General features: G+C 41.1%; 50 protein-coding genes (2 of these 50 cut by a window edge). 13 read left to right on the plus strand and 37 right to left on the minus strand.

Annotated features, from left to right (window positions below):
* The 17 genes from O6P32_RS06650 to O6P32_RS06730 all read right to left on the minus strand — a co-directional run.
* A protein-coding gene (locus O6P32_RS06650) for a hypothetical protein (RefSeq protein ID WP_178265481.1) crosses the window boundary here: on the minus strand, positions 1 to 82 show its 5' end (the start). It extends 449 nt beyond the left edge of the window; only the first 82 of its 531 coding nucleotides appear in the window; its start codon is at positions 80 to 82; its stop codon lies off the left edge, out of view.
* Positions 83 to 95: 13 nt separating this feature from the next.
* Positions 96 to 1298, minus strand: coding sequence for a hypothetical protein (locus O6P32_RS06655; protein WP_269877586.1), 1203 nt, complete (start codon positions 1296 to 1298; stop codon positions 96 to 98).
* A gap of 21 nt (positions 1299 to 1319) precedes the next feature.
* A complete protein-coding gene (locus O6P32_RS06660) occupies positions 1320 to 3173 on the minus strand; it encodes a WG repeat-containing protein (RefSeq protein ID WP_269877587.1) in 1854 nt (617 codons plus the stop codon).
* Positions 3174 to 3184: 11 nt separating this feature from the next.
* On the minus strand, positions 3185 to 4114 hold the full coding sequence (locus O6P32_RS06665) for a hypothetical protein (protein ID WP_269877588.1): 930 nt from the start codon (positions 4112 to 4114) through the stop codon (positions 3185 to 3187).
* A 20-nt stretch (positions 4115 to 4134) separates the two neighbouring features.
* A complete protein-coding gene (locus O6P32_RS06670) occupies positions 4135 to 5088 on the minus strand; it encodes a DUF6175 family protein (protein WP_178265485.1) in 954 nt (317 codons plus the stop codon).
* A 2-nt stretch (positions 5089 to 5090) separates the two neighbouring features.
* Positions 5091 to 5564 carry a hypothetical protein gene (locus O6P32_RS06675; protein ID WP_269877591.1) on the minus strand — a complete coding sequence of 158 codons (474 nt, stop codon included), beginning with the start codon at positions 5562 to 5564 and terminating at the stop codon, positions 5091 to 5093.
* 23 nt (positions 5565 to 5587) lie between these two features.
* Positions 5588 to 6064: a hypothetical protein gene (locus O6P32_RS06680; RefSeq protein ID WP_178265487.1), complete on the minus strand. Its 477-nt coding sequence runs from the start codon at positions 6062 to 6064 to the stop codon at positions 5588 to 5590.
* Positions 6065 to 6290: 226 nt separating this feature from the next.
* Positions 6291 to 7979, minus strand: coding sequence for a CotH kinase family protein (locus O6P32_RS06685; protein WP_269877593.1), 1689 nt, complete (start codon positions 7977 to 7979; stop codon positions 6291 to 6293).
* Positions 7980 to 8371: 392 nt separating this feature from the next.
* Positions 8372 to 9100, minus strand: coding sequence for a DUF1573 domain-containing protein (locus O6P32_RS06690; protein WP_269877595.1), 729 nt, complete (start codon positions 9098 to 9100; stop codon positions 8372 to 8374).
* Positions 9101 to 9248: 148 nt separating this feature from the next.
* Positions 9249 to 10976 carry a DUF1735 and LamG domain-containing protein gene (locus O6P32_RS06695; RefSeq protein WP_269877597.1) on the minus strand — a complete coding sequence of 576 codons (1728 nt, stop codon included), beginning with the start codon at positions 10974 to 10976 and terminating at the stop codon, positions 9249 to 9251.
* Between the two features lie 84 nt (positions 10977 to 11060).
* Positions 11061 to 12272: a DUF1735 and LamG domain-containing protein gene (locus O6P32_RS06700; RefSeq protein ID WP_269877599.1), complete on the minus strand. Its 1212-nt coding sequence runs from the start codon at positions 12270 to 12272 to the stop codon at positions 11061 to 11063.
* Positions 12273 to 12289: 17 nt separating this feature from the next.
* On the minus strand, positions 12290 to 13237 hold the full coding sequence (locus O6P32_RS06705) for an endo-beta-N-acetylglucosaminidase family protein (protein WP_178265491.1): 948 nt from the start codon (positions 13235 to 13237) through the stop codon (positions 12290 to 12292).
* Positions 13238 to 13270: 33 nt separating this feature from the next.
* Positions 13271 to 14863 (minus strand): SusD/RagB family nutrient-binding outer membrane lipoprotein, encoded by a 1593-nt coding sequence (locus O6P32_RS06710; protein WP_269877600.1) that lies wholly within the window; start codon positions 14861 to 14863, stop codon positions 13271 to 13273.
* A gap of 23 nt (positions 14864 to 14886) precedes the next feature.
* Positions 14887 to 18189: a SusC/RagA family TonB-linked outer membrane protein gene (locus O6P32_RS06715; protein WP_269877601.1), complete on the minus strand. Its 3303-nt coding sequence runs from the start codon at positions 18187 to 18189 to the stop codon at positions 14887 to 14889.
* 200 nt (positions 18190 to 18389) lie between these two features.
* Entirely contained in the window at positions 18390 to 19385 is a 996-nt protein-coding gene (locus O6P32_RS06720; protein ID WP_269877603.1) for a FecR family protein, read from the minus strand.
* 53 nt (positions 19386 to 19438) lie between these two features.
* Positions 19439 to 19966, minus strand: a complete 528-nt coding sequence (locus O6P32_RS06725; protein ID WP_269877604.1) for an RNA polymerase sigma-70 factor — start codon at positions 19964 to 19966, stop codon at positions 19439 to 19441.
* A gap of 95 nt (positions 19967 to 20061) precedes the next feature.
* The gene (locus O6P32_RS06730; RefSeq protein WP_269877606.1) at positions 20062 to 20961 is read right to left on the minus strand and encodes a GNAT family N-acetyltransferase; all 900 of its coding nucleotides are present in this window, start codon (positions 20959 to 20961) and stop codon (positions 20062 to 20064) included.
* A gap of 224 nt (positions 20962 to 21185) precedes the next feature.
* Between O6P32_RS06730 and bla the strand changes: the two genes are divergently transcribed.
* On the plus strand, positions 21186 to 22070 hold the full coding sequence (bla, locus tag O6P32_RS06735) for a class A beta-lactamase, subclass A2 (RefSeq protein ID WP_269877607.1): 885 nt from the start codon (positions 21186 to 21188) through the stop codon (positions 22068 to 22070).
* A gap of 265 nt (positions 22071 to 22335) precedes the next feature.
* Here bla and O6P32_RS06740 read toward each other — a convergent pair whose 3' ends face one another.
* Positions 22336 to 24081, minus strand: coding sequence for a phospho-sugar mutase (locus O6P32_RS06740; protein ID WP_178265496.1), 1746 nt, complete (start codon positions 24079 to 24081; stop codon positions 22336 to 22338).
* Positions 24082 to 24324: 243 nt separating this feature from the next.
* Between O6P32_RS06740 and O6P32_RS06745 the strand changes: the two genes are divergently transcribed.
* Together O6P32_RS06745 and O6P32_RS06750 are read left to right on the plus strand one after the other, a co-directional pair.
* Entirely contained in the window at positions 24325 to 24969 is a 645-nt protein-coding gene (locus O6P32_RS06745) for a response regulator transcription factor (protein WP_178265497.1), read from the plus strand.
* On the plus strand, positions 24966 to 27038 hold the full coding sequence (locus O6P32_RS06750; RefSeq protein ID WP_269877608.1) for a tetratricopeptide repeat-containing sensor histidine kinase: 2073 nt from the start codon (positions 24966 to 24968) through the stop codon (positions 27036 to 27038). The genes O6P32_RS06745 and O6P32_RS06750 overlap by 4 nt, the downstream gene beginning before the upstream one ends.
* Positions 27039 to 27154: 116 nt before the next feature.
* Here O6P32_RS06750 and O6P32_RS06755 read toward each other — a convergent pair whose 3' ends face one another.
* The 14 genes from O6P32_RS06755 to O6P32_RS06820 form a co-directional block, all read right to left on the minus strand.
* The gene (locus O6P32_RS06755; RefSeq protein WP_178265499.1) at positions 27155 to 27973 is read right to left on the minus strand and encodes a glycine zipper family protein; all 819 of its coding nucleotides are present in this window, start codon (positions 27971 to 27973) and stop codon (positions 27155 to 27157) included.
* A 61-nt stretch (positions 27974 to 28034) separates the two neighbouring features.
* On the minus strand, positions 28035 to 29606 hold the full coding sequence (locus O6P32_RS06760) for a hypothetical protein (protein WP_269877609.1): 1572 nt from the start codon (positions 29604 to 29606) through the stop codon (positions 28035 to 28037).
* 33 nt (positions 29607 to 29639) lie between these two features.
* Complete coding sequence (locus tag O6P32_RS06765; RefSeq protein WP_269877610.1) at positions 29640 to 30656, minus strand: hypothetical protein; 1017 nt, start codon at positions 30654 to 30656, stop codon at positions 29640 to 29642.
* A gap of 19 nt (positions 30657 to 30675) precedes the next feature.
* The gene (locus tag O6P32_RS06770; RefSeq protein ID WP_269877611.1) at positions 30676 to 31368 is read right to left on the minus strand and encodes a hypothetical protein; all 693 of its coding nucleotides are present in this window, start codon (positions 31366 to 31368) and stop codon (positions 30676 to 30678) included.
* Positions 31365 to 32390, minus strand: a complete 1026-nt coding sequence (locus O6P32_RS06775) for a hypothetical protein (protein ID WP_269877612.1) — start codon at positions 32388 to 32390, stop codon at positions 31365 to 31367. The genes O6P32_RS06770 and O6P32_RS06775 overlap by 4 nt, the downstream gene beginning before the upstream one ends.
* Positions 32391 to 32494: 104 nt before the next feature.
* On the minus strand, positions 32495 to 33100 hold the full coding sequence (locus O6P32_RS06780; protein WP_269877614.1) for a hypothetical protein: 606 nt from the start codon (positions 33098 to 33100) through the stop codon (positions 32495 to 32497).
* Between the two features lie 96 nt (positions 33101 to 33196).
* On the minus strand, positions 33197 to 36304 hold the full coding sequence (locus tag O6P32_RS06785) for a tubulin-like doman-containing protein (protein WP_269877616.1): 3108 nt from the start codon (positions 36302 to 36304) through the stop codon (positions 33197 to 33199).
* A gap of 19 nt (positions 36305 to 36323) precedes the next feature.
* Entirely contained in the window at positions 36324 to 36923 is a 600-nt protein-coding gene (locus O6P32_RS06790) for a hypothetical protein (protein ID WP_269877617.1), read from the minus strand.
* Positions 36924 to 37067: 144 nt separating this feature from the next.
* Positions 37068 to 37736, minus strand: a complete 669-nt coding sequence (locus O6P32_RS06795; protein WP_269877618.1) for a hypothetical protein — start codon at positions 37734 to 37736, stop codon at positions 37068 to 37070.
* Positions 37737 to 38097: 361 nt separating this feature from the next.
* On the minus strand, positions 38098 to 38718 hold the full coding sequence (locus O6P32_RS06800) for a lysine exporter LysO family protein (RefSeq protein WP_178265506.1): 621 nt from the start codon (positions 38716 to 38718) through the stop codon (positions 38098 to 38100).
* On the minus strand, positions 38708 to 38992 hold the full coding sequence (locus O6P32_RS06805; RefSeq protein WP_178265507.1) for a LysO family transporter: 285 nt from the start codon (positions 38990 to 38992) through the stop codon (positions 38708 to 38710). Before O6P32_RS06805 ends, O6P32_RS06800 begins: the two co-directional genes overlap by 11 nt.
* Positions 38993 to 39605: 613 nt before the next feature.
* The gene (locus O6P32_RS06810) at positions 39606 to 40034 is read right to left on the minus strand and encodes a DUF4878 domain-containing protein (protein WP_269877619.1); all 429 of its coding nucleotides are present in this window, start codon (positions 40032 to 40034) and stop codon (positions 39606 to 39608) included.
* 40 nt (positions 40035 to 40074) lie between these two features.
* Positions 40075 to 41445 (minus strand): WG repeat-containing protein, encoded by a 1371-nt coding sequence (locus O6P32_RS06815; protein ID WP_269877620.1) that lies wholly within the window; start codon positions 41443 to 41445, stop codon positions 40075 to 40077.
* 252 nt (positions 41446 to 41697) lie between these two features.
* Positions 41698 to 43077, minus strand: a complete 1380-nt coding sequence (locus tag O6P32_RS06820; RefSeq protein ID WP_269877621.1) for a glycoside hydrolase family 47 protein — start codon at positions 43075 to 43077, stop codon at positions 41698 to 41700.
* A gap of 146 nt (positions 43078 to 43223) precedes the next feature.
* Here O6P32_RS06820 and O6P32_RS06825 point away from each other — a divergent pair, with 146 nt between their 5' ends.
* On the plus strand, positions 43224 to 44072 hold the full coding sequence (locus tag O6P32_RS06825; protein WP_269877622.1) for an AraC family transcriptional regulator: 849 nt from the start codon (positions 43224 to 43226) through the stop codon (positions 44070 to 44072).
* A gap of 158 nt (positions 44073 to 44230) precedes the next feature.
* On the opposite strand, the gene O6P32_RS06830 is transcribed toward O6P32_RS06825, so the two are convergent.
* Both O6P32_RS06830 and O6P32_RS06835 read right to left on the minus strand, forming a co-directional pair.
* Positions 44231 to 45880 carry a C69 family dipeptidase gene (locus O6P32_RS06830; RefSeq protein ID WP_269877623.1) on the minus strand — a complete coding sequence of 550 codons (1650 nt, stop codon included), beginning with the start codon at positions 45878 to 45880 and terminating at the stop codon, positions 44231 to 44233.
* Between the two features lie 124 nt (positions 45881 to 46004).
* Positions 46005 to 47666 carry a M23 family metallopeptidase gene (locus O6P32_RS06835; RefSeq protein ID WP_269877625.1) on the minus strand — a complete coding sequence of 554 codons (1662 nt, stop codon included), beginning with the start codon at positions 47664 to 47666 and terminating at the stop codon, positions 46005 to 46007.
* A gap of 418 nt (positions 47667 to 48084) precedes the next feature.
* Here O6P32_RS06835 and O6P32_RS06840 point away from each other — a divergent pair, with 418 nt between their 5' ends.
* From O6P32_RS06840 to O6P32_RS06850, 3 genes are all read left to right on the plus strand, one after another.
* A complete protein-coding gene (locus tag O6P32_RS06840; protein WP_269877626.1) occupies positions 48085 to 48363 on the plus strand; it encodes a LysO family transporter in 279 nt (92 codons plus the stop codon).
* Positions 48360 to 48986 carry a lysine exporter LysO family protein gene (locus tag O6P32_RS06845; protein ID WP_269877627.1) on the plus strand — a complete coding sequence of 209 codons (627 nt, stop codon included), beginning with the start codon at positions 48360 to 48362 and terminating at the stop codon, positions 48984 to 48986. Before O6P32_RS06840 ends, O6P32_RS06845 begins: the two co-directional genes overlap by 4 nt.
* Before the next feature lie 119 nt (positions 48987 to 49105).
* The gene (locus tag O6P32_RS06850; protein WP_269877628.1) at positions 49106 to 50182 is read left to right on the plus strand and encodes a YeiH family protein; all 1077 of its coding nucleotides are present in this window, start codon (positions 49106 to 49108) and stop codon (positions 50180 to 50182) included.
* Positions 50183 to 50234: 52 nt separating this feature from the next.
* Here O6P32_RS06850 and O6P32_RS06855 read toward each other — a convergent pair whose 3' ends face one another.
* The 3 genes from O6P32_RS06855 to O6P32_RS06865 all read right to left on the minus strand — a co-directional run bounded on the left by O6P32_RS06855 (position 50235) and on the right by O6P32_RS06865 (position 52500).
* Positions 50235 to 51176: a LysR substrate-binding domain-containing protein gene (locus O6P32_RS06855; protein ID WP_178265515.1), complete on the minus strand. Its 942-nt coding sequence runs from the start codon at positions 51174 to 51176 to the stop codon at positions 50235 to 50237.
* A 130-nt stretch (positions 51177 to 51306) separates the two neighbouring features.
* Positions 51307 to 51717, minus strand: a complete 411-nt coding sequence (gene uraH / locus O6P32_RS06860) for a hydroxyisourate hydrolase (RefSeq protein ID WP_269877630.1) — start codon at positions 51715 to 51717, stop codon at positions 51307 to 51309.
* 192 nt (positions 51718 to 51909) lie between these two features.
* Positions 51910 to 52500, minus strand: coding sequence for a DUF6621 family protein (locus tag O6P32_RS06865; protein WP_269877631.1), 591 nt, complete (start codon positions 52498 to 52500; stop codon positions 51910 to 51912).
* A gap of 504 nt (positions 52501 to 53004) precedes the next feature.
* On the opposite strand from O6P32_RS06865, the gene O6P32_RS06870 reads away from it, so the two are divergent.
* The 6 genes from O6P32_RS06870 to O6P32_RS06895 all read left to right on the plus strand — a co-directional run.
* A complete protein-coding gene (locus O6P32_RS06870; protein WP_269877633.1) occupies positions 53005 to 53625 on the plus strand; it encodes a hypothetical protein in 621 nt (206 codons plus the stop codon).
* Between the two features lie 167 nt (positions 53626 to 53792).
* Complete coding sequence (locus O6P32_RS06875; RefSeq protein WP_269877635.1) at positions 53793 to 54236, plus strand: BT0820 family HAD-type phosphatase; 444 nt, start codon at positions 53793 to 53795, stop codon at positions 54234 to 54236.
* Positions 54237 to 54483: 247 nt separating this feature from the next.
* Positions 54484 to 54930: a type IX secretion system motor protein PorL/GldL gene (gene porL / locus O6P32_RS06880; RefSeq protein ID WP_408636051.1), complete on the plus strand. Its 447-nt coding sequence runs from the start codon at positions 54484 to 54486 to the stop codon at positions 54928 to 54930.
* 3 nt (positions 54931 to 54933) lie between these two features.
* The gene (gene porM, locus O6P32_RS06885) at positions 54934 to 56181 is read left to right on the plus strand and encodes a type IX secretion system motor protein PorM/GldM (protein ID WP_269877637.1); all 1248 of its coding nucleotides are present in this window, start codon (positions 54934 to 54936) and stop codon (positions 56179 to 56181) included.
* Positions 56182 to 56184: 3 nt separating this feature from the next.
* Positions 56185 to 57294, plus strand: a complete 1110-nt coding sequence (locus O6P32_RS06890) for an OmpA family protein (protein WP_269877638.1) — start codon at positions 56185 to 56187, stop codon at positions 57292 to 57294.
* Between the two features lie 21 nt (positions 57295 to 57315).
* Positions 57316 to 57671, plus strand: partial view of a polysaccharide biosynthesis/export family protein gene (locus O6P32_RS06895; protein ID WP_269877639.1) — the start only. 442 nt of this gene lie beyond the right edge of the window; only the first 356 of its 798 coding nucleotides appear in the window; it begins with the start codon at positions 57316 to 57318; its stop codon lies beyond the right edge, outside the window.

A 57671-nucleotide genomic window follows, 5' to 3' on the forward strand; every position in this document is an offset into this window, starting at 1 on the left:
CTCCGTCATCATAGAACCATTTCTGTGCATTTACAGACAACACAGAACAGCACATCAATAACAAAACAATAATTTGCTTCATATCAATCTCCTTTCTATTTTAATTCACGAATCAACATACCAGGATAAAAATCATGACCGCTTATTTTCTTAAATGTAGTATATTTCAACTCCGAACCAGCCGCACCTTCCTCCGATGCCATATAACGATTATCACGAATCATCCCAGGTACCGGTTTAATCTCTCCTACTTTCTTGTACTCAATCTTATTATCCTTCATCACCACTTCCAAAACTTCAAAACGGGAATCTTCATTAATCCCCTCTTTCATACCGATATCAGCACAAAGAGGCTCTACACTAACCAAAGGAGTCTTTACCTTGAATGCTTCAAAATTCTTCTGCAACGAAGCTATATTCTCATCAATAGCACGCTGACATGCTTTACGGATCATCTGTTCAGGCTCATCCAAATTAACACCGATAAACGAAACGTTCTTTCCACTACTTTTCTGACTGCCAATATACTTCAGGCGGAATTTACCTCTATTTTCATCGAATGCTATTTTTTTAGCTTTATCGGGAGTAGAAGTATAATACTTAGTATAAAATGCCATAGAAGTCTCCTCATCCCAAACCAATTGGAATAGGTGTGTATTGACATTTACCTTAAAGCCTTTTAAAGTTTCCATCATATCCCCCATCGAATTTCCTATATCGGTAAAATTATCAGTACCCATATATGCATCAGCAAGCATTCCTAATGCTCTGAGACCCATTCCTATAGCTTTACCCGTTTCTTCTCTGTCTATATAACGGATATCATTTACGACCAAAAAAGTATTACCAATTAATTCTTCACCGGCATCTTCAAGCATAGCTACCCCTCTTTTCGAGCGTGCAGCTAACTCTCTATCAAATTCATTTGCATCATACAATCCGCGTTTTTTTACCAGCTCAACATCGCAAACACCTGTAAAGGGATCTCTGTTGAACCAACGAGATACCAAACGGGAAGCAATCTGATTTTTCTCAATAAAATCATTTACAACCTCAGTATCTTTCAGTTTTGTACTCATAGATACCACTCGAACGGACAAATTATGATTATTGTATTTATCCGGAGTGGGAATCTGAAGAAAGACATCCGAAATTTCTTTGGCAAATTTTTGATCATCATGATTAATCAGCAAACTATATAAAGAGCTACGGCGATATTCCATTGTAAGAGAATCTGTTTGTGCATAAGACACCATAGATCCCCATGCCAGCATCGCTAATAAAACTATTTTTTTCATAAAATAAAGATTAAAATCAAATTAATAGTCCCATTTTTCATCTGGTATTTTATCTGTTATCTTATATGAATTAACAAGTGGATCTTCATATATATTCAAACGGAAAGCATCTGTCTCATTCAACTTATTCTTACCCAGATAATTCATATAATCCAAAGCATGATTCAAACGAGATGAGGTAGCCATCACACAAGGCACAATCACATCACCCTTTCGCCCAACAGCACCATATTTACCGCCCAGATTTACGATAGCCATATCATTCTTAAAATTATAGGCATCATTATATCCTGTTGTGAAAGCCAGTGTTTTCTTTACTCGGTCAAAACAATACCACAATTCACCTTTCTTTCCCCATATCAGTATAGGTTCAGCTTCGGTTATCAGCTTCATGTCATCCCATTCTATATCCACCACTACTTTGCCTGTCTTGTCTATCATTCCCCATTTTCCAGAAACAGATACACCAGCCCATCCATATCTGAAATCAGTAATTCCACTATATTTCTGCGAAATCACCAATTTTCCGCTCCGGTCTATCACTCCCCACTTTCCAGACTGACATACGCCCAACAAGTCCTCAGTAAAATGAGGTTTTACTGCATCATATTTCATCGGGACAACCTCTGTTCCTTTATTATCAATAATACCCCATTTTTTACTAGAAGCATCTTGAACGATGCATAACCCTTTATCGAAATTCATAGCCCAACCAAAAACTTCGGTAATTTTGTTTCCAGATTTATCCACAAAATATACTGAGTTTGAATCGGTATTCAACACTTTTCCCACACCATCTGTATAGGAATATAAGAATTCATTTTCTGCAAATTCTTTTAAGAAACCGGTTTGAATATTATAATACCCATAATGTAGTTTCTTCCGACGTATTTTCCCCACTTTTGCAATGCCGTCAGATGGACAGCTGACAGTATTATAACGCCCTTCAGGAACCACTACATCCCCATGAATATCCATAACACCCATTTTTAAGGTATTTTTGCCGAAAAGGAAGAAAGTCGAATCTGTCAAAATCTCCATATTATTGAATCCCAGACGTATAGAGTCTTCTTTTTCCTGACTTTCAACATTATAAAGTGCAGCACGCAAGTAATTCTGAGTATCAAATAAACGAGTTAAAGGTTTTTCCAACGAATATTTATTATAAAAAGAAGAAGTAGAAGCATCATAATCCGTTACATCTGGATTCCCAACAACTTTATACTTATAAAAATAACCTATATAAGCATATTTTGCAGGGATAATGACTTTCCCCTCTTTATTAAGCAGACCATATTTAGCCCCCTCAATCTTTCCACTCTTCTTATTAATTTTTCCAGAAGAAGCAAACCAAATATTACCAAATCGGTCCGGCATTCCAACAGCCACATATTTAGGCTCCAACAAAATATCCATCTGTTCGTTTATCAGACCATATTGCTTACCTTTAAGAATATAAGTAATTCCCTGATCAAACTCTCCGATTTCATCATATTCAGGCTTCAGCACTTCTTCTCCTTTTTTATTCAAAATGCCCCATTTTTCTCCTTGTAAAATGCCATTTTTATAGGAACCACCCACAGCAACTCTACAATAAGAACCTGTAAACGGAAGAATAAGGCTATATTTAATTTTACCTACAGAATTTCCTTTTACATCTATAAAGCCATATTTATCTCCTTTTTTTACCTTGGCAAGCCCTTCTTCAAAAGGATATGCCTCCGCATATTTATAAGAGATAACTTTATTTCCCGCCTCATCTACATAACCGAATCGTCCCTTCTTGTCAGCTTGAGGACGCAAATTCTGAGCCTGCAAATTCAAGCACATACACACAGAACTCAGAATAAACAAGAAACTAAAATTTACCTTCATATTACACTATCTTATTTCAACCACATAATATTTGTTGTTTGAGGTTGTTGTCCATTTCCATAGGCAACTCCCACTGCACGAGCCGCTTCTATAATCTGCTTGCGAAGAGCGATCTTGTCTTCATATTTTTTACGGAATTCATAATTCCAGTCATCTTTCATTTTTGCCTTTACCTCCTTATAGAGCTCCATTGCTTCATCATAACATGCCGCATCAGGCTCTAACTGGTTCAATATCTCCGCAACCAATTCCGCCCCATGAAGGTCTGGATAAGTAGCCCAAGCAGTACGAGCTTCCATCAACAAACGGTCGCAATTATAATTAATATATTCATGATAAATCTGTATCAGATCTTCGGATACTGCTTCATATCCCTTACAACACATTGGTACAGAGGTCAACAAGAATAAAGCCTTAGGATAATCACGAAGTTGTGCAGCTCTTTTCGCTTCTTTCTGGATATTACGATATTCTGTATCATAATAATTTAAAATATGCTTCTTTCCTTCTTCCAAAAAACTTACCAAACGAGCATTATTTTTATTTAGGGAGCGATAAGCATTCAGATAAGCACGTTCACGGCTCTCTCCTACCCCACGTATTTCAAAAGAAGTACGTGCAAAGACCTTTTCTCCCCAATAGTCTCCAATATACAAATTCAAAGATAATGTAAGTGCTGTTTGAGCCGGAGCTCCCGGAACCACCTGCTCATACAAAACAAGCCCTTTAGCTGCAACGAAAAACTGAGCATACTGTCCAGAAGCACTGATACCATCATGACTTACCGCTGTACATAACCGATTGTACAAATATTCATTCGCAGACTCAGGAGTATTATCCTTCTGATCTACAGAAATAGCCATCAAATGTATATCACAATCCTGTGCATAAGAGTAAAGTCCGATACACAACAATATCATTGATAAAATAGCTCTTTTCATAAGCATTCTTTTTTCTATAATTATTTTTCTCCAAGTACCAAAACAGCCTTACCTAACCCTTTTGTAAGCAACTTACACTCTATATTATATGGAGCCTTACGTAAGTCACGTCTCAGATTATTCACAAAATTTCGCGTATCCATCGGCATTCCATTTTCCCGGAAAAGAGGAATACGCACCTGTTCCAATAACATTCTGTTTTCCGTAGCATCCGATACGCTGTAACGATGCTCTACAGTATGATTATACATCCATGTATCAATAATATCTGTAAGCATTTCGCCATCGAATTCCGATTCAAGATTCACCCCACTGCCATTATCAAAAGTAAGGATTTCCACAGAAACTTCACGGCCGTTAGTCTGTAAGTCATCAAAATACATCTGAAGTTGAGATGCAAAGTTATCCATATTACTTAACACGGCCTCTTCCAAAAGGACAGGTGTTTCTGCTGATATCGAAGGTGCTCCTGTTCCGGTAGCAGCAGCAATCTGCTTATTGGTATAGGCATCTAAACCTCGTAAAGTATACGTAACCGAACGTTTCGGGCCTACTGTATTAATTTTCCATACCAATTCTATCAAAATATCAGCCTTGGCACGACTCATCAGTTTTTCATAAGGTGTTTCTGCCAAAGATGCTCCTGAAGTAGCACTCATCAACATTTCATTCTCAGCAGAAGACTGCTCCAAACTACGGATCGTAGAGGATAAGTCCTTCAAAGGAAATCCTCTTTCTGCCATTAACTCTCCTATTTTTGTAATGACATTCAATAAATCTATATCATTTTGCAAGGCTAATTTATAGTCAGGCACATTCATTGTTATTCCCTGTGCACTATAAGTCGTCATATAATCATTATTCATACACCAGGCATCTGCCGGTATCACCATTAACGTAGGCTTTTTTACTTGAGCAAATGCTGTTTGAGCTATCACTGCAAGAAAAAACAATAATAAAACAATCTTCTTCATATTTATTTCTTTAATATATTATCAGCAATCAATTTTTTCTCTAAATCTGCTCTCAATATACGTACAACCACCGCATACGAATCCCGAGTCTGGCTTTTAGCTTTTACTCCAGAACCCATTTTGGTTACATCCATTTTCAGGAATTGCGTATATTCTCCACTACCAAAAAAGTGATTAAAATAGTTTTCATATTTTTCCTGTGCATTTACCTCAAACAACAAAGGCTTAAAATTACATTGTCCTTTTTTAAGACCTTTAAAAATAACATCACGTAATGCATTCTTTTTGGCCTGTTCCATTGCTTCAGAACGAGAAGACCCCTGCCCCCAAGCACGTACCACAACACTACCATCCAGTGCATTATCCATACATTCTGTTTCAAATGTATAAAAAGCTTTTGTTGAATACGACTTACATGAGTTCATTCCCATAGCAAATAGAAAAGAACAGAGAATCAAACAAAATTTCGTTTTCATATTCATCACATTTATATTGTTAATTAAAAACCAGCACCAAGGCTTTTTATAACCCCTGCCTGTTCCAAATCTTTCCGCAATTGTTCTTTAGAAACAGATAATACAGCACCTATTTTATATTGCTTTTTTGCAAGCTTAACAACCTCATACTGAGAGGTTACCAAATCTGCATAATTTAAGTATGCTTTATTGTCTTCAAAAAAAGGTTCAAAGAAATCTGAATGTTGTTGTTCTGTCAATATACTTCCCGCCAACGGTTTTTGCTTTACTCTTGAATCTGTATCAGAGAATCCTTTAAATAAAACTCCATGAACCGCGCACTTTTTCAGCAAATCCAAATCAGGTTTATTTTTTTTAGATACTACATACACCTTCACCAAATATGTACCTTGCATACCTGTACCAGCTCCTTTGATTTCATATTCCAAAGGTTCACCAGCAAAAGAGAAAACCGATACAAAAAACAAGATTAACACAGATAAATAGAATTTCACTTTCATAACATTATCATTTAAATTTACTCATTTACTTTTCACAAATCTATACATAATTCCATTGAAAACCTCGATAAATTTTGTAAAAAAAATTTTTTAACAAAAACATCTATAAAATCAGATGACAATTCATAGTATACTTAAAGAAAAAACTGAATAGATTACAATATCTCGTACACTATTCAGTTTTTTCTTTTAATAAATTAGTTTCAATTTTTACATCCAACTCATATTACTTCAACAGTTTATCCAAAAGAGCAGCTCTCTTTTCCGAAAGTTCCTTAATTCTTTCAAGCTCTTTGGTATACGTTTCTGCCGGCATTTTAGCCTCGTCACTAAACTGATAGTAGAAAGGCCATACCTCAAAATTAGCTTCTATTGCCTTACCCATTTTCACCGGAGTTTCTTCAAGTACCTTTTCGGTTACAGCCTGAAGTTCAGCCTTCTTGGAAGCCCATCTGTCTGCGACAAACTGTCGGAGCGTTTCATCTTCCCATAATCTTTGGAACCAATCATAATTTACATATTCAGGCATCCAGAAGCCGGCATAAATCATCAGACTCTCCAAAGGAGCATGTTCCGGATGAGGTACACGCTTGTCATTATCCCATCCTTTGTCACAATCCCATATCGGACCGAAAAACAATTTATCCACCCCTCTGCGCTTATACATATATGTACTGGTATATCCGTCAAGATCGCCTACAAACTCTTTTATGATTATAAAATCGGCAAGTGTCTTTTCATCGAAATATTTTCTCCAGCCATTTACAGGATCTTTAAAATTTTCACTATACAATACCCTTTCTGCTTCGTTGATGAATTTGGTGATATACTCATACTGCGCCGGATCACAATCATCATCCTTCGGATACTTATAGCTCATCTTTATTCTTTTCAGAGCAGAATAATGAGTTCCCTCATGCAAATCTGTTTCTATCACATACCCACCGGTTATTTTAGTAGGATCAGCACCGTCCGAAGCTTCCAGATCCTCTACCTCAATACGGCCCGGAGCCTGTTCCACCTGATCGCTCATCTGATACACACCAAGATATTCCCCGTCTTTATAAGATCTAACACCGGTAGATGCATCGGTATAATATCCGGTGATATACACATTCACGTATTTTGATGCCGGAGTAAACAGTACCGCCTTTTCATGGTGATAAGATTCAGACGGATTATAAAGAATCTTGGAATATTCGAAGGCAATATGTGTTCTGATCAAAGACTTATCCATGTCCTGTGCCAACAATGTCCAGCTTTTCTCTTTAGCATGATTCAATCCGATTGGGCTGAACTTTTTAGGAAACTTGATACGGAACGGCTTTTTGGGCAATATCCAGGTAGAATTTCCTCTACCTCTCATTTCAACGGTTCCCTGCTCATCGCTATTCCACCATCCTTCTCCTGTAGATCCCGGTGTCTTGTCGTAAAGTTGGATTTCTGTATCTACATAATCATCCTTACTGGTAATCTCTACCTCCGGTTTAAAGTGAAGCACAGCAAGTTCTCTATTTATTTGCGGACAGTTTAAAGAAATTTTATACTCATTTTTTATTCCACTCTCCGCAACCACAGTCATTATAAAATCATCGGCAAAAGACAATTTTGTTTTTCCGGATACCACTTCATTTCCATTCACCAAAACCTTTGCGCCATTGGTTTCAAAGTTCGGTATCATCATTTCAGGTTCGTCTCTATCAATCCATTTCAGATACATAGACGAGAAAGTCTTGGTTTCTCCATCATAAGTAAAATTCAAATTCTTTTCCAGTCCATTAAGATTACCGGCAACGGAGAACGACAAAAGTTCACAATCATTAGAGGCAGGTACATCTTCATTTTCCTTACATGAAGAAAAACAAATCTGTACGATAAGCACCAAAAGAAGATAAAATCTGTTTACGTGTTTCATAATATTTATATGTATTTAATAAAAAGGTTAACAGTTCTTGTCTAAATATGATACCGGTTGGATTTTTTCATCTTATCTCTACAACTTTTCTTATAAACCTACTTTCTTCAAGTACGGAAGAACCCCCAAAAATCATCGATTATCAACTTAGATTTTCAAAGATAAAGATTTATACGGAATACTATACATTTTTTCACAGAAAACTATACTCACAGACCTTCTCTTCTTATTCCCCCAATAGATTTACTAAATCCAATAAAAAAACTCCCGAGGAAACAGATTTTCATCTATTCCCGGGAGCATCAACCTGAACTCAAAAAACAACAATCTTCTTATCTATGCGATATATACCTATAAACCCAAAAATACAACCTATTTTATATCGTAAATTCTTACGGTTTACTGCACATCACCTTGAGCGGTTTATCCAATGTCTTTCCGTTCACTACCGGATAGACATTGGTCACACGAGGGAACTTTCCCGAATAACTATAGGTAACCTGCATTGTCTTTTCTTCCTTGGGTTTCATGGTATATGGACTTGTAAACGTCACATCAGTATTGCCATCAATGATTATAAAGAAAAGCTTCATCTCTTTATCTGTATCGTTGGCAAACTTCAAATCCATTTTCTTTTTATCCCCTTCATTCATATAACCAAAAGCCATTATTTCAAAGTTCATCCAAAGTCCTTCTCCATACTCATAAGGATAACGCTCCGAAACAGGATGTTCATAGGGCTCTACGGTTCCCTTTACCCAGATACGGGTATAGTTTTTATTATCGTTTGTCATCACCACTACTTCTTTGCTGAAGAAACCAGGACGATAGGCCGGATTAAAATAAACCTTCACCTTATCGCTTGCTCCCGGTTTAATAGGATATTTAGGGTATTCAAACTTTACACAACCGCATCCGCTGGACATACCACTGATTGCAACTGGCTTTTTATCTACATTCTGAAATGTAAATTCATGAGAAACAAGACCATCTTTCTCTTTTATCTTTCCAAAATCGAAAGAACGTTCCTGGAATTTCAGACTTTCAGAAAAAGTAGGTTCTTGAGCAGATAAAGCTGTCATAAAACAAGCGAATAAAAAAGTCAGATATAATGTTCTCATAAATTACACTCCAAACTATATAACTATTATTTTATAAGGAATTCATCCGTTTTTATTATCTGATAAACACTTCTTATCTACCTTTGATATTGTTTTTTGTAAAGACATGAGGACAGTCAAAAGTATGTCCTCATGTCTCTAAGCAACTTTATTTTGCGATTACATTATCTTCGCTCTTATCCCACTGAACATAAGTATGTGTATCAGTCAACTGAGTACCCGGATTTGGTTCAGATTCTGTAATACAACGCCAAGTATTCGACCAGTCAATGTTATAACCATTACCTGTTGCATCATAGAAAATGTAACCATCACCTTCATTCATCTTCCAATAAGCCATCAATCCCGGTGATTCCGGATCCACTGTACCTATACCCTCTTTTACTTCAGCTTCAGCTAAAGCACGGTTCCATACACGAGTTTCTGCTATGCTACCGTCAAACTTCTGGTCTTCACGATATCCAGCCCACGACATACCAATTTCAACACCTTGGAAATTTGTAGAATAACCTGTACAAGATGATTCAAAATCTTTTTCACCATCTACATAGAAGGTAAACTTGCTTCCATCGTATACCAATGTCAACATATACCATGTATTGGTCGAGAACATCTTATTAGCAAAATGATTACCAGCGTTACCACCTAATACACATTGTAATTTATTTCCGGTACCGCCTTCGCCAAAACGCATCATAATTGTATTATCAGTTCCGTTAAAGGCAAAGAAACGAGAAATATGTCCATTAGGTAAAGAGTTAGCCTTTATCTTTATTTCATAAGTAAAGCTACTCAAACGTTTCTGTAGATAGCTGTCAAAATAGAAGTTTGCATACATATTAGAGTTTGTGATATCCAATGCTGCAAATTTACCAGAAGGATCGTCTGGAACATATTCTCCTTCACTTCCAGCCTTTTTATAATCTACAATCACAAATACAGTATTATATCCATCTTTTTCATTTAATCCAACAGACAGTTCTTTCATGGTAATAGGCATCATGTAAGTAGTACCTTCTACCAAATTATCCAAAGAATTCAAAGTAACCGTAACTGGAGTTGAGACCTTCTTAGCCACTTCAATTGTTGCTTCAAGCCCTTCTACCGAAATATCTGCGTTATCAGGCAGCGGAGTATACGATGTACCAAAGCGTTCATTATAAGTTGCTACAAGATCCATATCTTTTTCCAGTACAACTGTTTCATCCTGCTGCACAGCACTTTCTGTATTAATTGTAAATGAATAAACAGACGGGAATTCCTGAGTATTCATCTTATAAGTACCCCAGAAAGCCAAATCACTGATGGAAGCATCTGTCTTCTTATCTCCAGGTAAACTCAAACTGATAGAAGCCCAAAGGGTACCGGCCTGTACAGAAGGTGAACCATTTCCTTCAACAGAAGAAATAACCACTGGCAATAAATAAAGACGTTCTGTCAATGGAATATAGTTTTCTGCCGGAATAGTAAATTCTATAGAATCTGCCGACTCCATTGCACCTGCAGGAACAGTTACAGATTGTTTAACAAACTGAACTGTATTGGCTGGTAATGCCGAGTAAGCAGTACCATTCTGCTGATTGTATGTATCTACCAAAGCATTATTCACTCCCGCATATACGACCAATCCTCCATCAGCCGGACGAGTTGTTTTTACTGGAACTTTTAAAGTCACTTCGTCCCCTACAGCTCCTACAGAAGTCCAATCAACATTAAAAGAATAAAAGTTAGATTTTCCATCCGAACTTTTCTGGTTAAAATAAACCAAATTATTAGGATTACCTGTCACATCATAAGTCTCATCGTCGCATGAGTGAAAGCCAAACATGCCGGCAAGAAGCAATGACACAGACAATAAATATTTTGAAACTTTCATAATTGTATTCTTTAATTGATGAAAGCGAAGACAATAATCAACACTTGTTTAACATTCTCTTCGCTTTCAAACTTGAAAACTTAATTACTGAACACACTCATTTTTCTCATCAGCATCCCATGCTACATGTGCACTATAGTCGAGCCCAAATGTATTACCTGCACCTTCATTAATTTCACGGCAAGTATTCGACCAGTCCATATCATAGCCATTGTCTGTTGAGTCATGGAAAATGTAGCTTTCTCCCTCATTCATTTTCCAGTAAGCCATTAAACCTTCAGAGTGTGGATCAACTGCACAGAGTCCCATTTGTAACTCGGCAGGTGTCAACGCACGGTTCCATACACGCACTTCAGCAATACGTCCTTTGAAATATTGTGAATATCTATAGCTTGTCCAAGACATACCTATTTCAAACATCTGGAAGTCTACAGGCTGACCATCGCCATCGAGCTGTGCGTCTTTTACGCCATCTACATACATAGTAAACTTACTACCATCGTATGTCAAAGATAAAGTATACCAGCGATTAGTACTGAAACGAGTAACAGAAGGTACACTACCTGTAGGACAAACCCACTGCAAACAGTTTACATCCATACCAGCTTCACCAAAACGCAACATATTAGAACGGCTACCGTCTGCAGAAGAGAAGCAGCACATACGCGCAATTGAATGCCATTCTTCTGAATAGAACTTAATTTCATAAGTAAAGTTCGAAAGTGACAACTTCTTATCTTCACTAAACATGAAATTACTATACAATTCCGGATTACTGATATTCAGAGAAGTAAAATGAAGTACTCGAGAAATCTGCAAGTAAATAGTCTTTGAAGGAACCAATACATCCAAACCTTCTGACTGCTGAATAGTAACAGGAATTACGTATACACGTCCCTCATCCAAACCTTCTGTAGAAATCACCTTTACAGTAGCCGGCGTAGAAAAAGTCTTGCCTTTTTCTATCACCACATCCTGATTTTCTATTTCTACAGTACCATCTGGTACAGGATAATAGTTAGTACTATGCGCTTCATTATAAGCTTCTACCAAAGAATTATCGATACCAAATTTGATTCTTACATCTTCATCTACTTTATTCGTAGATGTAGCTGTTACCGCATAAGAAGAGGGAGTATCTTCTACCACAAACTTTACAACCGGATTAGTTTCAGTACCCGAAACCAACACCACATTCTTATTATAATCGAAGCTATCCCCTTCTGCACAGCTAAACATAGAAAAGGTAAGCAAGCTTCCCCATAAAAGAGTCTTTAATGTATGTATATTCATCATAGTCTTTTTATTGTTTATTATTCTTTAATAGAAGGATTCATAATCTGAATAGACTGACGGAATTCGTTGTAAGGAATACCAGAAGAAGAATAATAGTTACGTCCTAAGAAGAACACACCACATCCTCCTTTACGGCCTACTTCCGGCTCCCAGCGAGCATAATCCAGCAAACGTCCACCGTCCAGATAGAATACACCAAAAGTTTCACAATAAATCATTTTCTCAGGTGGGAATCCTGCAGGTTGAGTAAGGAAGCCTACCTGATTACTATAAGCTTGTTGTACAAAATAATCACAATAAGGAATACAATCTTTTGGAGGAACACTATTAAAATAGTCAATAATCAACAGTTTGTTTGGAATAGAACCTTGAGGACCAAAATATTTAGCCAGTTCTACAGTCAAACGATACATATCATTACCATTCCATCCTTCATAGTCTACGTCTACACCGTCCAATCCCGGTTCCAATACCTGATTGACAATCCATTTGGCATAAGCGGCCATCACTTCATCCGAAGGATTTGGAGATCCACCCATATCATATTCCACACCGTCAACAGTAAAGACATGACGATAGTGAGAAGCATCGGCATGCATCACAAAGCGAGTACCCAACTTTTCCTGTACATACTTCATGTCGCTATATGCTACCGGATGTGTTTCTGGAGTAGGAATACCCATCCACAAATTCACAATGTCGATACTATCTGGAAGTCCCATTATACGTTCTCCCCATGAAGCCGGATCTTTACTACCTTCCACACCTTCAATCGGAGACCATGCTTCATAGTAAGCGAAACTCATTTCATGATTGCTCTGCTTGTAAGCACGGATATTCGCATAATATTGTTCATCGTATGTTTTCAACTTTTGTATTTCAAGCTTTTCCACTTCTGTATCGCAGCTGGAGAAAGCCGCAAGCCCGATACCCAAAGCCAATATACTTGTAAGTTTAAGTTTCATAGTCGTTTGTTTTATTTAGAGTTATATTTTCGGTTAACGATCACGTTTGTCCCACCAAAGCTTAGTACCGCCATTGTCAGCACCACCTAAAGCAGCAATACCACTGGCAACACCTTCTGCATTGTTGATTTTCTCATCACGAGTATACGGCAAGCGACGTACCTGCAATTCAGTATCAATGGTTCCGTTACTTCCGTTTACTACTACAGGAATCAGTTCCGGATATCCGGTACGACGGTATTCGCTCCAGCCTTCCGGACCGTCTGGATACAACGCAATCCATTTCTGAGTGATGATACGTTCCAGTTTACCTTCGAAATCGTCAGCCTCATCCCATGCCGGAGTGACCTCTGTACTGAATGTATAGTTGTCGCTACCTACCTGATCTTCGTATGCCTCCGGAGTAGAAGTATCATCTGCCAAATAACTGTCTGCAGAACCAGCTTCATTTTCTTCGAAAGAAACACGTACACCCTGTTCGTAGAAAGTTTTAGCATCACCACCCATGTTCCATCCTCTCAAGGCACCTTCTGCACGCAAGAAGAATGATTCAGCAGCAGTCATCCATACTACCGGAGTAGTGCTGGCATCCATATTCAGATTAGAAACTTTTGTACCCTGATAATTAGCCATGTTTGAAGTAGAGATACCGATACGTACTCCGTTATATCCACCATCTCCTGTCAGTGTAAAATATTTACTGATACGAGGGTCGTTCAATCCATCCATATAGGCTACAATAGAAGCACAAGGACGGCAGTCACCTGCATTAAAGTTGTAGGCAATTTCCTGCAACGGATGGTGGTAAGATAACAGACCATGATTTAACTCTGCACGATCGGCCTTTGTTTCAATCAATCCGTAAGGGCTGTTTACAGACAATTCTGCCTGTTCCTGAGCCAGTTGAGGATTGGCGTAAGCTACACGCATAGCCAGACGCAAACGTAATGTATTGGCAAATTTTACCCATTGAGCCACACTGCCACCATAGATATAGTCGTAGTCACTCATCAATTTTGCACTACTGTTACCACTCACATAGTTTCCTAAGATTTCGATTGCAGAGCCCAATTCTTCGAAGAATTTTTCATAAATCTTATCAAGCGGATCGTACTGATTGGATGCTCCATAATTTACATAAGGAATAGGGCCGAAAGTATCTGCAATACGGTGCATACCAGCAACTTTTACCACTGTTGCCAATGCATCGACTTCCTCTAATCCCTGTTCTGTAGCAATCTTATGAATATTCTGCCACGGAGCCATAATTCCGGTAAAAGCATAGTCGAAAGTAGCATTTACCCAACTTTCCTGAAAAATATACTGTCCATTGTGTGCAGTACTACCCAAAGTTGCTGCTATATATCCTGCATATTGGTCGTGAGACAATTGTTGCGCAATCTGATAGTCAGAGTCCATCATCTCACCATCTTTGATAATTACTACACGACGCAACATCTGAGAGAAAAACGCACCTGTTTTCAGGTTGTCCACTCCCATCATTTCTTCTGTAACTTCATTGGGATTCACATTGTCCATATAATCAATACATGATGTATTCATCAAAGCCAAAGACAATCCCAATAAAGAGAATTTTCTCCAAGATTTTATATTGTTAGAAATCATATGTTCTATAGTTTTAAGGTTGATTAGAATTGTACTTTCACAGAGAATCCCAGGTTACGCAAGCTTGGCGACATAAACATGTCGATTCCCTGGAAATAAGTTCCAGTACTTGCAGTCAATTCCGGATCGAAAGGTGCTTTTCTATACAGGAAGAACAAGTTCTTACCAATGAATGATACGTTCAGTCCCTGAATCCAACTTACATACTTGTTGATTGGAACATCATAGCCCAATGAAAGTTCACCCAAACGGACATTGGTTGCACTGTATACATACATAGAACCAATACCACCAGTATTACCGGCACCACCTACAGTAGTATAATATTTCTGTGCATCGATAGGACGACCGTTTACAATTGCTCCACCCATATCACGAGCATCTGCAGAAGCCTGAGATACACCGTATGAATCCATCACTGCCTGAGTCTGAGAAACAACAATACCACCTACACGTGCAGTCAACAGGAATCCGAGAGACAAGCCTTTGTAAGAGAAGGTGTTACCCCAGCTCAAGTTGTACTTAGGAGCACTGTTACCAGCCTTCACAAAGTTATCGTATTCAGGAACAACTACCTGATCTACCGGGTGTACATAAATAGCTCCGTGTTCGTCTGTACGCAATGTATTGACATAGATATCACCGATAGAACCACCTTCGGTCAGAATCATCTTGTACATACTTGTACCACCCATATCAATCCAGTTCAATGAAGTCTTTTCATGAGTGAACGGATCTTCGTAGTCGCGAAGCAATTCTACCACTTTATTCTTGTTCAGAGAGTAGTTCAAATATGAGCTCCATCCGAAGTCGCCCCACTGATCATCGTAACGCAAAGAAACTTCAATACCCTTGTTATCAACACGACCACCGTTTACAACTTCCGATTTGTATCCTGTTGTAGAAGACAAAGTACGTTCAAAGAACTGGTTGTAAGTACGAGACTGATACAAAGTAGCATCCAATTTCAATTTGTTTTTAAAGAATACAAAGTTGAAACCAAGTTCCCATGATTTGGTACGTTCCGGTTTCAGGTTTGCATTCGGTCGGCGAGACTGGGTAACCGGAGTTCCGTCTACCAAAGCATAAGTCGGAATAGCCAGGAATACGTCAGGAGAGTTACCTACTTCAGAGTATGAAATACGTGCCTTCATATACGGCATGATATCGGTACTGCATTTAAAGATATCGGTAAAGATACCAGACAAACCGACAGATGGATAGAAGAATGAATTGGTAGCTGTACCTTTAAAAGTAGAAGACCAGTCGTTACGGGCTGTTACATCCAAATAAGCCATTGACTTATATCCCAACTGTGCACTACCAAATACGGCACGTTTCTTAATGTTGTATCCATACTGGTTGGCAAGATTCTTTTCAGTTGTATCTACGTTACCGAAAGTAAACAAGTTGGCTACTGATTTCAGTTTACCACCAAAATAGTCAGACTGATACTTGTTATCTTCGAAGTTGGCACCGATGTTGGCAGTCAAGTTCAATGTATTATCAGCGAAATACTTATTGATATTTACCAACAATTCACCATATACCTGCTTTCCTTCGATGTTGCTCTTAGAATAGAAACCATATTTAGAGGCAAACAACGTATTGGTACCCGCATCGTACATACGTTCGTGAGTTTCATTGTTGCGGTCCATTTTTACACGAGCGCTTACGTTAATCCACTTAGCGAAATCGTACTTCAATGATGCAGTAGCCATATAACGATGCTTGTTATTAGGCATTGTGATATGTTCGGTAATCCAGTACGGGTTCTGCAAAGACAGACCGTCACTGTATGGCCAGTACTGAGTCAGCAAGTTACGTTCTACATCATAGCGCTGATAAGCCTGAATCTTAGAAAAATCATCACCTGCAGGGAACAGATAAAGCGGAACCAACGGGTTGAAGTACAAACCTTGAGCGGTCATGTTCTGTTCCTTGATTTCACTCATCATAAAGCTCAAATCAAGAGTCAATTTGTCTTTCAGCATCTTGCTTACGTTACGAACAGTTGCATTGTAACGTTCATAATCGTTATTATGAATAATACCGTTGGCATTTGTTGTACCCAAAGAAACATAAGTCTGGTTCTTTGCAGTACCGGTAGACAAGCTGGCAGAGTTTGTTACATTGACACCAGTCTGGAAGAAATCACTCGGATCATAACTGCTCGGAGTTTTCAGTTTTGTTCCCCAGCTATAGAAACTGCCAGTTTCGCTCTGTCCGTATGTGTTCTGGAATTCCGGGAGAACCAAAGGAGAAGAGAAGGTAGTATTGTTAGAAATAGTTACTGATGTACGTCCTTCTTTACCCTTCTTGGTAGTTACCATTACTACACCGTTTGCGGCAGCACTACCATAAAGAGCAGCAGCCGAAGGTCCGCTCAATACAGAGATTGATTCGATATCTTCCGGGTTGATACCAGAGATAGGGTCTCCGGAAAGTCCGGCTCCTTCGTAAGCATCCGAAGGCTGGCCGTTAGCTGCAGACATATCCAACATTGGAATACCGTCGACTACATACAATGCGTTGTTGTTACCATTCAAAGACTTGGCACCACGCATTACCACACGTGAAGAACCACCTACACCCGAAGAAGAAGAGTTAATGGTTACACCGGCAATCTTACCGTTCAAGTTATTTACGAAGTTGGCATCTGCGATACGGGTAATTTCGCTGTTATCTACCTGCTGTACGTTGTAAGACAAAGATTTTGCTTCTTTCTTAATACCCAATGCAGTTACAACGACTTCATCCAGCACCTCTGTATCTTCTTTCATGCGGATAGCCAAAGAAGGCTTGTCCACAGTAATATTCTGAGTAGCATAACCGATGTAAGAAACTACAAGTACATCACCTTTGCGTGCATCCAATGCAAAATCACCATCAATACCTGTAATGGTTCCGGTAGTAGTACCTTTAATCTGGATTGCTACACCAATCAAAGGATCACCGTTTGCATCTACAACAGTACCAGATACTTTCTGAAGTTTTGCGTTTGAGTTCTGTGCTTTTTCTACAATCAGAATATACTGACCGTTAATCTGATAAGTATAGTTTGTTCCTTTCAGAATAGTTTCCAGTGCCTGTTCCAGGGCTACATTCTGCAAACTCAAATTGGTTTTCTCTTTTCCCTTCAACTGAGAATTGTTGTAACCTACAGACATTCCAGTCTGTTTTCCTACTTGTTTCAAGGCTTCTATTACAGAAATATTCTGCTTCTGAATAGTAATTTTTTTGTCCTGCTGTGCAAAAGTAGCACCCGGAGCAAGAAGTAAACATAAAAATAATGAAAGAACCTTATTTCTTGTCTGCTTATTCATTATATTTTGTATTTTTGTTGGCATTTCTTAAGTATTAGTTAATTGATTATTACTTCATTTTACCGTTGCATAGCGTAGAAATAAGTAAACGCTAATTCTTTAAGAATGTAGATTTCATATCCGGGAAGAATTGGGGCCTCTTCCCGGATACTTTTTTATCATAGGCGTGTTTTTCTTGTTTTTAAAGGTTAATATTTAAGTCATCTCTTTTTTTGTATCAAATAACACTTGTTCTCCTTTATCTGATATTCCATATCTCCCACAACCCGTGTTATAATATCCATTACCTGAGGTAAAGTTGTCTTGGCCGGGAAACGGAATGTATACCGGTCTTTCTTCAAGCTGTGAAGACTATATACAAAGGTATATGGGTATTTGTGTTCCAGACGGGTGATAATGTCTTCCAATGACATTTCACTAAAAATCAATTCTCCCCGTTGCCATGCAGTTACGTCTTCCATATCCGGCCGATGCACTTGATGTGTTTTAGTATTACGGTTGAACACCAATTGCTCATTGGGTTTCAATATTACCTGCGACTGCAAATTATTAAAATAGACCTGTACACTTCCCGACAGCAAGGTAGCAGTCAGGCAATCATCATCGGCATATGCCTCTACATTAAACTCTGTTCCCAATGCTGTGACCTGAAAACCGTTCGACTTGACAATAAACGGATGTTCTTTGTCCGGTTTTACTTTGAAGTCTGCCTCCCCTATCAAATACACACTTCTTGTGTCTCCTTTAAACTGAGCCGGATACAGCAAGGTAGTCTTTGAGTTCAGAATAACCTCAGTGCCATCGGGCAAGGTCACCTGACGCAAATCAGCTACCGGAGTGTAGTTTTCTATCAAATCTACATCTTCTATCCGACTAAAATAAATCATCAAGGTGATAGACACGGTTGATACGGCAAAAAAGAAAACTGCAGCAGCCTGCCAAATCCAGGAAGGAAGGAGCTTCTTACGGCGAGTCTCCGTTTGAAACCCTATATTTTGCTTCATCTTTTTCAGCGAATCGTTCATGTTTGCAGGAGCACTCTCCATGCCGGCTTTTTCCCATAACATATGTAAAGCCTGCTCTTTTTCCTCTGCATGCTCTTCGTCCGCAAACCACTTCCAAACCTCTTTCTTGGTCTGTTCCGAATAGTCATTCCGGACAAAGGTCTCTACAATTCGTCTTATACAATTTTTCATTTAAACAGTTATTTTAAGTGCTTTTCACTTATAAGACGAATAACCGAGACCAACTACTTAAATAAACTCAAGAAAAAATATAAAAAAATTGCTTTTTTTAATTCCGAAAGAACTAAATAGATTTGATGTTCCACCGTACGGACCGATAAATCAAGGCGTTCCGCTATTTCTTTATTCGACAAATGCATAAAACGGCTCATCTTGAAAATCTGCACCCGCTTCTCCGGCAAATGCTCCAAAGTAAGGCGTACCAGCAACTGGATGTCCTTATAATACATTTGTTCAAGGACATAATCCTCCCCCATCAGTTCGGAAAGCAAAGTTTCGGGGACTACTATATTCAGGTATTCCCGCTCCACACTGATATGTTTAAAACGGTCCAGAATCAGATTCTTCGTCATGGAATAAATATAGCTGTCTGCCTCCTCTTTCCCCTGCCATATTTCCGGCTGCATCCACAGTTTCAGAAAGATATCTTGGGATACATCTTCCGCATCCTCTTCAGACTTCAACAGCATTTTAGCAAAATTCTTCACTTTCGGAAAGTTACGAATAAAAAAAGACTGAAATTCCTTTTCCATGTCTTTCTGCTTGCCTAATACTATTCCTTGAAAATTATCCATTCTAAAACAACTATAGAAAATTTACTCCCGTTACACATCATATAACATTTCTGTTATCTTTCCGCGCTTAAATATAAAACAGGATAAGGTTTACCGAAATCATCTTCCTCGCCCCGTCCCACAATCCGGAATCCTTTATGCAAATAAAAAGCCAAAGCTTCCCGGTTTTGTTCGTTTACATCTACACGATATATATTTTTCTCGCGTACCGCATAATCAATCAAAATGCTGCCATATCCTTTGTGGAGTTCGTCGGGGTGTACAAAAAGCATTTCAATCTTTTCATCAGACAGTCCCATAAAAGCAATGGCATTGCCCAATCTATTATATATAATGTATAAAGAAAGAATCGGAAAATAATGATTCATTATCTCTGACTTATAGAACAGAATATCCCCTTCATTCAAAAAACGGTGAGTATGCCGTACGGCAACTTCCCAAAGCCTCAACAATTCGTCATAGTTTTCAGCATTTCCCTGAAGGACCAAGGACTTTTGCATCACAAAATTATCAAGTCTTATTCCCAATACATCTACCTCTTGAGTACACAGTACATGGAATCCCCGTTTCTCAAAGAACCGGCGAGCCGGAAGACTTACTTCGGCATCCAACATAATAGACTTACATTCTACGACAAATTTTTCGGCTGTATACAGCAAAAGGCTTCCCACTCCTCTACACTGGTGTAAAGGGTCAACAAACAAGTCATGCAGATAACCATTAGAATCTACCGAAATGAAGCCTACTATTTCGTCCGACAAAATATGTCTGGCTGCTATAAAATGCAAACCGGATTCCAAAAGAGATTCCCAGTGTTGTAAATCGGCTCTCTCTACCCATGCATCAATTTGATCCGGCGTATAATATCCGGCACAAGTCATACGTACAGCATCTTCAAATACCCGATAAAGGGATTCAGCAGTCATCGAAACGGTTAAAATATACTCTTCCATAAATATGTCTATTATGTTATACAAAGATAAAATTTTTGAAAATACGAACCTACCGGCAACATAAAATTCAAGTATTTTCAATATAAAAACGACAAAAAATCTATACTTTGGAAAACTTTATTCAAAAAAATTTTATCCAATCCACTCTATATGAAAGTGAAACAGCACTTTATTAGAGTAAATAAATATACCTTTGCCAAAACAAATATATAAAAAAATAAATAATGCGCATATTCTTCCTTTTATTCAGCATAATCTTGTGTCTTTCCGGCTTACAGGCACAACAGAGCAGACTGCAACAGCAAATCCGCCAACTTATCGAAAGTAAAAAGGCACAGGTCGGAGTGGCTGTTATCATCAACGGACAGGATACTCTGACCGTAAACAACGATGTACAATACCCCATGATGAGTGTATTCAAACTGCATCAGGCATTGGCCGTAATCAACTATATTGAGAAGCAGGGGCTTTCGCTCGACACACCGGTCTATATCCGTAAAGAGCAATTGCATCCCAATACCTACAGTCCCTTGCGCGACAAGTATCCGCAAGGCAATATCAGTCTTCCAATCAGGGAACTGCTGACTTATACACTACAACTGAGTGACAACAATGCTTGTGATATTCTGTTCGAATATACAGGAGGAACTGAAGCAACCGACCGGTATGTCCGTTCACTGGGGATTAATGACTTCCGGATTTGTGCAACCGAAGAGGATATGCACCGCGACTTGAACCTTTGTTACCAAAACTGGACTTCTCCTCTTGCTGCGGCTTGTCTGGCCAATAAGCTTATAGAATGCCAGCTTTTTACTTTAACCAATCAGGATTTCATCAAGGAGACCATGCTGACTTGCGAAACGGGGAAAGACCGTATTCCAAAGCCTTTTTCCGGTACATCGATACGCACAGGGCATAAAACAGGAACCGGAGACCGGAATGAAAAAGGAGAAATGATTGGATGCAACGATGTAGGATTCATATTGCTGCCCAATGGCACTTACTACACATTGGCCGTATTTGTCTGCAACTCTTCTGAAACAGACCAGACAAACGCACAAATTATTGCAGACATTTCGGAAACGGTATTCCGGTTCATCCAACCTTAAATCTGTATACACACTTTCTTCTGACAGGGAAATACTCCGTCCGACGTCGTCGGATATAAAAACGACACCGTCGTCTTTACGGCCGACTGCGCCGAATACACAGCCGACACCGCTGATTATTGTACACGACCTGTATCATATTCATTTTCCTATGGCAGGGAACAAGAACAGAACATTATACACAAAAAAAACTGCGCCACTCACGTGGCACAGCTTTCCTAACCTTAAATTTTTACTATGAAAAAAAATCTACATAGTCTTTTTATCAAATGCCTAATGATTTCTTCACTGCTTCTACTTTTTCTGTAGCATCAGCATCAGCTCCGGCATAGCATTTCGGGCACTGCATTTCACCCTTAATTTCCATATAGAACTTAATCTTCGGTTCTGTACCCGACGGACGTACAGAAACTTTTGTACCGTCTTCTGTAAAGAACTGAAGTACATTTGATGTTTCCGGCATCTGCAAGTCGGTTACATTGCCTTCTGCATCAGTAGCCTTCAATGACTTGTAGTCTTTTACCAAAACCACTTTCGAGCCACCCAATTCTTTCGGCGGACAAGCACGGAAGTTATCCATCATGGCCTTGATTTCGTCTGCACCGCTCTTACCAGGTTTTACTACATTGACAGTTACTTCTTTAGAGAATCCGTATTCTACATAGATTTCCATCAAGATATCATACAATGTCTTGCCCTGGTCTTTTGCCCATGCGCAGATTTCTGCCAGCAATGAACAAGCAGAAACAGCGTCTTTATCACGCACGAAGTCTTCTGCCAGGAAGCCGTAGCTTTCTTCTCCACCACCGATGTACTGTTTTACACCTTCGTTCAGACGGATTTCGCGTGCAATCCATTTGAAACCTGTGTAGCAGTCCATCATTTCAATATTATTCTTGTCGGCTACTGCCTTGATCAATTCTGTAGTTACAATGGTCTTCACAACAAATTCGTTGCCTTTCATCTTACCCATTGCAATGCGGTTCTTGATAATGTAATACAAGAAAATCAAGCAAGTCTGGTTACCGTTTACCAATACCCATTCTCCCTTGCTGTCCTTGCAAGCCATACCTACACGGTCTGCATCCGGGTCTGAAGCCATTACGATATCTGCATCCAGCTTTTTAGCCAGGTCGATAGCCATTGACAACGCTTCTGCATTTTCCGGGTTCGGAGAAACTACTGTCGGGAAATCGCCGCTCTTCACCATCTGTTCGGGTACGCAGTGTACATTTTCGAATCCCCACAATTTCAATGACTGCGGAATCAGCATCATACCTGTACCGTGGATCGGAGTGTACACAATCTTCAGATCTTTCTGGCGTTTGATTACTTCCGGATCGATAGAGATAGTATGTACCTGACGCAAGTATTCGTCATCAATTTCCTTACCGATTACCTGAATCAGTTCCTTGTTTCCTTCAAACTTAATTTCAGAAGCCGAAGAAATCTTGTTTACTTCTTCGATGATACCTTTATCGTGTGGAGCCAATACCTGTGCACCATCGTCCCAGTATGCTTTGTATCCGTTGTATTCTTTCGGGTTGTGAGAAGCAGTCAGGATAATACCGCTCTGGCATCCCAGGTGACGGATAGCGAACGACATTTCCGGAGTAGGACGCATATCTTCGAACAAATATACTTTAATACCATTGGCAGAGAAGATATTTGCAGAGATTTCGGCAAACAGACGGCTGTTGTTACGGCAGTCGTGACCTACTACTACAGAAATATCTTTCTTTCCTTCAAAACATTTGTTCAGATAGTTAGACAAGCCCTGAGTGGCAGCACCTACAGTATAGATGTTCATACGGTTTGAACCTACACCCATGATACCACGCAAACCACCAGTACCAAATTCCAAATCTTTATAAAAAGCTTCAATCAAATCTGTTTTGTCCGGATTTTCCAGCATGCGCTTTACCTCAGCCTGTGTTTCGGCATCGTAAGCAGGTGTCAGCCATTTCTGTGCTTTTTCCGCACACTGTTTAATCAATTCTTCATTTTCCATGATTTTATGTTTTAAGTTAATATGTATTCATTTTTTATAGCTGAACAAAAATAAAAGATTCGTTTTACATATCCTAATTATTTGATACAAGAATTCAAGAGTTTTTTCCAAAATCTTTTTGGGTGCACTTCAAGTTCAAATCTTTATTTCAGTTTCTTCAAAGACTACAATTGTTTATATGCATTAATTTGTATAAATTGACAAAATTACCCATCTTTGTAAAAATAAGAAAAAAACAAGCTCATGACACAGCCTACATTATATATACTCGACGATCATCCGGTAGTAGCCGAAGGACTGGCACAGTTGCTTGCAACAGAAAAGAAATATTGCATCACCACCGGGCATCATTATTCGGAACTTTACCAATACATTACTCACACCATCCCCGATCTTCTGATTCTGGACTATGAGCTCCACGACAAGACAGCGTTGGATGTATTGGCCTACCTCAGAAAAAAAGAGATACACATTCCGGTCATTGTATATACCATGCATACGGAGTTTTGGATTATCAAGCTTCTTATAAAAGGAGAAGTATCGGGTATCGTCATCAAAAGCGACAAGACGGAGGAAATGAGCAAAGCTGTCTCCTCGATACTGGAGGAACAAAAGAAGTTCTATTCGTCTTCTGCCCTCAATGTGGTACTTTCCATTTTGGGAGACCATTCTGCAGCCGACTCGGTCAGCTATACCCCCAGCCCGCGTGAAAACGAAATCATCAACATGCTCTCTCGCGGACTGACTTCCGATGAAATTGCACAGGAATTGAATTTGAGTAAAAACACCATCGACACGATGCGTAAAAACATATTATTGAAAAGCGGAGCCATCAATGTTTCCCATCTCATGCGAATGGCTTTTATTAAAGGATGGATTACAGTATGAAAAACATTTTATTACTGATCCTGCTTTTTTGCACAGGTATCACACAGGCAACTTCACAAGACTTTATCAAACAAATTGAGGCTTTCGACGAAGAGGGAGCTTACGACAAAGTAGACTCGGTTTATTCTCTTGCTATCCAACAAGATGACTGGTCGCATCCGTCGTTGCAGAGCCTTGAGCTGAAGCTCACTTACGTTATTTGTCTGAACGGCCAAGGAAAATCCGAGCAGTCTTACCCCATCACTGTACAGGCCAGTAAAGAACTGCAACAGTTGAAAAACCAGACCACCAATCGTGAGGAGCTTAAAAAAATAAAGAAGCTGGAGTGTAAAATCACTTACGAAATGGCTTACGGATTATGGCAGGGAAATAACAATCAAGAAGCCGTAGAAATAGTAAAAAAGGCCATCGAACAGGCTTCTATCCTCAACATGTCTGATATACTTTCGGAAGCCTACAATCTGGAAGGAGCCATCTACCGGCGTTTATTCATGCTCGACAAAGCCATCAATTCCTATCAGCAATCTCTTAAAATAGCCGAAATCAGAAAAGATTACCGGTTGGCTTCTATCATCATCTCCAATATTTCCATTCTGTACAACGAGATAGAGGAAACCGAAAAAGCAGTACAGATTTCACGTAAACAATTTGATTACCCCGTTTTAGACAGCCTTTCCATGGAATCGCGTATCAACCGGATTGTCTTGCTTTGCAATCACGGTATTCTGCTTACCAATGCTCATCATCTGGAAAATGCACGTGATACCTTCTTGCTGGCAGAACAAAGCATCAACGAACAGACTCCGGGGGGATTGAAATTTTATCTCTATACGCAATGCGGACGTATATTCCGTGATTTGGGATCGCCGAAAGAAGGGCTGCAATATTATCGGAAAGCATTATCCTATCGGGAACAGTCAAGAAATCCTCATTATCAAGCCAACTTCAATTATCTGTACGGCTATGCGCTTCTGCACGACAGCAACTCACCGGAACAAGCTTATACCTACACCACCGAAGCAATCAATTTCTACCGGCAGAATGATTCACTTAACATCATGCTGCCCAAATCGTTGCTATTGCTATCCGAAATAGAGGCCAAGAAAAACAATCCGCTCTTGTCGGCCCAACTTGCACACGAAGCTTATGAAAAAGAACTGGACTTGCAGAAAGGGAAATATCACAAACGTCTGGCAAGTTTCGAAGCGGAACTGAAAATGCAGGAGAAAGACCTGGAAATAAGTCAGCTGAATGAAAAGAGAGCCATCGAAAAGGCTACTTATCAGGCCCGTATTTATACCATTATCATTATTCTGGCTATTTTCATACTGATGTCTGCCCTCCTGATTATTCATATGCGCAAGCGCAGAATTGCCTTCCGCCTGAAGCAGACGGAACTCGAATTCAAAATAAGGGAGAAGGAGAGCCAAAGCCGCCTTTTGGCCAGTGAAATGAGTAAAAAAATGACAGAACAATATCTCAAGGGATTGGAAGACAGCAACAACCGTATATCCAAGGAGTTGCACGACGGAATCTGCAATGAACTTCTTTCTATTCACATGCAGATAAACCAATCCGAACAGAAGCAACTGTCAGAACAGCTTACTCAAATACGCGAAAATGTACGTAACCTTTCCCATCAGTTGTCTACACCTCAATTTGAGCACATCAGCTTGTACGATATGCTTTTGCTATATACCGAGAAACTGAATTTATTGGGAAGTCCTCAAATAAGTTCCTATATTTCACCGGAAGTAAAGAGTGTCATTCTTCTTCCCGAAAAGATTCTGGAAGTATACCGCATCATACAGGAAGCTGTTTCCAATACCATCAAGCATGCACATGCACAACACATGTATCTTACCACCAGCCGGCAAGACGGACAAATTGAAATTATTTTCGAAGACGATGGAATAGGCTTTAACGTCACTCAGGTAGAGGAAAATGAACTGGAATCCGGATTAGGACTCCGAAGCATAAAAGAGCGTATCCACCAGCTTCAAGGTACTTTCCAAATAGAATCCCAACCCGGAAAAGGAACGATATTGCATATACAGTTCCCGGTGTAAAACAACAGAAAATAAAATAGTGGCTGAAATCTACGACTTCAGCCACTATAAAAACTTCTATCTATATTTTCTTTAGATAGCGCATCCAATAACTGTTAATAATCTTTTATTGCATCTTATCCCAATAAATCATCTGGTATTTCTACATCCTCTAAAGATTCATTTCCCATTGCATCACCAGCTTGTTTAGAAGCCAACAATTCTTTCTTTATATCTTCAGACGTTTTGGATATTTCCTCGCATGCCATAAAATTAAAACCATCAACATTAGTTAAATCAACTGTAGCATCAATAGGAGTACCTTCTTCTGTAAAAGTCTTTTCATACAAGCTCAGTGTTCTTTTACACTCTTTCAATAACTTAACCTGTTCTTTTACTTTCTTAATATCACCGGCCGATCCTATCAGACCCACAGCGGCACCTATTCCAGCACCAATCCAGGCATTTTTCTTCGATTTTCCCACTTTTTTTCCTATTAAAGCTCCAGCGGCCGCACCTCCTCCAACTTTTGCTAAAATAATAGCTCCTGACTTCAAAGCAGAATTCAAATGCTTTTTAGCAGTATTACGATCTCCTACATTACCGTCTTTATCAATCAGTTGAAATGTATACTTTATTGTTCCATCTTCGTTCTTGACAGGATTTCCTTCCGCATCAGTTTCTATCACTTTTTTTACTGTATAGTAAGGTACATTTTTCAAAAAATCCTCAGCAGAAATACTGTCTTTTGCCTGTTCCCCATTTTCTTCATCTCCAGGAGACAACTGTTTGCTTACATCATCTACTTGCCTTGTTACATCATCAACTTTTTTAGATGCATCTTCTACCTTTGAAACAGCGGACTCTAATTTCTTCCAAAATTGTGCAGATACATTGGTTGCAAACATAGACATCAACACTGTAATCACTGCAATTCTTAAATAACCTCTTTTCATAATTATATAAATTAAAATTCTATCTATTCCAATAGCCTACAAATATTTCAGTAATATTTTCTTACTTAACAAACATCTTCAATCGAAATTGCTTCTCCATAAATGTACCACGAGCCTGTCTCATCAACTCCTCCATCGTCATATACTTTATTTTTATATTCTTTTCTTTATCCGGACGGAATAAAAAACCTTTTGGAAGTTTCTCTCTATCCAGTTCCAATTCTACAATCCCATTCTCATCTGTAACTCCAATCTGCTGAAAAGAGGTTCCATTCTTCTCTAACACCTTTTGAAATTTTTTATCTGTAGAAAACATATTTGAAGAAATAGGAGTATCTCCATGATAAGCCCAAAACTCAACTCCAGGTATGTAATCTCCCTCATTCAATGTTTTCCACTCAACTACTCGGAACTTTATCTTCAAAGGCAAACGATTCAACTGTTTCTGCAGATTATCAATCTGACGACGATAATAATCACAAGGATTATAGTTATTTATCTTCGAAAAAAAGTCGATCAAGGCAGATGCATAATTCGAAACTTCTTCTTGAGTAGCTGTTCCCTCCTTTTTTAACTCCAATATTTTCTTATATGTTCTGGCTGCCAAATCATCATATAACATACAGCTGTCACACTGACCAATAGATTCACGAATTGCCATACGCATATTTGGTACTACATCTTCTGCCTTAAATGCACTTTCGTAAGCATCACGTGCTTCTTTATATTTACGGTTATTAAACAATTGAGTTCCCAAATCCATAAACTGACTACATTCGGTCACAAAAATGTTCTTTTCTATAACCAAAGGAAGTACTACATAGCATTTCTTGTCACGAGGGCCCAAATCTGCCACTGATATTGGAAGATGGTTTGTTCCTTCTGCAAAAACATCTACCGCAGTCAATTCCTGTAATTCCGATTCACGCTGCGCTCTTCTCAAATCCAATACATCCAAAGTATCCCATTCTGCGTCGGGCAGTTGTTCTTTTGCTTCATTGATTTTCACATCCTGTGCTACAAAAGCCTTATTTGCCTCTTCTACTCTCTCCTTTGCCCGTCTAATCACATCTAATGGAAATGTGACCGTAATAATTGTAATATTCACATCTTTATCATGCTTTTTTGATGTAATCACGGCTTTCAGGTCTGGATGACAATGTACCTGCAGCCCTTTAATAGAAGAAGTAAACTCTAATGCAGCTTCTGTTTCATTAAAATGTACATTCTGTACAGATTCCTGTGCATCCATACGAATAGGTATCATCACTTCTTCCAAGCGAAAAGCAATCAAAAAATCTGATTTTACTGTTTCCAAAAAATCGGTTTTATAGACACTTCCTCTTTTGCTGACCTCTACTTTGGGTTGAAAGGTTTCATCTGCATCTACTATGATACGATATTCATAATATCCGTCCGGTCTTTCTGGACTAGGATATACCTCATACTTTCTGGCGTTTGTTACCACTACTACCAAGTCATTCCGTTTAGCCAATAACAAATATCCTTTGTCCCCATTCAGATTTTCTATTCGGTCTGCTCCTTCATCACGCACGCAAGAGATATACTGTGCCTGTCCTGCAAGAGGAAATAAAAGACCAATCAAGAACAACACACAAAAAACATACTTCATAACGATTTCAGTTTCAGTCCAACATATATTTGATTATAAATCAAAACCACCTAAAGTAGATATATCATCATTGGGTTTCTGCTTCTTTCCACCTACCCATTCTGGCTGCCAGGTACGTACATGGATAACAGGATTTCCTCCATCTTCAGGAAACTCCCAAAGCAGAAATAAATATCCCTGGTCGCTATACGTACTCGATGTCCATTCCTGTCTCAGACGTACTCCATACATAGATGGATTAATTTTAGAACGTGTAATTCCTGCACAACCACCTTCTTCTCCATTTTCACCGATTTCACTGAATTTCACATTAATCCATTTATTACGCATAAATGCCCTTCTCAGATTACGGATATATTGCTCTTTTGACTGTTTAGAATATTCTACCTTATGGCTTAATCCTCCCATATCACTACTTTTTCGTAAGGTAATCACCTTTCCTGTAATAATAACAGCATCATCACTAAAGATCTGATTGATAAAATCAATATCACGCTGATTATATGCCGTACGGAAACGCTCAATGTATTGCATAATAACCATCTGCTTTTCCTTCTCTACTACACTGCCACAACGTTCCATACTTTCCGACATATGTGCATCCAATGCCAAACGAAAATCAGTAATCTTTCCTTGTGAATTAAACTCAACCACAGCTTCCTGATAGGTACCGGTACCAAAGTCCTCACCTTCTGGAGTAATAATCAAAGGAATATGGCTTACCATCATTGTACCATCCTTAAAAACCCAACAACGCTCTACCACTTCTTCATCATCGCAATAAAAAGGAGTCACTGCCCACAAGCGCAAGAGCGATTTCAAAGAAAAATCATCCATTTCCAGGTGTTTGGTAGTCAGAATACTGCCGGCAGCTTGTGCTCGATTAATTTCTGTAAGCAAAGTTCCCAAATTAAAAGCTGCACGATCCAAAGCTACAGGACGTTCTACCATCTCATCTACAGTCAATGTCACTGTAACAGTTGCTTTTATATATCCTAAAGACAACAGGCATACAAATGCCAGCATGATATACCGTAATTTTGTTTTCATCGTCTGTTCTTTTATTAATTTATAATTCAATTCCAATTGCACCACATCCACTATAGTTCTTTACTCCATCAGGCTTATTAGTCTTAATGTTACGCCGTTCTTTGCCGGGTGTAAGAATTGCTTCAATTTTAGCATCTCTGTTATAGATTATCAGATAACACACATCCGGATTATTCAAAGAAGCATAACGGGCATATTCCTTAATCTGCCCATTCTCCTTCATTTTCTTAATTTCTTCCACTATATCTGCATATTTAGTATAGGATGCCAACTTATTTATGACTACAGGAAGCTCTTCTTTTATTTTTTCTTCTACCACAGGAATATTTGTGTTTGTAATCACTGTGGAATTTTCTACTGGAAGAATATCATTTTTTTTCACATAAATAAAAGACCGAAACATATTGCTACCACGGGGCATTTCCAAAATAGTCCACAATTCTTTTTTATTATTTACAACCAAATTGCTACTTTTCTTCAACTTACGCTGGGTTTCTACCCAAGCATTTACTTCTTCATACAGTTTTTCCTCTGCATAGTTTCTTGCATCTGTTTCAGTAGGTGCAGTAGACTCCGCATAGATATACTGATTATTCTTTTTTATTTTATTTATCTGCTTTTTGATTTCATCTGTATTATCATTTTGCTGCGCAAACAAAGGAAATAATGTAAAAGCAGACAGAACTACTGATGTCAAAAATGTTTTCTTCACGGCTTATTTGATCTTATATCGTTAGTAAAAAATTTCTCTGTAATATTCTGTAAAGGAGTATACACATACACTTCTCCCTTTATTGTCCCAGTTTCTTCCAAAAGAATACTCATTGGTACTTCTAAAGAAAGCATATGATTATATCCCATTTTACTGTTCAATGCAAAAAGAGTAGCAGTCAAAACCGTACCATCATATGTCTTAATTCCCAAATAAGGACTACATCCATCTTGAAAGAAAAATCTCAACACTTGCTGTAAAGAGACTTCAAGTTTGACCTTAGAATACCCATACTTGTCAATAGTCAGCATCATCGGAATATCTTTATTCATACACCCAGTAAGAAGTATGTTGGTAATACTTTGCAGAGGTTTTGCTTTATCTATCAATACAACATATTCCTGACCGTTGTCCTTCTTCTTATTCAAATACAAATCCGAACGAATTTCATCGCTCAAATAGCACCCGTTACTGACTATACAAAACTGTTCTGAGTAAGAAAAACTTCCCTTCTTCCAATTTTCCGGCAATTTATTCGAAAATAAAAGTGACGAAGTTCTCTTTAAATCACGCTCAAAAATGGCTTCAAGTTCTATTGCATTCGCCCCCACTAACACCTGATAATCAGCAGGAACATTCATCTTTATCCTTAAGCTATCTTCCCCCCACTCTACACAATAATATCTACGTTCCACTTCCTTTATTCGGAGCATTTTTTCTGATGTAATTTTTTTCAGAAGTGAAGCATCTCCTTGTAAAAAAGTCACATTTTTCCGACTGGCTGCTTCTGCTTTATCTATTCCCTCTATTTTTACATCTTGCTCCAAAGCGTAACGCTCTATAAAATCCAGCAAAGGACGGGCTTCATAGTGACTAGCCCAACTACTATCAAATAATTTATATCCGATGTGTGAAATATCCCCATAATGATTCGTACGTACACGCAACACCCGACCTTTGAATTGCCAAGTAGAATCATTATCCACATTGATACCCATATCTGATGAAAAATCCATCTTCATGGCTTTTGCCAATGTTTCCAGACAACGTGTTCGGAATAACGGAGCAGCATCCATAGAAGACATGAATGCTACTACCGTCAAAATTATTATGATAGTACGTTTTATCATAATTTTATAGCTGTTGTATTACCGTCGTGTTTCCAATAACCGATTCCACTGATTTGTCCATCTCGGAATTCACCTTCAAAAGTATCTCCCGGATTTGCCACAAAATCTTTAGAAGGTACAATCCGATGACTAACGGTATAAGTAATCGTTCCATAACCATGAGGCTTTCCGTTTTTCAGATCGCCTGTATAACTACCATAAGGCAGGTTTACTGTACCTTTTCTTACCCCACCTTTCGATTCATCTTTTCCTCCCGATTTTCCGGTATCTTCCGGTCTTTTTACTGTAGTGTCTACTGCGGCAGAATCTACTACAACTGTATCTACTGCAGTTGAATCCTTAATAAAATCTGTGTTACTATCTCCTTTTCCACGGTTCAATCCCCAGTAAATACCTCCTCCTACAAGGCCAAGCACTACTACCCCAACTGCTATTATCAAAGGTAATTTATTATTTCCTGGATTTACTTTTTTCCCTCCTGCTTTTTCTTTCAAAGTCTGATGACAGAGAGGACATTCAAATTCCGCTCCCGAAGCGACCTCTATCTCTTGGTTATAGTTGTCACAATCAATATTTTTACAGATTCCTACTTTCTTTGCCATATCTTTATTTTTTATTGGTTTAAAAATCATCAGTCTGTAAGTCTCTGTTCCTCTTTTTCTAAGAACAAGAGACCTACAGACACAAGGTTCTTCTGTTTAATCTATTTTCAAATCGTCGTCACATAATTTTTCTGCTGCTTTATTAAAGGCTACATATACTGGATTATTTTCGTTCTGTCCCAACAATGGTAACAATACATTATCCAATGTTTCACCCATCTTCAGCATCAGTTTATCCTTCTTTTCGCGGTGTTTGTAGTTGGCTTCCAACTCTTCAGATACAGCTTTTTTCAAAGAAGCCGCATCCACAGCCCTATTCATTTTACACAATTCATTCAATGTATTTACCATATCAGTACCTACAGGAATCCAACGACTTACACGACCCATTTTATTTTTCTCACCGGCAAAACATTTCGTTACTTCTCCAGTTTCCACATCTTCACGATCTACAATAAGACCGTCCAGTGTATAAGCAAGCAAAACAATAGGCATCAATCTCTTCTTAGCTTCCTCTGCACTTTCACCAAACAAATTAGGCAATGGTTTCGAGAAGCTTTCTGTATGAACAACCATACGGTTTACATCGCTACGAGTCAATACATCATATTTTTCCTTCAACACTCTTACATTGTCTACATAACGCAAAGGGAATCCACTATGGGCAGTAACCACCACAATCTGATTAGTCTTAAAGTTGACTGATACATCGTCGTCCTTGTCGAACTGAATTGTACCACTTTCCCCAAAATCTTTAATAAAATCATTACGGAAAGTATCGTCGTCCTCGTAAAGAGGAAGAGAAATCTGAATAAGTTTTCTGTGGTTTGCAGCTGTTTCCGGACTACCTTTGCCTTCTTCAGAGCCATTGAAAGGCAAGAAGCTTTGAGCCGCATTATAAAGTTCTTTTACAAAACGTTTACGGTTATCAGGAGTACTGCACACAGTAGAACGTAGTTTATCCAAGATATTGACATCTACCAAACGCTGGTTAGGATTTTTCTTCGAATAATCATCCATTTCCTTATGTGCATTCTCTATACAATTCTTCAAAGTAATTTCCATCAATGTTCCGACATTGATTTTCTTACTCAGTGAACTGAAGCATTCGTTTGAAGTACCGATAGATTCTACAATTCCAGCACGCAAACTATCAGCATATGCTTTCTGGTTCGTCTGATTTTTAAGGAATCCTTGTACCACATCACGAACTAACTTCGGGTCGTATTCTTTTACAACCTCCCCACGCATATTGCTTGATTCCGCATCACTCAGTTTACACTTATCCTCTGCCTGACGCTTCATTAATTCATTAAATTCGCCCAATACACGCATCAAAGGTTCCACACTATTCACTTTGAGCAGCGTAAGCTGATTCATAACCTCCGACATCAGTTTTACAGCATAACCATAGCCATATACACTTGTCATCAAGGTCATCTGCTCGCGCTTGGCATCGGCAAAACGGCCAAATGTTTTGGTAGATGCATTTGTAATGGCATCTTTCAGCCAGCCGATATTATTCCAATCTCTGCGAATATCTTCCAATTCATTGGCAAGATCTTCATTCAGATAGGCTGTACGTTTGGTAATTTTCTGCTTGTAACCTTCAATACGTTCTGCACACTTACCTAGCAAGACAGTCAGATACTTATGGATTTCAAGCATTGACATTGTACCATTCTTCCACTGTGCAAACAGGTTATTTTCAATCCGACGGCAAATTTCTTCAGCAAAACCAGGAATCTGACTTTCATAATCAAAATAGAACTTCTTCACTCCACAGCCGCGATACATGGAATCAAAGAACTTCTCGCAAAGCTGGTTGAACTCTTCATACCATTCTTTCTTCTGGCATTCTGCCTGTACATCTTGTTTGTAACGGTCGATATAAAATTCCCATCCCGATACAATAGGCTTCCAGTTAGTTACATGCTTTTCAATAGAAGGAAGTGGTTTGCTCAGCATCAGATAATCATCTGTCAGCAGATTTGCTTCCAGTTCCGATGCTTTTTCCACATCATGAACAAAACTCTTCCCTACAGAATCTTCTGTACATTCCATATATCCTCGGGCTTCATCCCACAAGCCATAAAGCATCTGCATAGAAGCCTGACGGGCAAAATAATAAGCACCGTATTCCACAACCTCAGTTTCGGGATATTCGATACGTTTCACCCCGAATGTCATAAATTTACGACTATGTACCGGTTCCTTCGCTTCATTTTCTTCAGGGAGCAAACCGTTATTTTCACACATGCTCAGGCGCTCCATATTTCCCTTGCTTCCGATAGAAGAAACAACGATTTTCTGAAACAGGAAGTCACCCACGATATTAGGCAATACTTTATGGATATTTACCTCTCTACCCGATTCATTTACATTAGTATACAGATACGCCATATCGAAAGCGTCTTGATCTTTCAGCAAACGGCGTACATTACCATATTCATCGGTATTCCCTTTTACATCCGTTGGGAAATAGCGACGTACAGACATCGCATTCAACTCCAACAAAGCAGCATATCCGTTAGGTTGATAATAGCGATTGGCATCTTCTCCGCCAGGAATCTGGATAATTTTTTCCGGGACATACAGATAAAGCTGAATTTTAAATTTCGAACGGTCATCACCCGTACGCTGGAATTCATTACGGATTTGAGTCACGGCATCCACTATGGAGCCAGAGCCGGTACCACCTCCCAAGCCGGCACAAATATGAAAAGTTACATCATCAATATCCTCCTTTTCTTTCAAGGCTCTTACACGTGCATGTACTTGACCTACAAAAGTATTTTGAGGAAGTCCACACATGTTATTAGCTATCAACATACGACCAAAACGACGACGCTGACCACCAATACCTTCACTAATGATTGCACCGATTCCTTCTTTCAACATTGATTCATCCTGGCGGTTAATGAAAGCATTTATACCCGGATACTGATCCAGATTAGACAAAACTCCTGCTCCTATTCCATTGATAGATAAACGCTGTGCAGGAGCGAGCTGTACTGAAACACCAAGTGTTTGCCAACTTTCCTCATCATTCAAATCAGCCAGACTTGAATCTACATACAAGTATTCAATATTAGCCTTACCGGCAGGTTCGTTCGAACGAAATTCTTCATAAATACGTTTACGCAAGGCACGCAAAACAGAACCTCCAGTTCCCCCTAAACCTATTACTAAGTGATTTGCCATAATTTATCTTATTATAAAATTAATCATCATAACGTTTTCTTCGGGTAGTTCTTCCTCCTCCATAACTTCCTCTGCTAGTACAACGCCTTCCGCTACTGCGTTGCTGTTCATAATCCATCGACCAAATAACCCCTGCAGTTCCCAATAGTACAAACAATACACTCCAAGCTACCCGACGAAATATAAACCAATTCATGTAAGAGCAAAGTTCATCAGTCATCGCTTCAGCAATATTAGCAGAAGTATGCCCCGAAAAGTCAGCCATATTCACAAAATATCCTACTAAAGGCCATTCTTCAGAAATGTTGTCAAGAATTACCTGACTATCCTGCTGGGTAAACTGAACACTTTCCGGAATATCCTGCACCCATACATCTATAGCTCTTTTTACGTCCTCACTATAAGACTTGATAGTAATCGCTCCACAAAGGAGTACCGACTGAAAAGCCAAGAATAGAAACAGAATTCCTCCCACTATAAAGCTGAGTGGTGTAAACGTACGATGGACAAACCAGGAACGAATCAAAAAATACAACAGAAAAATTCCTAACAACGTGAGCAAAATCCCCCAAAATAAATTTCCGATAGAATGAAATATAATTGTAAACAAAACTCCCATATTCTTTTTCCTTATTTAATTTTTACTTAAAAAATATTTCATAATCAAAATTACTTTCACAAAGGAAAGGAAAATACGATATCATCATTTTGAAAACAAGGATAAATTAAATTCACAAACCTTGTTTCAACAACTTCCTCACTATCAATCCCGAAACACAGACAGTTTCTCATTATTAACAATCAGTAAAGCCCGATCAAGCAACACAATATGTACTCCCCCACGCTTTACTACAATATCATAGTTTGGAAAAACATCTTCCGGCACCACTTTCTTCAAGATGCTGCGAATACGGGAACAAATTTCATGGGGGACATTAGAGCCTTTGGAGGATAACCTTTCTAATGTTTTATTTATTTTCCGGGCATCCATATTCTTTTCTTTAGACACCAACTGATAGATCTGATACAAATCATCCCTATAAAAAGAGAGCTTACTAAAATTCACCCCATCTTTTTTTAAAAGAAGAAAAATATAAATTGTCTTCCATAAGTATTGCATTTTCAACGGAGTATCACTGAATACAGGAAATACAATATTACAATCGTCGTCTATCACTACCGGACTAAACTTCAAAGGATGTATATTTTCTTTTTCTTTACATGAGTTTACTATTTCCTCTATCCTGACCATGATATCCTGATCTTTCAACAGGGTATCATTTTTCAATAAATCCAATAATAATTGTTTAGCCGTATTATGTAATATATGTGCTTTCATATGATTCATCATAGTTAGATAGATACACTGAAAAAAGTATGATAATTCAGAAACAAGATTGTAAAAAAAACTCAACCTTGTTTCTACTTTCAAAAATACCCAATACCTTTATTGCATTTATCCCTATAAATAATGAATTTAAAAAAACCATTTAAGGGAATAAAGTATAGGTCTACGTATCATGACGACACATAGGACAGCATTATATATCTCATTTTCAACCATATTAGCTCTACAAGGTACAGTTCTATCCTCCAAGAGCCAATAACTAAATAAATATTCAGAGTCAAACAAAGAAACAGAAGATTCTTCTTGGCTATAACTACTATTTACCGCTCCTATATTTCTTATATCGTGTTTAATCCTTTCATCACACCCCCAGACAACAAAAAAATGTGAGCCTGCACGTAAACACATACAGGCTCACATTTTCATTATAATCAACTACCAGTTTTTACATCCGGCAGAACATCGACACAAAGAACGGCATACTGATATTAATCAGAATACCATGCACAATAGCCACCGGTATTGCGTCTTGTCCCGAGCAACGAGCTATAGCAGCGAGAGAAACATCAGACGAACCGATACCGGCTGCTGAAATAGGTGCCAGCTCACCAAAGTATTTGCGAAACAGTGGAGCACCGATAAGGGCAGTCATCTCACGGAAAATATTGGCCAATAAGGCAATGGTTCCCAATTCGGTAGCCAACTGTACCCCTATGGAAGCCGACTTTATTTCCGTAATCAGAATAGACGACAGGGAGTAATAAGCAAAACCACTTCCCACTGCCATACACTCGAACGAAGTCCAACGGCTCAAGATAAAACCTCCGATGGCAGAAAACAGCAGAGTTCCTCCTACTGTAGCCAGCGGAACCAACAATGTCTTTAAATTTAAAGACCGGATATAGTTTTTCAGATTTGCATTGCTACCCAAGTTTATGCCCAATAAAAGCATCAGTACATAAAGTACATAAACAGAAGCCGAGTGTACATCAAAATCGACCATATAGCATACGCCCAACAGGCATCCTGACAGAAAAAAAGCCAATGTAATCAGACTACTTTTCATGATGAGCTCCTTTCCTGAAAAAAAGATGATACACAGCCAGAGAAGCCAGCATGCTTCCCAAAACACTTAAAGAGGCAATCACTGCCGCCTGACCACAGAAATAGCTGAAGTTTTCTACGATCATTTTATTCAAGCCAATAGACAGCCCAAGCAGAAAAAGCAGCAAACATACTACTCCATGAATCAAAGAATCTAATTTATGAATTTTATTCTGATGGCGTAACGGATATCCAAGCAATACTCCAAATGCCATAATTGAAATGAAAGTAAACATAAGAAAAAACAGTTTTAAATTGACACTAAATACCTATAAACACATATTAAAAGTGTCCCTATGGCACATTAGTAAAATTAAATGAACGGATAGACCAAATAATTTTCATACTTCACTTTCAAATTACAACTATTACCTATTCTGAAAACGGCCGCAAAGTTAGAATTTATCCCCGAATTCCACAAACAAACCAGCAAATAAATCTTTTATATAAACGATATGATTATTAATAGGGTGTTTTTATTACTAATTAAAAGAAAAATAAGGCTTCAAATTATTACATAAAAGAGAGAAATGTATATTTATCACTTCATAAATACACCAGAAAACAAGTTATTAAACATATTTTCAAGTATACACAAAAAGCCAGACTTACGATTTATAACAAAGTACCAGTAAAAGTCTTATATTCGTCTCATTTTTTCACAAGAAGCAACAACACAGATAAAAAAGATAGCTTTATTGCTTTTCCATCAGGCAAACAAGCATAAAAAATCCGCGCTTCAGAAATAAACTTCCCAAGCGCGGATACATGCAAAAAATAAAAAAACAGATGAATACCTCTTATTTCCCAACAAGAAGGAATCTATATTTATGAAACATCAAATTGTACTCATTCGTCCAACATCTTATCCGATCCGAAAAGAAGAATTCTCCATGCTCCTTCTTTATCCTTTATCAGGTAAATACTGTGTTCTGCTTCTTTTCCATCGGCAAGCACATCTTTATAAGTCACTCTGGCATAAGTACCGGTTTTGCTCAATTCTTCTTTTATGATTTCAAAATCGGTTACTTTCTCCTTTTCTTCCTGTTTGGCCAGTTCTTTTTCCATCATTTTTGCAAAGTCTTCCTGAGCTTCTTTCTCCTTTTCCGGCTCAGCATCTTCGTCAAAAATCATTTTGGAAGTATAGGCTCTTACATCTCCGGATATCAAACCTTTCAATGCTTTTTCCACTACACCTGTAGGAGTATTATCCGATGAACATGCAGCCATCAGCCACAAGCCACCTACCAAAGTTAATATCATTCCTAATTTTTTCATAGCTTTCTTACTTTTTTAATATACTTGGAAAATACATCTTTTAAAATTCATTCGGTACAAATTCTACCACAAACTCACCCTGGCGGTTAATCAAGCCTGTATGTTCCTTATCATCGGTACTTTGGAAAGTTCTCATGTTACATGGAGCATATCCCTCCTCAAACGGCACATCTACCGGATACAGTACCATATCTCCCAATGAGGTAACCAGTGCCTCTCCAAAATACACGTCCTCACCTTTCCAGATAAAATCGCTTGTAGCTTCCGTACCGTCACAAGGGAACGGATAACTGAAATTACGCATGTATGGAATATATGCCACTGTCTCAAACTTCGTATTGATTACCTGTGTAGGCTTTCCATATTCTTCCACTATCGCATATCCGTTATGGAACTCTGTCACCAGATCGTACGCTTTCGATACGATATTTCCGGTCTTATCGATAAAGAAACATTTACGTTCTTTGTTTACCACCGGTGCCAGTCCGTCGGAGAACGATCCCGGAAGCTTGGTATACTTCGGAGCAATCACAAAAACTCCGGTAGTATCAATGTATCCCCATTTCTGCGTACCGTTATCATCCTTTACAGCTACCAGTGCCAGTCCGTCACTGAAATCCTTGGCCTCTGTAAACTTAGGAGCAATTACAACCTTACCGTTAGCATCACGGTATGCCCAACGTTTTGCCGGATAATTGTACACGGCTGCACGGTTTTCACGCAACGGTGATGCGGGTTTCAGATTTTCCAGTCCTGCCTCACAATTCAGGTTCTTGAATATAAAATCTCCGTTGGTATTGATATGCATCACATAGGTTTTTGAGAAAGGTTTGGCCGGAACATCAACTTTCAAAGTAGCCACTCCATCCACAAACTGTGTATACGACAAGACTCTCGGAATTTTTTTCACAACCTGTCCTTTGGTATCCACCAAAGTAATCTCATTCATCTTTGCACAATAAATAAAACGTCCGGATGAGAAGGCAGGCAGACCAACTAAATTCCCATTATGGTAATCGAATACTTTATTTCCCTGTGCATCCATAAAATATCCGCCTTTCGTTCCACCAATATGGACATAAGCCAACCCGTCGGAGAAGGCACCTACTCTAGGAGTATCTCCATCATACGAAACCAGCTTGGTAGCCGATGTTCTGCGCGGCGATACCGATTTCAGGTTATTCTTGTGATAGTTACCTTGGTGAATCTGCCCGTTCGAAGCCGTATTTGTACTGGTCTTTGCTCCAGCAGCTGCAGTTTCAGAAGCATTTTCTTTCTTTGAAGTATCCTCTCCCAAGGCTTTATCTACTTCATTCAATACTTCCCCAAGTTTTTTAAAGAACTGTGCCGAACCGGTCTGGGGAACCCCAGCCAGCAAAAGTCCTAAAGCAAGTGCATAAATTTTCTTCATAACTGTCTCATTTATGATGTATTGCAAATATACGTGATTGTTAAAAATTGTATATCCCCATAAATAATGTATTTATTCACCCTATTTTTGGTATCCTTCTTCCCCAATATCCTATAAGAAACCCCATCTACATAAAAAGAAAGGAAGCAGCACTTAAATACACATGGCAAACTACGACAACAATCCAGGTTTACCTATGGATTTTAAGTACTGCTTCCTCAATTTCCGTATCGTCCAAAGACAAATGTCTGTTTATTTCATCTTATAATCCCCTTTCCAATCTTTATCCCATGTATTTTTCAGCGGATGAGCTTCCGTATTGAGCACATAATTCTTAAAGCTGAATACCGATTCGGGAGCAAAAAACAGATAGCAATATTTCATTGTTTCCGCAAAGAAGAAGCTCTCCAAAGTATCCCATGTCTCCTTGGTTCTCACATCTTTCAGCTGTACATATCCATTCTCCACCTGACAATATTTCTCTATCGATTCAAACATCACCTTACCCATTTCATAATATTTCTCATCTCCGGTAGCCTTCCATACATAATATGTAGCCTCAATAGCTTCCGGCCTGATCATATAATAAGGAGACAAGACCTCCATTGTTTTATAATTTATCGACTCAGGTTCTATTCCATACAGAGTCCACATCTTATAGATAGACTCCTGCAATTTCTTTGCCCGCTCCAGTTCTCCTTCCAGCACCAGACATCCGTTCCAGAAACAATCCAGGGCACCAAACACGGTAGCAGTCCTTTCTCCCGTATTCATATCCGCTTCACCTATCCAATAACCATTGTCCGTATTCTCCTCCAGATACTTATTGACAGAACTCAGCGACTGTTCCCACATAGCCTTCAGGTCCTGATCTCCAAACAGAATATAACCTTTCAGAAGATATTCGTAAAAAGCATCGATTCCTCCCCGGATATGTGCCTTTGTATCCGTCCACTCTCCCGTATCACAGTTTATTCCACCGCCTAGCAGTCCTGTTTTTCCTCTGCGCTTATAAACTTCTACAATTCCTTTTTTACACGCATTATAATATTTCGGATTGCCGGTCAGTTTACTAAGCATGCCATATTCCAGCAACATCGATCCCACTTCACACGGATTGGTCACATTCCCTTCTATTTTTCCTGTTTTCAGATTTACCATTCTGTACGGAATTCCGGTCGGGGTATCAAATACCGGCATCAGTCTGTCTCCCAGGTCTACAGCCAGGTCCAGAAACCTCTTGTCTCCATCCAGCTGATAGGCAGAAACCAGTCCTCCCACAATACGGATTGCTATTTCAAACTGCTGCACATACATATCTTTATTAAAATCCAGCCTTTCGAAAATCAGATTTCTTGCTTCTGTTTTTTCTTTTTCCAACCCCATCAGACACATGGTACTGTATGCATCCACCGGAGTCATCAACAACGTTTCTTCATACCAGTTATGCCCACGCTTTGCTATCGGATTTACAGCATCCATTCCATACGCATAGTTCATATAAGCTCCCCATCCCTTCACAAAAGCAGCCTTCACCCTGTCTGCATACTCTTTCCGTTCTGCATTCGATGCAAGTGCGCAACCCGATATCCATAATAAAAAGACACACCACAAAATCGACCTTTTTCCCATTTTTACTTGATTTTAGACATTACTTTAGGATAAAATTTATTCTTTTGCAAAGTTAAATTATTTTCCCGCTTATTGCCGGACATACAATTACTCCACACCGTAAAATTATTACGCTATTCCGATATTTCATTTATAAGTTTTGCATAATGAACACATACACACCCAATCAATTCTTACTAAAAGATTTCGTAAAAGACACCGAACAGTTTCATTTATCGAGAGTAAACATATCCGGATTGGGAGACTTATCTTTCCACACACACGATTATGCAGAACTTTTCTGGGTAGAAAGTGGAAGCGGCATACATCACATCAACGGAAGAACAGTCGCTCTGAAACCATATGATGTGGTGATGATACGTCCCACCGACCTGCATACCTTCTCCTCTCCGAAAGGCGACCTGACCATTGTCAATGTAGCATTTTACACTTCCACACTGGATTATTACAAGAGCCGTTACTTTCCGGATTCAAACTCTTATTTCTGGACAGACAAAGAGCTGCCCTATCACTGCAATTTACGCCAAGACTGCATTTCCAGATTCACGGCACGAGTAGAATCCATCATGAAAAAGAAGCACTCCTTCCTCCAGCTGGATAGTCTGATGCTACACATCTTCCGCACCATTCTCAACGAACAGCAACACGTTACCGAAAACTCACAAATGCCCCCGTGGCTCATCAATGCAATAGAACAGTTCAAAAGACCGGAAAACTTCATAAGGGGAACCGAAAGTTTCATCGAGCTATGCAACCGCAGTCAGGACTACATCGGCAGAGCACTGAAAAAAAGCCTTCATAAAACACTTACTTCTTACATCAATGAAGTAAGAATGGAGTATGCCGTCACCCAACTTACCATGACCAACATGCCCATCAAGGAAATCAGCAGCCGGTGCGGATACAAAAGCCTTGCACACTTTTATTTCATTTTCCGTAAGACTTATCATGTTTCTCCTCATCAGTACAGAACGCACAATCAGAAAATCGTTTAGAAGCAATGGAAAAACATAAAAACGGTTTGTCCGGCAAGAAGCATAAAAAAAGGTAAGCCTCTACGTATCGCTACCATTCACACTGATAGCACACGTCAAGGCTTACCTTTTCCTTATCCAGTTGTCAGGGTATCCTCCCCCCGACAGGAAATGAAGTCTTATTTCTTCAGTTCTTTCACCTTATAGCGGTCTCCGGTAGCTTTTACCAGTTCGCGCAAGAATTCTTCCGGATATCCCGGACGTACCAGCGGAGCTGTATTTCCTGTTTCCGGACGCATCAGCTTACCGTCTTTCATCTTCTTCATTGCTCCGTCGTTGTAGCGTACAATCAGGAATTCACCCAATTTCTTCCAACTGTCTACAGCACTCTGTGCAGTCATGTGAGTATAGTTGGTCAGGAATTCTTTTGCTTTCTCCGGATCTTCGTTATACAGTTTCATGGCAGCTGTTTCCACTCCGCTCTGTGCCTGTTCGAATGTATTTTCCAGACCGTTCTGTACATTGCGCATATCTTCAATCATCAGACTGTAACGCGGACGAATCATATCGGCTACCCAGTTGTAAATCCAGAAAGCAGAATCCCATGAGAATGTCACACAGTCCCCATTACCTTCCGCATACACATTCGGCACACGGTCTGTATTACAGTATACCGGAGTAAATACAGTCATGTTCGCGTCGTCCAGACCAAACCACAGCACACCACCGATAGCATCCGGCATCGAAGCACGCATCTGCGCTACAAAGGTAAAGGCACTCTGCTGAGTCGAAATAGGACGTTCGTTAAAGTATTCGGAATCATCTACCTTGAAAGTCAGCGGCGACAGACGGTAAGGCATATTAAACGGACCAGCTCCCATGTCTTTGGTAATATCCAATGGAGTACCTTCGTAATGGTCGCGCATAGCCTGCTGGATATCACGTACCGAAATCTTACGGTCCGGTTTCACATACAATGGCATCGGCTCGCTGCTCTCTCCCTGTACATACGACAGATAAGCCTGGCCGGTTGCTTTACTGAACATGTTGTAGTAGCTCCATACACGAGCTTCACACGCACGCAGTCCGCTGAAATCCAACGGACAATATGCATCGGCAAAGCTGAAGTCCTTGTTGGCTCCATTGAAATATCCTTTTTCACGTGCAAACGAAATCACATCCGGAGAGTACAGACAGTTCTCCTTGTCGTTCATATTGAACTTATGGATACGGCTCTGGTTGGCATGCGCTGCAATACAGTCATCAGGGATACGCACTGCTACCCATACTGCACCTTTCATACCCGGACCCTTACCGATCATTTCCATAATCCATACTTCATTCGGGTCGGCAATAGAGAACGATTCACCGCTGCTGTAGTATCCATATTCCTTCACCAGGTCGGTCATCACCTTGATCGCTTCTTTTGCTGTACGCGAACGTTGCAGCGCTACATAAATCAGACTTCCGTAGTCCATCACTCCGGTAGTATCTACCAGTTCCGGACGTCCTCCGAAAGTTGTCTCACCGATAGTCACCTGAAACTCGTTCATGTTTCCAATCACGTTGTAAGTCTGTTTCGCTTCCTTAATCTGTCCCAGATACTTACCCGAATCCCAGTCGTAGATGCTTCTCATGGCGCCTGCCGGATGCTGTGCAGCCGGATAATGGCACAGGAAGCCGAACATTCCATACGAGTCGGCAGAATAAGACACTATTACCGAACCGTCGGCAGAAGCTTTCTTGCCGACAATCAGGTTGGTACACGCCCAACCGTTTACAATACAAGCCGTCAGAAGTACGACAGCTGTCAGAAATCTTTTCATCATATGTTTTTAGTTTGTAAGTTTTTTAGTTTGTAAGTTAGGTGACAAGGTTTCAGTTGACGAGTTGACGAGGCTTTCCTTGTTCCCTTGTCAACTTGTTCCCTTGTCAACTTGTCAACTTGTTCCCTCAAAATTTAAAAACCTTCCTCGTCTCATTCCCGCAATAATCCGTCACAATCACCTCGGCTTTATGCGGAACTCCCTTCTTTATCTTCTCCTTGTCTATCACCACCAGCATACCTTTTTTCAGACCGAACAATACAAACTTTCCGTCTATATACACCTTGTAGCTGGCTACACCCGTTTCCGCATCACCCACTTTCAGGCGTACGTTCCGTGTGGTTCTCCACGTATTCTGCGCCACCGGTGTTACCCTCGGCGCAATGGTATCCACAGCTATGGCAAAGCGTCCCAGACTGCGCACCTTCGCCTTCACCCATCCGTTCTCATACGTTCCCCCCATCGAGGCACGCCACTTTCCGGCCTTCTGCACAATGTAATACTTCGTAGTATCTGCCACCGGCAAATGTCTCACCCCGATAGACAGCGTACAGAACCCGTGCAGCGGAGTCTTTCCCGCATCCAGCACATAGTCGAACGAAATGCCCGTACTGTCGCCTACCACTTCAGTCTGAAGTTCCGCGTTGTCATACAGCATTCCTTTCGGTACCAGCAGTTCCATACCCGCCTCCTGTATCACATTCGTCTTGTTCCAATACAACATCTTGTTCGCCTTCGGTACATAAGGAGGAATTTCCTGTTTCCGTCCCTTCACCGTAAAACGGTACGTCCGTGTATTTCCGAAATTATCCGTCAGCACATAGCGGAACTGATAATTCCTTTCCTCATCAATGTGCACCACTCCCCGGCTCGCCCCAGCCTGCAGCAGTCTCAAGCGGTTGCCCGGTGCAATATACGAACGCATAATCAGTCTCCGGCTTCTCATCAGCTCTTCGTAATCCGTAAAGCCATTAATCATCCGGTTCTCGTCCGGCAATACCCGGTCCGTCGTGCTCCGGAACACCTCCTTGTCGTCTACATACAGCACCACCGAGTGCACCCCGTAGAAATTCGATGTTCCGTCCATATAGTCCTTGGCACTGATGCCCGTATAAATAGCTCCCCAGGCGGTTACCCCCTGATTCAATGCGCCCACTTCCAGCAGTTTCTTCTTCGCGGCTCCATTGATTACCCCTTTTCCCGGCAACGGATAAAAACCGACCAGACTCGCCACCGGAGCCTTCGTATCCTTCAGTCTGTCCTTGAAATAAGGCATCGGGTCGATGTACTCCTGCGTATCCGTATGGCGCAATTCAAAATGCAGATGCGGTCCGGCCGAAGCCCCTTCATTACCGCTCATGGCTATAATCTCTCCCGCCTTCACCGGAAACATTCCCGGTTCCAGTTCCAGATTACACACAAAAGTCTCGTTCTTGTACTGATAGTCGCGCACATATTTCTGTACCTTCGGCATAAACGAAATCACATGCCCGTACACCGAGGTAAACCCGTTGGGATGCGTGATATAAATAGCTTGTCCATACCCTCCGTGCGAAACAGCCACTCTCGACACATATCCGTCTGCCACACAGTGTATAGGCTTTCCTACCACTCCTTGTGTTTTGAAATCCAGTCCGTTATGAAAATGATTCGGCCTCAGTTCCCCGAAGTTCGCACTCAGCAACAGCTGAAAATCAAACGGAGAATGCAAAGCCATCTGTTCCGCCTCCTGTGCCTGCACACAGAGACTCATTCCCAGTGCAAACACCCATCCTAATTTCTTTATCATTTCTCTCTTTTATAAACTGCACACAAAGATAGAATTTTTTCTCCTTCTCCCCTTACACTGCCCCTTGTTATTCAGCAGGCCAGCCCACTCTTCTATAAAAATATGAATAAAAATTTGGAAAATATACACAAATATCTCTACCTTTGCAGCGCAAAACAAATAAAGCCCATGCATAGAATATCTACATATCATCTTTTACCCGTTCCGCTATACCGTCCCCTGGTATACGGCCGGTACACTACGCTCATGCACTGGGTATGCGGTTTCCAATAAGCGCCTCCCTTTCTTTTATCCGTGAAAGTCAGGCAGGCCCAACCCGCCCGCCGGAAACCTTTCAATCGTCAATTTTCAATTATCAATTGTGAATTGCCAACTGTCAATTCGCCCCAGTATTCACGTTAAAATCCACAGAAGAATTATGTTTTCTATCGTAGGAACCATGCTTACAGGTGTCACTATCGGATACCTCTTCAGAAATATATCCTTTTTGCAGCACACCGAGAAAAGTATCTCGTGCACCATTCTGCTGCTCCTGTTCATTTTGGGCCTTTCTATCGGCTCCAACGAACAGATTATCGGCAATCTTGCAGCTTTCGGCTGGCAGGCGGCTATCCTTGCCGTGTCTGCCACTTGCGGCAGCATCCTGGCCTCGTGGATGGTACTGAAACTCTTTTTCGCGAAAGGAGGTAAAAAATGAAAGGCAGTCTTCTCGTACTCGTCTTCTTCCTTATCGGCTGCCTGCTTGGCATTGCCGATATGCTCCCTTTGGATAAGTTGCAGGGCAATCTCACCCTCTACATCCTCTATGCCCTGATGCTTCAGGTAGGCATCAGCATCGGATGCAGCAAGAACCTCAAGAGCATTGTCTCACAGCTCCGTCCCAAGTTCCTGCTCATCCCGCTGGCCACCATCCTCGGCACCCTGCTGTTTTCAGCCCTTGCCAGTCTGCTGCTCTCACGGTGGAGCGTGTTCGACTGCATGGCGGTAGGCAGCGGCTTTGCCTACTATTCCCTGTCGTCCATCCTCATCACCCAGTTCAAGGAAGCCTCCCTCGGTCTCCAGCTGGCTACCGAGTTGGGCACCATCGCCCTGCTCTCCAACATCTTCCGTGAGATGATGGCACTCCTGGGCACTCCCCTTCTGTGCAAATACTTCGGCAAGCTGGCCCCCATTTCCGCCGCCGGAGTCAACTCGATGGACGTGGTACTCCCCATGATTACCCGCTACTCCGGCAGCGACATGCTCCCCGTAGCCATTCTCCACGGCCTGCTCATCGACATGAGTGTACCTTTCTTCGTATCCTTCTTCTGTCAGTTGTAGCCCACTATTACTTTCAGTTATAAGGGATAAATATTTTTGAATAGGTTTATCAGAAAGAATCCTCTACCTTTGCAGCGGAAAAAAAGAAAAACGATTCACAATTCAAATAAAATTATACCATGTTTAAGAAAGGAAACAGAGGAAACACTCTTCACGGAATTCTGCTCATCGCATTATTCTCTTTCGCAGCATTCTACATCGCTGAAATACCGTTTGTAAAAAGTCTGTCATTCAGTCCGCTTATTGTCGGTATCATTCTGGGTATGCTGTACGCCAACAGTCTTCGCAACCACCTGCCCGAAACCTGGGTACCCGGTATCAAGTTCTGCACCAAACAGATTCTTCGCGCCGGTATCGTACTCTACGGGTTCCGTCTTACCCTTACCGAAGTAGCGGCAGTCGGTCTTCCGGCAGTGGTTATCGATACAATCATCGTAGCCAGCACCATATTCTTCGGTATCTGGATGGGCCGTGCTCTCAAAATGGACAAAGATACTTCACTGATGACTGCTACCGGTAGTGCCATCTGTGGTGCGGCAGCCATACTTGGAGCCGAACCGGTAGTGAAATGCGAAGGTCATAAGACTGCCATCGCCGTATCTACCGTTGTGATTTTCGGAACCATCTCCATGTTCCTTTATCCGGTCATGTACCGTGCCGGACTTCTTGATGGTCTGGGCGACATGGGTGTAGCCATCTACACCGGAAGTACACTCCACGAAGTAGCCCACGTAGCCGGTGCCGGAAATGCCATGGACCCTACCGACGCCCTGGGTATTGCCGGAAATGCCACCATCACCAAGATGATCCGTGTCATGATGCTGGCTCCCGTTCTGGTTATCATGGGTCTTGCACTGGCAAAACGCAAAAGCAACGAACCGGATGTTGCTTCAGGCAAAAGTAAAATCACCATTCCCTGGTTTGCATTCGGCTTCATCGGAATCATCTGCCTCAATACCCTTCTCCAGTCTCTGCTGGGAGTAGACAGCGTAAAAGACATTCCGCTGAACGGTGCCATCGAATACATCGACACCTTCATGCTCACCATGGCAATGACCGCTCTGGGTACCGATACCAGCATCGACAAGTTCAAACAGGCAGGTGCCAAACCCTTCCTGCTGGCAGGCTTCCTCTACATCTGGTTGTTAGGCGGAGGATATCTGCTCACCAAATACCTGGTACCGACTCTCATGTAAACCGACAATAAAGTATACGAAACTCCAATAAAAAAGTCTCCCGATTACAGAATCACGATTCCGCAATTAGGAGACTTTTTCCTATTTCTCCCTCTTCCTGTTTTTTCTTCAGATAGTTCCTCAGGAAATGCATGAAATGGGTGGCAGCCGACTCCTCCTGTCCCTGCGGTTTCACAAAGCAGAAATGCCGCTTCACCTGCAGCCCCTCTACATCCACCACCTTGAAAATACCCTCTTTCAGCTCCTCTTCAATAGCCTGTATAGAGACAATTCCCATCGCATTGCTGTACTTCAAAAACGACTTGATGCTCTCCGTGCTCCCCAGGTGCAGCCGCACATTCATGGCAGACAGTTTCAGGTTATGCTCCGCCAGTGCCATCTCAATGGCATCCAGCGTACCCGAGCCTCTTTCTCTCAGCACCAGCGGCACCCGGCAGAACTCCTCCATCGAAAGCTCATCATGCACTGCCAGCGACGACTCCGCAGAGACCACAGGCACCAGTTCGTCGCAAAGGAAAGGTTCATACTTCAGGTCGGGCAGTCGAAACACTCCTTCCACCATCCCCAGGTCGATGGTATGCTCCTGCAAAGCCCGCTCAATGTTCCTCGAGTTACTGTCCATCAGCGTCAGATCCATTTTCGGGAACTTCTCCGTAAACCGTGCCAGCACCGGCGGCAGCACATACTGGGCAATGGTCGTACTGGCTCCCAGACGCAACTGTCCCGCATATTCCTGCTGCAACAGATGCATGTCATACTCCAGTTTCCTGTACTCAGCCAGAATCCGCTCGCAATGCTCCAGCAGCAACTCTCCTGCTCCGGTCAGCGAAATCTTGTTCCCCTGCCGGTCGAACAGCCGTACTCCATACAGGCTTTCCAGTTCACGGATATGCTTGGTAATAGCCGGCTGGCTCACAAACAGCTCCTGCGAAGCCTTCGTAAAACTCAGATTCTTGGCTACACTATAAAATACTTTTAATCGAAAATCAGACATGGGGGTGTAAGTTTTTTATTTTTTTCAGTTGACGAGGTATCAGTTGACGAGTTGACAAGGCTTTCCATGTTCCCTTGTCAACTTGTCCCCTTGTCAACTTGTTACCTGATACCTTGTCAACTGTCAATTATCAATTTCCTCTATACGTAGAATACCCATACGGCGACAAAGTGATAGGCACATGATAATGATTATCATCCTTTATTTCAAAAACCACATCGATAAACGGATAAAAACTATCTTGCTTCTTCTCCTTAAAATAAGGTCCTACATGATAAGTCAACTTATAGATTCCTTTATTATCTGTTCCTTCCGGAAGAAAATCCTTAATTCTTCCGTTTTCATCCGTTTTCTTCTCATCTACCAATACCCAACCTTTATCAGTATTCAGTTTATACAAGCCTATTTTTACTCCCGCAGCCGGATATCCCGAATTAATATCCAGAATATGGCTGGAAAGCTGATAAGACTGATCTTGCGCAAAAGCGAACAGAGAAAAACACCATACAAACGATAATAGTACAAAAAGTCTAGTTTTCATAATCAGCTAGTATTAAAAGTTTATCACTCAATTTACTTGTGCTCAAAAATAAACAATTTTGTAACTATTACAAATTATTTCATTATAATTTTAGTTTATGAGTTAGGTAACAAGGTATCAGAAGACAAGGGCACAAGGAAAAAACTCGTCAACTCGTCACCTGATACCTTGTCAACTGTCAATTATCAATTGTCAACTGCCAATCGCCAACTCTTCCCCTCTAATACCCAGCGCCTGAAGCACAGCGAAGCCCAGCATTTCGAATCGGCAGGCACAGTCCTTCTGGGGCGGATTCATACCCAGCACGGTAATCTCCTTGCCCTTCATATCAGCCACCTTTTTATATACCTTCTCCACATAACCCTCTTCATCCGGTACCACAATCAGGCGGACAGCCTCTTTCGATTCATTCAGCAGCTGCAGCGATTCCAGGAACAATTCCTCATGAGTAGCCATTTCCGAAGGCTGATAGGCATAAAGCGCAACCTCACCCAACTCTCCCTTGAAGGCCACATTATTCAGCTCCTTGTCCAGGTCCGAAGGTGTACATCCGTCCATCTCTCCCATCCCCGATTCATAAATAAAAATCGACTGAATCTCATTATCTCCGGTCTGTACTCCCGCATCCAGCGCCATGCACTCCAGCAAGACAGCCAAATCGGCACGCGGCAACTCACGGCCTACTATCGGCGAAAAATGCCGGCGCATATCGTTCACTACTCTATTCAAATAGCAAGCGTCAATCAACATGACGGTAGGAGCAAATTTTATCTTCTTTTCCATACGTTTTTAATATCAAAATCATTTGAGGGGATAAAGATAATACTTTGCAAGCTGCTACATCAAATTTTACAATAAAAAAGCGCACCTCTGTCTAAGAGGTGCGCTCTCACAGCCGAACACACGAGTATATTTCCGCCACAAATATACGCTTTTTCCTTAATACAAGTATAAAAATTAATATTTTACTCATTGACAATTCACTTTCGTTCACATTCTTTGCGGAAAATGTAACAAAAAAGACTTTTTTGCGATCGGGATGAGGGCAACTCTTAGACAGAAGTACCCCCGAAGCTGTATTCCATTTTCGTTGTAAACAATTGATTCATAGCACTATATCAGCGTTATGAAGGAAGAGAGAATATATACTTCTTTTTTTTAACAACCCTAAAATTAGTAAATTAAATATACAAAAAAATACATTTTGCAAGTCATTCTGTGTTCAAGTTCACACTCCCAATCTTGTCAAAAGAATGAAATACTTGCGAAACATCAATTCCAATAGCCATGCAATTCATTTCCTCCACCCTTGTGGAATTTGAACAGCCGGACCTCATTCCCGTAGAATCCGGAAAGCTTCTTGCGCAAATGCGGAAAATGCAAGCTTTCTATTACGAGCTGTACGACTCGTACCTGCGCGGAGAAAAATACATCGTCCGTTACATGTTCTATACCCTCTCTGCAGTGAAACGGGTCACCCGTGCACAGATCCGCAAGCAGTTTGCAGCCATCAGCCGGAAAGCCGAATCGGTTCTTCCCGAAGACATGCAGGCCCTGCGCGAAGAAGCCGGAAAAAAAGAAATCGTACTCTACACAGACGGGAGCTTTTCACAGGAAGAGGCGCTCCGGAACCTCCGTCAGACAGGACTGTCACAACCCGTACAGATCTTCACGGAGACCGAAGCCGGCACCTTGCCCGAGCTCAAGAAAGCCGTCTTCTATGCCTTCCGCAAAGACGCCTTTCTCCTGCTGGCACACAACCCCGAACTGCTCAGCCGGCCCCTCTTCTATCAGATTGTGGAAGAATACCAGATCCCTCTGCGGAGCCTCACCTTCCCCTGGATGTGCCGCAGAAACCTCAAACTCATGCAGGCGATGACGCTTTATCAATTGACAGTTGACAATTGATAGTTGACAAGGGGACAAGTTGACAAGGGAACAAGAACAAGCCTCGTCAACTCAAAAAAGCCTCGTCAACTCGTCAACTGAAACCTCGTCAACTAAATAAAAAACTAAAAAACTTACACAAACGCCTCGTCAACTAACTTAAAAACTAAAAAACTAAAAAACTCAACATGATCATAGCCATCGATTTCGACGGAACACTAGTCGAACATAAATACCCGGAGATTGGCAGGGAAATACCCTTTGCCTTCGAAACCCTGCGCCGGTTGCAGCAGGACAAACATCGTCTCATTCTATGGACCGTACGCGAAGGACGTCTGCTCGACGAAGCACTCGCCTTCTGCCGCGAACGAGGCATCGAGTTCTATGCCGTCAACCGCGACTACCCCGAAGAGGAAAAAGGAGCCAACCGACACTACTCGCGCAAGCTCAAGGCAGACCTCTTCATCGACGACCGCAACCTCGGAGGACTGCCCGACTGGGGAACCATCTACGAAATGGTCACCCAAAAACTCTCCTACGAAGACCTCATGCGCAAGTACGAAGAAGAAAGCTACTACGAAGTCCCCAAAAAGAAGGGATTCTTTGCCAGAGTATTCGGAAAACAGAAGTAAAGGAAACAAGTTGACAAGGGAACAAGGTGTTATGAGTTTCTTAGTTCTTGAGTTTGTCAGTTTGATAACACCAACCAACTTAAAAACTAAAAAACTTACAAACTTATATAGCTGCCTTGTCAACTCGTCACCTGATACCTTGTTGACTAACTTACAAACTCAAAAACTTAAAAACTAAAAAACTTACAAACCAATGAATAAACTAACCACCTTTCTAAGTTCAAGAAGCGGAAAACGGCTCCTTAACATGGCATACTCATGGGGAGCCTGCCTCGTCATTCTCGGGGCCACATTCAAGATCATACACTTCCCCTACGACGATGTGTTCCTCATCATCGGGATGACCACGGAGATTATCATCTTCTTCATCTCAGGATTCGACGAACCCGCAAGGGAGTTCAAGTGGACACGCGTGTTCCCGCAGCTCGACAGCAGACACACCGCAGAGCCGGCACACCAGCCTGCCGTACAGATCGAAGAGTCCATGAAAAGACTCAACGAAAGCATCGAAAAAGTCAGCAAAGAATACGTCAGCCAGCTCGAAATGCTCAAGGCACAGACCGAAGCACTCCGCAAGCAGGCCGAACAGATGCAGCACGCACAGCAGGCATACCGCGAAGTGAACGACAAGATAGAAGCCATAGACCGCCAGTATACGCGCATCATGGAAGTCATGAACATTCAAAAGAAGTAACAAATGGCCACTTCCAACCTGCCACCCAGACAGAAGATGATCAACCTCATCTATGTCATCCTGCTCGCCATGATGGCCATCAACGTATCCAGCGACGTCATGCAGGGATTCTCCGTACTGAGCAGCCACACGCAGCAGCAGAACGGAAGCCTGGCACAGCTCAACCGAACACTTCAGGAGAAGTGCACACAGGAGAAGGCAGCGGCCGACAGCATCCGGCAGCTTCTCGACGAGTATACCGCACTCACCGCCGGACTGCGTGAAGAGATTGCCAGAAATGCGGACAAGGACGACTATACACCGGGAAAGCTCATCAAGGCAGAAGACATGAAGGCAGTACCCTTCGTCATGCTCGCCCCCACACAGAATCACGGAAAGGAACTGAGAAAAAAGACAGAGGCGCTGCGCAATGCCCTCGATACCTATCTCACCGCCCCCGACGAGAAACAGCTGCTCCATACCTTCCTGCAGACAGGAGAGGAGAACGGGTTCACCTGGGAGAGGGAAACCTTCTCCGTTATGCCCGCCATCGGAGGCGTCATCCTCCTTCAGAAAATGGAAGAAAACGCACTCTTCTGTGCCCATCTCGCACTCCGGAGCCTGAAGGACAGAAAACCTCTGCAGACCGTACAGAAAAAGGAGGAAGAGAAAAAAGACACACCCTCTGCCGTGATTGTACCTGCTGAAAGGAACATCCTCTATGCCGGAATAGACAATCCGCTCGAGGTCTTCACCCTGCAAAACGCGAACGGAGCCCTCAGCCTTGACACCGACAACGGAAAGATGGTACAGAAAAACGGGAAATGGTACCTCACCGGCGCACGCACCGGAAAGGCACGTGTCACCCTCCTCGACGGAGAGAAAGAGGCCGGACAGACAGAATTCAGAATCAGGGAAATACCCGAACCCGAAGCGGCCATCCGATACACCCTGCAGGGAAAGAACTACTGGTACAAGGGAAGAACCCCTATCCGCAAAGAGTATCTGGCTGCCATGGATGCGCTGGAGGTGACATACTCCGGAGAGAACGGGAAAATACCCTTCACTGTCGTACACTTCTCCACCCTCTTCATCGGACAGGATAAGAACGTTACCACACTCGAAAGCAAAGGAAAGAAATTCTCGCCCCAGCAGGCAGAACACATAAGGAAACTGAATAAGGGAGACAAGTTCTACCTCACTTCCATTCTGGTCAAGGCACCCGACGGAACCACACGTGAGGTACAGCCCATGGACATTATCATTCTTTAAAATATGAAACAGATTTTCACCGCAGCCCTTCTGGCTGCCACATGCATGACAGCCACCGCTGCCGGACAGCCTGAAAAGGAAGCCGGAGAACAGTATATATATACCGCCGAAAAGGGAAGCAACTTCTTTCTCGGAGTCAGCGGAGGATGGGGATTCCGACTTTCCCAGGAAGATATCAAGAACAGCACAATGGGCTTTGGCGGACAGGCCTCCTACCGTGCTTCCGTCTTTGTCGGAAAATGGCTCAATCCTTTCTGGGCCCTGCAGTTCCACGCCACACAAAGTAGAGTACCCCATTTCGACCGTACCGTGCAGTTCGTCACTGCCGAAGCGCTCTGGAACCTTTCCGACCGTTTCACCGCCTACCGTCCCGAACGTCGGTGGAGAACCCTCGCAGGAGTCGGAGCCGGACTCGCATTCAATTCAGAGAATAAGGAACGTCCTCTTGCATTCACCTTCCTGGTGAAGCAGGAATACCGTTTCCATCCCTCCCTCAGCCTCTTTGCCGAAGCAAGAGGAAGACTGACCGACGATGCACTTTTTTACGGTGGCGACACACCGGTCACTTCTTTCTGGGAACTCAATGCCGGAATTACCTGGACCTTTAAATCGAAGGCATACCGTGCCTACAGCCTCCAGGCCTACGAACCCTACATCGAAGAGATGAACCGCGAAATCAACCGCATGAAGGAGGAGCTAATCCGGCTCAAGGCAGAACAGGATTCCCTGAAGACAGAAAAGGAGAAGGACATCCGCAAGGATGCCGAAGTGAAAATGCTGCCTTCCATCCGCGACAACATGCACATCGAAGTGCGCTTCCCCCAGTACAGTTTCTATCTCAGCGAGACCGAAAAGGGAAACATCGCCAAGGTGGCAGAATGGATGGAAAAAGAGAAGGACTTCAAAATCTGTATCCTCCCTTTCAGCGACGAGACCAGCGACGAGACTTTCGGTGAAAACCTCCGCAGGAAAAGGGCAGAAGCCATCCTGCGCGAACTGACCGAAAACTCGAAAGTCGCTCCCGATAAAATCCAGCTTATTGATACTTACAAGGAAGCCAGCAGCCGGAACGTGACGGACTGCAGCGCCCTTATTTTCTTTATTCCCAATTAAAAAAATAAAAAACTATATCTTATGAAGATCAGACACATTCTTTTCATTGCCGTTGCAGGTGCCCTTCTGTCAGGATGTTCCTCGTACAAGAAGGTCCCCTATATGCAAGACCCCGAAACCGTAAACAACTATGGTAAGGAAATCCCCCTTTACGATGCCAAGATCATGCCCAAGGACTTGCTGAACATTACGGTCAATACAAGTGACCCCAAAGCTGCAGCTCCTTTTAATCTGACAGTACAAACTAACACTACAGCTGCACAAAATTTACAATACACAACTTCCCAAGAAGCTTTACAACAATATTTAGTCAACAACGAGGGAGAAATAGATTTTCCTGTATTGGGAAAACTGAAAATAGGTGGACTCACAAAAAA

Origin of the sequence: Phocaeicola acetigenes, from assembly GCF_027529745.1 — a bacterium.
Taxonomy (GTDB): Bacteria; Bacteroidota; Bacteroidia; order Bacteroidales; family Bacteroidaceae; genus Phocaeicola; species Phocaeicola acetigenes.

Bases quoted from the DNA above. Each gene is read 5' to 3' on its own strand.
- O6P32_RS06830 (WP_269877623.1), bottom strand. From the start codon at position 45,880: ATGATGAAAAGATTTCTGACAGCTGTCGTACTTCTGACGGCTTGTATT.
- O6P32_RS06835 (WP_269877625.1), bottom strand. From the start codon at position 47,666: ATGATAAAGAAATTAGGATGGGTGTTTGCACTGGGAATGAGTCTCTGT.
- O6P32_RS06890 (WP_269877638.1), top strand. From the start codon at position 56,185: ATGAAACAGATTTTCACCGCAGCCCTTCTGGCTGCCACATGCATGACA.
- O6P32_RS06850 (WP_269877628.1), top strand. From the start codon at position 49,106: ATGTTTAAGAAAGGAAACAGAGGAAACACTCTTCACGGAATTCTGCTC.
- O6P32_RS06720 (WP_269877603.1), bottom strand. From the start codon at position 19,385: ATGAAAAATTGTATAAGACGAATTGTAGAGACCTTTGTCCGGAATGAC.
- O6P32_RS06870 (WP_269877633.1), top strand. From the start codon at position 53,005: ATGCAATTCATTTCCTCCACCCTTGTGGAATTTGAACAGCCGGACCTC.
- O6P32_RS06745 (WP_178265497.1), top strand. From the start codon at position 24,325: ATGACACAGCCTACATTATATATACTCGACGATCATCCGGTAGTAGCC.
- O6P32_RS06760 (WP_269877609.1), bottom strand. From the start codon at position 29,606: ATGAAGTATGTTTTTTGTGTGTTGTTCTTGATTGGTCTTTTATTTCCT.
- O6P32_RS06805 (WP_178265507.1), bottom strand. From the start codon at position 38,992: ATGTTTACTTTCATTTCAATTATGGCATTTGGAGTATTGCTTGGATAT.
- O6P32_RS06840 (WP_269877626.1), top strand. From the start codon at position 48,085: ATGTTTTCTATCGTAGGAACCATGCTTACAGGTGTCACTATCGGATAC.
- O6P32_RS06785 (WP_269877616.1), bottom strand. From the start codon at position 36,304: ATGGCAAATCACTTAGTAATAGGTTTAGGGGGAACTGGAGGTTCTGTT.
- porL (WP_408636051.1), top strand. From the start codon at position 54,484: ATGGCATACTCATGGGGAGCCTGCCTCGTCATTCTCGGGGCCACATTC.
- O6P32_RS06755 (WP_178265499.1), bottom strand. From the start codon at position 27,973: ATGAAAAGAGGTTATTTAAGAATTGCAGTGATTACAGTGTTGATGTCT.
- O6P32_RS06715 (WP_269877601.1), bottom strand. From the start codon at position 18,189: ATGAATAAGCAGACAAGAAATAAGGTTCTTTCATTATTTTTATGTTTA.
- O6P32_RS06815 (WP_269877620.1), bottom strand. From the start codon at position 41,445: ATGAAGAAAATTTATGCACTTGCTTTAGGACTTTTGCTGGCTGGGGTT.
- O6P32_RS06865 (WP_269877631.1), bottom strand. From the start codon at position 52,500: ATGGAAAAGAAGATAAAATTTGCTCCTACCGTCATGTTGATTGACGCT.
- O6P32_RS06875 (WP_269877635.1), top strand. From the start codon at position 53,793: ATGATCATAGCCATCGATTTCGACGGAACACTAGTCGAACATAAATAC.
- O6P32_RS06670 (WP_178265485.1), bottom strand. From the start codon at position 5,088: ATGAAGAAGATTGTTTTATTATTGTTTTTTCTTGCAGTGATAGCTCAA.
- O6P32_RS06685 (WP_269877593.1), bottom strand. From the start codon at position 7,979: ATGAAACACGTAAACAGATTTTATCTTCTTTTGGTGCTTATCGTACAG.
- O6P32_RS06750 (WP_269877608.1), top strand. From the start codon at position 24,966: ATGAAAAACATTTTATTACTGATCCTGCTTTTTTGCACAGGTATCACA.
- O6P32_RS06775 (WP_269877612.1), bottom strand. From the start codon at position 32,390: ATGAAGATGGATTTTTCATCAGATATGGGTATCAATGTGGATAATGAT.
- uraH (WP_269877630.1), bottom strand. From the start codon at position 51,717: ATGAAAACTAGACTTTTTGTACTATTATCGTTTGTATGGTGTTTTTCT.
- O6P32_RS06695 (WP_269877597.1), bottom strand. From the start codon at position 10,976: ATGAAAGTTTCAAAATATTTATTGTCTGTGTCATTGCTTCTTGCCGGC.
- O6P32_RS06680 (WP_178265487.1), bottom strand. From the start codon at position 6,064: ATGAAAGTGAAATTCTATTTATCTGTGTTAATCTTGTTTTTTGTATCG.
- O6P32_RS06730 (WP_269877606.1), bottom strand. From the start codon at position 20,961: ATGGAAGAGTATATTTTAACCGTTTCGATGACTGCTGAATCCCTTTAT.
- O6P32_RS06855 (WP_178265515.1), bottom strand. From the start codon at position 51,176: ATGTCTGATTTTCGATTAAAAGTATTTTATAGTGTAGCCAAGAATCTG.
- O6P32_RS06665 (WP_269877588.1), bottom strand. From the start codon at position 4,114: ATGAAAAGAGCTATTTTATCAATGATATTGTTGTGTATCGGACTTTAC.
- O6P32_RS06700 (WP_269877599.1), bottom strand. From the start codon at position 12,272: ATGATGAATATACATACATTAAAGACTCTTTTATGGGGAAGCTTGCTT.
- O6P32_RS06675 (WP_269877591.1), bottom strand. From the start codon at position 5,564: ATGAAAACGAAATTTTGTTTGATTCTCTGTTCTTTTCTATTTGCTATG.
- O6P32_RS06690 (WP_269877595.1), bottom strand. From the start codon at position 9,100: ATGAGAACATTATATCTGACTTTTTTATTCGCTTGTTTTATGACAGCT.
- bla (WP_269877607.1), top strand. From the start codon at position 21,186: ATGCGCATATTCTTCCTTTTATTCAGCATAATCTTGTGTCTTTCCGGC.
- porM (WP_269877637.1), top strand. From the start codon at position 54,934: ATGGCCACTTCCAACCTGCCACCCAGACAGAAGATGATCAACCTCATC.
- O6P32_RS06705 (WP_178265491.1), bottom strand. From the start codon at position 13,237: ATGAAACTTAAACTTACAAGTATATTGGCTTTGGGTATCGGGCTTGCG.
- O6P32_RS06740 (WP_178265496.1), bottom strand. From the start codon at position 24,081: ATGGAAAATGAAGAATTGATTAAACAGTGTGCGGAAAAAGCACAGAAA.
- O6P32_RS06780 (WP_269877614.1), bottom strand. From the start codon at position 33,100: ATGGCAAAGAAAGTAGGAATCTGTAAAAATATTGATTGTGACAACTAT.
- O6P32_RS06810 (WP_269877619.1), bottom strand. From the start codon at position 40,034: ATGAAAAAATTAGGAATGATATTAACTTTGGTAGGTGGCTTGTGGCTG.
- O6P32_RS06765 (WP_269877610.1), bottom strand. From the start codon at position 30,656: ATGAAAACAAAATTACGGTATATCATGCTGGCATTTGTATGCCTGTTG.
- O6P32_RS06710 (WP_269877600.1), bottom strand. From the start codon at position 14,863: ATGATTTCTAACAATATAAAATCTTGGAGAAAATTCTCTTTATTGGGA.
- O6P32_RS06800 (WP_178265506.1), bottom strand. From the start codon at position 38,718: ATGAAAAGTAGTCTGATTACATTGGCTTTTTTTCTGTCAGGATGCCTG.
- O6P32_RS06820 (WP_269877621.1), bottom strand. From the start codon at position 43,077: ATGGGAAAAAGGTCGATTTTGTGGTGTGTCTTTTTATTATGGATATCG.
- O6P32_RS06660 (WP_269877587.1), bottom strand. From the start codon at position 3,173: ATGAAGGTAAATTTTAGTTTCTTGTTTATTCTGAGTTCTGTGTGTATG.
- O6P32_RS06790 (WP_269877617.1), bottom strand. From the start codon at position 36,923: ATGGGAGTTTTGTTTACAATTATATTTCATTCTATCGGAAATTTATTT.
- O6P32_RS06825 (WP_269877622.1), top strand. From the start codon at position 43,224: ATGAACACATACACACCCAATCAATTCTTACTAAAAGATTTCGTAAAA.
- O6P32_RS06725 (WP_269877604.1), bottom strand. From the start codon at position 19,966: ATGGAAAAGGAATTTCAGTCTTTTTTTATTCGTAACTTTCCGAAAGTG.
- O6P32_RS06655 (WP_269877586.1), bottom strand. From the start codon at position 1,298: ATGAAAAAAATAGTTTTATTAGCGATGCTGGCATGGGGATCTATGGTG.
- O6P32_RS06845 (WP_269877627.1), top strand. From the start codon at position 48,360: ATGAAAGGCAGTCTTCTCGTACTCGTCTTCTTCCTTATCGGCTGCCTG.